General features: G+C 59.5%; 45 protein-coding genes and 3 tRNA genes (2 of these 48 running past the window's edge). 23 read left to right on the top strand and 25 right to left on the bottom strand.

What is annotated here, in order from left to right; all coding sequences use genetic code 11:
• The 8 genes from GGU46_RS10445 to GGU46_RS10410 form a co-directional block, all read left to right on the top strand.
• A protein-coding gene (locus GGU46_RS10445) for a YceD family protein (protein WP_183403445.1) crosses the window boundary here: on the top strand, positions 1–286 show its 3' portion. The gene continues 254 nt to the left of window position 1, outside the view; only the last 286 of its 540 coding nucleotides appear in the window; the start codon falls outside the window, past its left edge; it ends in the stop codon at positions 284–286.
• A 70-nt stretch (positions 287–356) separates the two neighbouring features.
• Positions 357–581 (top strand): 50S ribosomal protein L32, encoded by a 225-nt coding sequence (rpmF, locus tag GGU46_RS10440; protein WP_139922673.1) that lies wholly within the window; start codon positions 357–359, stop codon positions 579–581.
• Positions 582–723: 142 nt separating this feature from the next.
• Positions 724–1,665 (top strand): phosphate acyltransferase PlsX, encoded by a 942-nt coding sequence (gene plsX / locus GGU46_RS10435; protein WP_183403444.1) that lies wholly within the window; start codon positions 724–726, stop codon positions 1,663–1,665.
• 65 nt (positions 1,666–1,730) lie between these two features.
• On the top strand, positions 1,731–2,744 hold the full coding sequence (locus tag GGU46_RS10430) for a beta-ketoacyl-ACP synthase III (protein WP_183403443.1): 1,014 nt from the start codon (positions 1,731–1,733) through the stop codon (positions 2,742–2,744).
• A 186-nt stretch (positions 2,745–2,930) separates the two neighbouring features.
• Positions 2,931–3,494, top strand: a complete 564-nt coding sequence (efp, locus tag GGU46_RS10425; protein WP_183403442.1) for an elongation factor P — start codon at positions 2,931–2,933, stop codon at positions 3,492–3,494.
• Positions 3,495–3,522: 28 nt separating this feature from the next.
• Positions 3,523–4,014, top strand: coding sequence for an acetyl-CoA carboxylase biotin carboxyl carrier protein (accB, locus tag GGU46_RS10420; protein ID WP_183403510.1), 492 nt, complete (start codon positions 3,523–3,525; stop codon positions 4,012–4,014).
• Positions 4,015–4,116: 102 nt separating this feature from the next.
• Entirely contained in the window at positions 4,117–5,463 is a 1,347-nt protein-coding gene (accC, locus tag GGU46_RS10415; protein WP_183403441.1) for an acetyl-CoA carboxylase biotin carboxylase subunit, read from the top strand.
• 301 nt (positions 5,464–5,764) lie between these two features.
• The gene (locus GGU46_RS10410) at positions 5,765–7,258 is read left to right on the top strand and encodes an alpha-amylase (RefSeq protein WP_183403440.1); all 1,494 of its coding nucleotides are present in this window, start codon (positions 5,765–5,767) and stop codon (positions 7,256–7,258) included.
• A 110-nt stretch (positions 7,259–7,368) separates the two neighbouring features.
• On the opposite strand, the gene GGU46_RS10405 is transcribed toward GGU46_RS10410, so the two are convergent.
• Both GGU46_RS10405 and GGU46_RS10400 read right to left on the bottom strand, forming a co-directional pair.
• Positions 7,369–7,947 (bottom strand): DUF3109 family protein, encoded by a 579-nt coding sequence (locus GGU46_RS10405; protein ID WP_183403439.1) that lies wholly within the window; start codon positions 7,945–7,947, stop codon positions 7,369–7,371.
• 104 nt (positions 7,948–8,051) lie between these two features.
• The gene (locus GGU46_RS10400; RefSeq protein WP_183403438.1) at positions 8,052–9,209 is read right to left on the bottom strand and encodes a glycosyltransferase family 4 protein; all 1,158 of its coding nucleotides are present in this window, start codon (positions 9,207–9,209) and stop codon (positions 8,052–8,054) included.
• A gap of 223 nt (positions 9,210–9,432) precedes the next feature.
• On the opposite strand from GGU46_RS10400, the gene GGU46_RS10395 reads away from it, so the two are divergent.
• The 4 genes from GGU46_RS10395 to GGU46_RS10380 all read left to right on the top strand — a co-directional run bounded on the left by GGU46_RS10395 (position 9,433) and on the right by GGU46_RS10380 (position 15,033).
• Complete coding sequence (locus GGU46_RS10395) at positions 9,433–11,685, top strand: ATP-dependent helicase (protein ID WP_183403509.1); 2,253 nt, start codon at positions 9,433–9,435, stop codon at positions 11,683–11,685.
• Between the two features lie 250 nt (positions 11,686–11,935).
• Positions 11,936–12,637, top strand: coding sequence for a DUF4290 domain-containing protein (locus tag GGU46_RS10390; RefSeq protein WP_183403437.1), 702 nt, complete (start codon positions 11,936–11,938; stop codon positions 12,635–12,637).
• Positions 12,638–12,777: 140 nt separating this feature from the next.
• Positions 12,778–14,082, top strand: coding sequence for a UDP-N-acetylglucosamine 1-carboxyvinyltransferase (gene murA, locus GGU46_RS10385; protein ID WP_183403436.1), 1,305 nt, complete (start codon positions 12,778–12,780; stop codon positions 14,080–14,082).
• 186 nt (positions 14,083–14,268) lie between these two features.
• Entirely contained in the window at positions 14,269–15,033 is a 765-nt protein-coding gene (locus tag GGU46_RS10380) for a DUF4349 domain-containing protein (protein WP_183403435.1), read from the top strand.
• 78 nt (positions 15,034–15,111) lie between these two features.
• Here GGU46_RS10380 and GGU46_RS10375 read toward each other — a convergent pair whose 3' ends face one another.
• The 8 genes from GGU46_RS10375 to GGU46_RS10340 form a co-directional block, all read right to left on the bottom strand.
• Positions 15,112–15,453 (bottom strand): phage holin family protein, encoded by a 342-nt coding sequence (locus tag GGU46_RS10375; protein ID WP_183403434.1) that lies wholly within the window; start codon positions 15,451–15,453, stop codon positions 15,112–15,114.
• Between the two features lie 153 nt (positions 15,454–15,606).
• Entirely contained in the window at positions 15,607–16,698 is a 1,092-nt protein-coding gene (locus tag GGU46_RS10370) for an agmatinase family protein (RefSeq protein WP_183403433.1), read from the bottom strand.
• Positions 16,699–16,836: 138 nt separating this feature from the next.
• Positions 16,837–17,475, bottom strand: a complete 639-nt coding sequence (locus tag GGU46_RS10365; RefSeq protein WP_246398812.1) for a chemotaxis protein CheC — start codon at positions 17,473–17,475, stop codon at positions 16,837–16,839.
• Between the two features lie 60 nt (positions 17,476–17,535).
• On the bottom strand, positions 17,536–19,167 hold the full coding sequence (locus GGU46_RS10360) for a chemotaxis protein CheA (RefSeq protein ID WP_183403432.1): 1,632 nt from the start codon (positions 19,165–19,167) through the stop codon (positions 17,536–17,538).
• Complete coding sequence (locus tag GGU46_RS10355; RefSeq protein WP_246398904.1) at positions 19,164–19,967, bottom strand: CheB methylesterase domain-containing protein; 804 nt, start codon at positions 19,965–19,967, stop codon at positions 19,164–19,166. The genes GGU46_RS10360 and GGU46_RS10355 overlap by 4 nt, the downstream gene beginning before the upstream one ends.
• A gap of 344 nt (positions 19,968–20,311) precedes the next feature.
• On the bottom strand, positions 20,312–20,704 hold the full coding sequence (locus tag GGU46_RS10350) for a response regulator (protein WP_139922716.1): 393 nt from the start codon (positions 20,702–20,704) through the stop codon (positions 20,312–20,314).
• Between the two features lie 46 nt (positions 20,705–20,750).
• A complete protein-coding gene (locus GGU46_RS10345) occupies positions 20,751–21,278 on the bottom strand; it encodes a chemotaxis protein CheW (RefSeq protein ID WP_183403430.1) in 528 nt (175 codons plus the stop codon).
• 69 nt (positions 21,279–21,347) lie between these two features.
• Complete coding sequence (locus tag GGU46_RS10340) at positions 21,348–25,718, bottom strand: HAMP domain-containing protein (protein WP_183403429.1); 4,371 nt, start codon at positions 25,716–25,718, stop codon at positions 21,348–21,350.
• Positions 25,719–26,050: 332 nt separating this feature from the next.
• Between GGU46_RS10340 and topA the strand changes: the two genes are divergently transcribed.
• From topA to GGU46_RS10305, 7 genes are all read left to right on the top strand, one after another.
• Positions 26,051–28,516, top strand: coding sequence for a type I DNA topoisomerase (gene topA, locus GGU46_RS10335; RefSeq protein WP_183403428.1), 2,466 nt, complete (start codon positions 26,051–26,053; stop codon positions 28,514–28,516).
• Positions 28,517–28,685: 169 nt separating this feature from the next.
• Entirely contained in the window at positions 28,686–29,528 is an 843-nt protein-coding gene (locus GGU46_RS10330; protein ID WP_183403427.1) for a DUF4846 domain-containing protein, read from the top strand.
• 73 nt (positions 29,529–29,601) lie between these two features.
• Complete coding sequence (locus GGU46_RS10325; RefSeq protein WP_183403426.1) at positions 29,602–30,291, top strand: SIR2 family NAD-dependent protein deacylase; 690 nt, start codon at positions 29,602–29,604, stop codon at positions 30,289–30,291.
• A 36-nt stretch (positions 30,292–30,327) separates the two neighbouring features.
• Complete coding sequence (locus tag GGU46_RS10320) at positions 30,328–30,885, top strand: metal-dependent hydrolase (RefSeq protein WP_183403425.1); 558 nt, start codon at positions 30,328–30,330, stop codon at positions 30,883–30,885.
• A gap of 92 nt (positions 30,886–30,977) precedes the next feature.
• Positions 30,978–34,706 (top strand): hypothetical protein, encoded by a 3,729-nt coding sequence (locus tag GGU46_RS10315; RefSeq protein WP_183403424.1) that lies wholly within the window; start codon positions 30,978–30,980, stop codon positions 34,704–34,706.
• A 127-nt stretch (positions 34,707–34,833) separates the two neighbouring features.
• A complete protein-coding gene (locus GGU46_RS10310; RefSeq protein WP_183403423.1) occupies positions 34,834–35,232 on the top strand; it encodes a GxxExxY protein in 399 nt (132 codons plus the stop codon).
• A gap of 105 nt (positions 35,233–35,337) precedes the next feature.
• Positions 35,338–36,330 carry a Ppx/GppA phosphatase family protein gene (locus GGU46_RS10305; protein WP_183403422.1) on the top strand — a complete coding sequence of 331 codons (993 nt, stop codon included), beginning with the start codon at positions 35,338–35,340 and terminating at the stop codon, positions 36,328–36,330.
• A 157-nt stretch (positions 36,331–36,487) separates the two neighbouring features.
• Here the strand turns inward: GGU46_RS10305 and ppk1 are convergent, their stop codons facing one another.
• The 7 genes from ppk1 to GGU46_RS10270 form a co-directional block, all read right to left on the bottom strand.
• Positions 36,488–38,773 (bottom strand): polyphosphate kinase 1, encoded by a 2,286-nt coding sequence (ppk1, locus tag GGU46_RS10300; RefSeq protein WP_183403421.1) that lies wholly within the window; start codon positions 38,771–38,773, stop codon positions 36,488–36,490.
• A gap of 53 nt (positions 38,774–38,826) precedes the next feature.
• The gene (locus tag GGU46_RS10295) at positions 38,827–39,207 is read right to left on the bottom strand and encodes a RidA family protein (RefSeq protein ID WP_183403420.1); all 381 of its coding nucleotides are present in this window, start codon (positions 39,205–39,207) and stop codon (positions 38,827–38,829) included.
• A 118-nt stretch (positions 39,208–39,325) separates the two neighbouring features.
• Positions 39,326–41,314 (bottom strand): DNA topoisomerase (ATP-hydrolyzing) subunit B, encoded by a 1,989-nt coding sequence (gene gyrB / locus GGU46_RS10290; protein WP_183403419.1) that lies wholly within the window; start codon positions 41,312–41,314, stop codon positions 39,326–39,328.
• Between the two features lie 439 nt (positions 41,315–41,753).
• A complete protein-coding gene (locus GGU46_RS10285) occupies positions 41,754–42,698 on the bottom strand; it encodes a glycoside hydrolase family 16 protein (protein ID WP_183403418.1) in 945 nt (314 codons plus the stop codon).
• Positions 42,699–42,905: 207 nt separating this feature from the next.
• A tRNA-Arg gene (locus tag GGU46_RS10280) sits at positions 42,906–42,979 on the bottom strand.
• A gap of 47 nt (positions 42,980–43,026) precedes the next feature.
• A tRNA-Pro gene (locus GGU46_RS10275) sits at positions 43,027–43,100 on the bottom strand.
• Between the two features lie 90 nt (positions 43,101–43,190).
• Positions 43,191–43,278, bottom strand: a tRNA-Ser gene (locus GGU46_RS10270).
• Positions 43,279–43,470: 192 nt separating this feature from the next.
• Here GGU46_RS10270 and GGU46_RS10265 point away from each other — a divergent pair.
• The 4 genes from GGU46_RS10265 (at position 43,471) to GGU46_RS10250 (ending at position 48,433) form a co-directional block, all read left to right on the top strand.
• Complete coding sequence (locus GGU46_RS10265) at positions 43,471–44,454, top strand: VWA domain-containing protein (protein WP_183403417.1); 984 nt, start codon at positions 43,471–43,473, stop codon at positions 44,452–44,454.
• Entirely contained in the window at positions 44,451–45,416 is a 966-nt protein-coding gene (locus GGU46_RS10260) for a hypothetical protein (protein WP_183403416.1), read from the top strand. The genes GGU46_RS10265 and GGU46_RS10260 overlap by 4 nt, the downstream gene beginning before the upstream one ends.
• A gap of 138 nt (positions 45,417–45,554) precedes the next feature.
• Positions 45,555–46,736 (top strand): acetyl-CoA C-acyltransferase, encoded by a 1,182-nt coding sequence (locus GGU46_RS10255; protein WP_183403415.1) that lies wholly within the window; start codon positions 45,555–45,557, stop codon positions 46,734–46,736.
• Between the two features lie 248 nt (positions 46,737–46,984).
• A complete protein-coding gene (locus GGU46_RS10250) occupies positions 46,985–48,433 on the top strand; it encodes a toxin-antitoxin system YwqK family antitoxin (RefSeq protein WP_183403414.1) in 1,449 nt (482 codons plus the stop codon).
• Between the two features lie 149 nt (positions 48,434–48,582).
• On the opposite strand, the gene GGU46_RS10245 is transcribed toward GGU46_RS10250, so the two are convergent.
• From GGU46_RS10245 to GGU46_RS10210, 8 genes are all read right to left on the bottom strand, one after another.
• A complete protein-coding gene (locus GGU46_RS10245; protein WP_183403413.1) occupies positions 48,583–49,881 on the bottom strand; it encodes a sensor histidine kinase in 1,299 nt (432 codons plus the stop codon).
• Between the two features lie 97 nt (positions 49,882–49,978).
• Positions 49,979–51,361, bottom strand: coding sequence for a sigma-54-dependent transcriptional regulator (locus GGU46_RS10240; RefSeq protein WP_183403412.1), 1,383 nt, complete (start codon positions 51,359–51,361; stop codon positions 49,979–49,981).
• 146 nt (positions 51,362–51,507) lie between these two features.
• Positions 51,508–52,701 carry an ABC transporter permease gene (locus tag GGU46_RS10235; protein ID WP_183403411.1) on the bottom strand — a complete coding sequence of 398 codons (1,194 nt, stop codon included), beginning with the start codon at positions 52,699–52,701 and terminating at the stop codon, positions 51,508–51,510.
• A gap of 32 nt (positions 52,702–52,733) precedes the next feature.
• Positions 52,734–53,987: an ABC transporter permease gene (locus GGU46_RS10230; protein ID WP_183403410.1), complete on the bottom strand. Its 1,254-nt coding sequence runs from the start codon at positions 53,985–53,987 to the stop codon at positions 52,734–52,736.
• Entirely contained in the window at positions 53,977–54,558 is a 582-nt protein-coding gene (locus GGU46_RS10225) for an RNA polymerase sigma factor (protein WP_183403409.1), read from the bottom strand. The genes GGU46_RS10230 and GGU46_RS10225 overlap by 11 nt, the downstream gene beginning before the upstream one ends.
• 129 nt (positions 54,559–54,687) lie before the next feature.
• Positions 54,688–55,431, bottom strand: coding sequence for an ABC transporter ATP-binding protein (locus tag GGU46_RS10220; RefSeq protein ID WP_183403408.1), 744 nt, complete (start codon positions 55,429–55,431; stop codon positions 54,688–54,690).
• Positions 55,432–55,777: 346 nt separating this feature from the next.
• The gene (locus GGU46_RS10215; RefSeq protein ID WP_183403407.1) at positions 55,778–57,232 is read right to left on the bottom strand and encodes a TolC family protein; all 1,455 of its coding nucleotides are present in this window, start codon (positions 57,230–57,232) and stop codon (positions 55,778–55,780) included.
• Between the two features lie 49 nt (positions 57,233–57,281).
• A protein-coding gene (locus GGU46_RS10210) for a serine hydrolase domain-containing protein (RefSeq protein WP_183403406.1) crosses the window boundary here: on the bottom strand, positions 57,282–57,671 show its 3' portion. It continues 1,116 nt past the right edge of the window; the window shows 390 of its 1,506 coding nt (coding positions 1,117–1,506); the start codon falls outside the window, past its right edge — the gene reads right to left on this strand; it ends in the stop codon at positions 57,282–57,284.

Here is a 57,671-nt window from a genome sequence, read left to right as displayed (position 1 = left end):
GCAACTGCTGGTGCGCTTCGGCGACCAGAACCTGGAGCTGGATGACAACGTGCTGCAAATCACGCCCGACACCCAGAGCCTGCCCCTGGCCCAGCACCTCTTCGATTATATTGGTCTTTCGCTGCCCATGAAGAAGCTGCACCCGCGCTTCCAGAATGAGCCCGACGAAAACCCTGAGGCCGATGCCAAGCTCATTTTCACTACCCGCCAGGAGGGCGAGGATGATGACAATGACGACAACAACGGCATCGACCCGCGCTGGAATGCGCTGCGCAACCTCAACTAAAGGAGCGCATCTTCCGCTGACTTCCGTTTTTATAATTTCTCTTTGCTTTTAATCATCCCTTTTTTCAACCATGGCACATCCTAAGCGCCGGACCTCCTCCGCAACCCGTGACAAGCGTCGTAGCCACTACAAACTGACCCCGAAGGCTGTTTCGGTTTGCTCGACCACTGGTGAGCTGCACCTGCGTCATAAAGCTTATGTAGTTGACGGCGACCTGTACCTGAACGGTAAAGTAGCCATCAAAGACTACGCTCCCGTAGCTGCTCCGGCCGCTACCGACAACGACGAGGAATAGTCGCTCGTTAGCTGCTTACCCGCCTTGTAGTGGCGTGGCCCGTTTCAAGCATCCCCGGCTTTCGGCCTCTTAGCCGAGGTAGGGCCGGGGATGTGGGCGCCGCTGCAGTGCTTCTCTCCCGGACCTCTTTGATTTTCCGTTCATGAAGATAGCCCTGGACGCAATGGGGGGCGATTTCGCACCTCAGGCCGCCGTCGATGGGGCCGTACTGGCCGCCAAAGCGCTGGCCGGCAAGGCCCAGATTGTGCTCATCGGCCAGGAAGACGCCGTGCGCCCCCTGGTGGCCCAGCACGGCCCTGACGCGGCCGACCTACTGGTAGTTCCCGCTTCGCAAATCATTGAGATGGGCGAACACCCGGCCAAAGCCTACCAGCAAAAGCAGGACTCCAGCATTGCCGTCGGGTACCGGATGCTGGCTACCGGCGAGGTGGAAGCGTTCTGCTCGGCGGGCAACACCGGCGCGATGCTGGTGGGGGCTATGTTCAGTGTGAAAGCAGTACCGGGCGTTATGCGACCGGCCATTGCCAACTTCGTTCCGAAGCTGAGCGGGGGCATGGGCATCATGCTCGACGTAGGGGCCAATGCCGAGTGCAAACCCGAAATGCTGGAGCAGTTCGGGGAGTTGGGCTCTTTGTACGCTCAGTACGTGCTTGGCATCGGGAAACCCAAAGTAGGCCTCATGAACCTGGGCGAAGAAGAAGGCAAAGGAACTGCTATTACCCAGGCCGCGCACCAGCTGCTGAAAGTGAACCCGCACATTCACTTCATCGGCAACATCGAGGGGCGCGACCTGTTCAATGACAAAGCCGACGTGATTGTCTGCGACGGCTTTACGGGCAACGTGGTCTTGAAGATGGCCGAGTCGGTGTATGACATCATCGCCGAAAAGAATATTCACGACCCCTTTCTCGACAAATTCAACTATGAAGCCGTGGGGGGCTCCCCCATCCTGGGCATCAACGACAACGCCATTATCGGGCACGGTGTGAGCACGCCGCTGGCTATCAGCAACATGCTGCTGCAAGGCTACCAAATGGCCAGCTCCGGCATCGCCGACCAGATAAAAAACACCTTCAAGTCCTAAGGGCAACCATGAGTCCGGCCGCCGAGCCGGACTTTTCCTTTGCCGCGTTTTCCGTCCTCCCTCTAATGAAGATTACCGCTGCCATTACCGGAGTCGGCGCCTACGTGCCCGATTACGTGCTTACCAATCAGGAGCTCGAAACCATGGTCGACACGACCGACGAGTGGATTATGAGCCGAACCGGAATTCAGGAGCGACACATTCTGAAGGGCGAAGGCCGGGGCACCTCCGTAATGGGCATCAAGGCCGTGGAGCAGCTGCTGGCGAAAACGGGCAACAAGGCCGAGGACATCGACCTGCTGATCTGCGCTACCACTACCCCGGACCTGGTCTTTCCGGCTACGGCCAATATCATTTCGGCGGCCGTGGGGGCTACCAAAGCCTTCAGCTTCGACATGCAGGCGGCCTGCTCGGGCTTTATGTATGCTCTGGCCACGGGTTCGCAGTTTATTGCGACCGGAACCTACAAAAAGGTTATTGTGGTGGGCGCCGATAAAATGTCGAGCATTATCGACTATACGGACCGTGCTACCTGCATCATCTTCGGCGACGGCGCCGGGGCCGTGCTGCTGGAGCCCAACACCGAAGGCCTGGGCCTGCTCGACCAGGAGCTGCACTCCGATGGCACCGGAGAGCAGTACCTGCACCAGAAAGCCGGTGGCTCCCGCCGCCCGCCTTCCGCCGAAACCGTAGCCAACCGCGAGCATTACGTGTACCAGGAAGGCGCGGCGGTATTCAAGTTCGCCGTGAAAAACATGGCCGACGTAGCGGCTCAGGTAGCTGACCGTAACGGCCTCAACCCGGATACCATCGACTGGCTGGTGCCTCACCAGGCCAACAAGCGCATCATTGACGCTACCGCCAACCGGGTGGGCATCGGGCCCGAGAAAGTGATGCTCAACATCCATAAGTACGGCAACACCACCAACGGCACCATTCCGCTGTGCTTGGCCGACTATGAGCAGCGCCTACGCAAGGGCGACAACCTGATTATTGCCGCCTTTGGCGGAGGCTTCACCTGGGGCTCTCTGTACCTGAAGTGGGCCTACGACCCCAAGCCCGATCCTACCGCAGCCTAAATTGGCGGCCCACAAGTAGAAAACTTCTATACTTGCACTCCCGACGAGCCGCCCCGCCATCTTTCCGGGGCGGCTCGTTGCGTTTCCACCCTAGTAACTCACTTTCTGACTGTTGAAAATGCAGGTTTGAACCCGCCGTTTCCGGCTTCTCCTACCTGGTTTTCCCTCTCAAACTCTTTTCCCACCATGGCCACGACCGCAGACTTTCGCAACGGGCTCGTTCTGAACTACAACGGCGAGTTGCACGTCATCACCGAATTCCAGCACGTGAAGCCCGGCAAAGGGCCGGCTTTCGTGCGGACCAAGCTTCGCAACATCAAAACCGGCCGCACCATCGACAATACCTTCAACGCCGGCGTGAAGGTAGAAACGGCCCGCGTGGAGCAGCGCCCCCACCAGTACCTGTACAAGGACGACTACGGCTACACGTTCATGGACAACGCAACCTTCGAGCAGGTGGTGCTGCCCGAGGCCATGGTGCCCTTTGCCGACCTGATGAAGGAAGGCCAGGAGGCAACCATCCTGTTCCACGCCGAAACCGAGCAGCCGCTTACCGCCGAGCTGCCCACTACGGTGGAGCTGGTGGTAACCTACACCGAGCCCGGCCTGAAAGGCGACACGGCCACCAACACGCTCAAACCCGCCATTGTGGAAACGGGGGCCCGCATTCAGGTGCCGCTGTTTATTGATACCGATACCAAAATTCGCATCAAGACAAGCGACTACTCCTATGTCGAAAGAGTCAAGTAAGCAGCCCAACAAGCCCACCGACGCCCTCATGAAAGCCAAAGAACTACAGGAACTCATCGACTTCATTGCCAAGTCGGGTCTGAACAAAGTCAACATCGAAACCGAGGAGTTCAAAATCTCGGTGCAGCGCGAGCCCAACACGAAAGTGGTGAGCGGCGGCATGCTGGCTCCGGCCGCCGCTGCCCCGGCCCCCGTGGCCGCACCCGCTCCGGCGGCGGCGGCTCCGGCCGCCCCGGCCGCGCCGGCTGCCCCGGTCGCTGCAGAAGCCACCGGTGGCAACTACGTGCCACTGAAAGCCCCGATGATTGGCACCTTCTACCGCAGCAACAGCCCCGATTCGCCGGCTTTCGTGCAGGTAGGCGACCTGGTGGAGAAAGGGCAGGTTATCTGCATCATCGAAGCCATGAAGCTCTTCAACGAAATTGAAGCTGAACAGTCGGGCCGGGTGGTGAAAGCCATGGTGGAAAATGCCTCTCCCGTGGAATTCGACCAGCCCCTGTTCCTCATTGAGCCGATGTAATTTGAGAACGTAGAAGCTAGAGCATAGAGCTTAGACTGCGGGGTAGCACAGGCTGCCACGTCTAAGTTCTAAGCTCTAGCTTCTCTTATCTACTTCAGACCTGTGTTCAAGAAAATACTGATTGCCAACCGGGGCGAAATTGCGCTGCGCGTGATTCGGACCTGCAAGGAAATGGGCATCAAGACGGTAGCCGTTTACTCGACTGCCGATAAGGAAAGCCTGCACGTTCGCTTCGCCGACGAAGCCGTGTGCATTGGTCCGCCCAGCTCGGCGCAAAGCTACCTGAGCATTCCTACCCTGATTGCCGCTGCCGAAATCACCAACGCCGATGCCATTCACCCCGGCTACGGCTTCCTGAGCGAAAATGCCGAATTCTCGCGCGTATGCCAGGAAAACGGCATCAAGTTCATCGGGGCCTCGCCCGAGATGATCAACCAGATGGGCGACAAGGCCTCGGCCAAAGCTACCATGATTGCCGCGGGCGTGCCTTGCATTCCGGGCTCGGTGGGCCTGCTGGAATCGGTGGAGCAAGGCAAAAAAGTAGCGGCTGAAATTAAGTATCCGGTAATTCTGAAGGCTACGGCCGGTGGCGGTGGCCGGGGTATGCGCATCATCAACTCCGAAGACGAGTTTGAGAAGGCGTGGAACGATGCCCGCACGGAAGCCAAGGCGGCTTTCGGCAACGACGGCGTGTACCTGGAGAAGTTTGTGGAGGAGCCCCGCCACATCGAGATTCAGGTGTGCGGCGACCAGTACGGCCACGTCTGCCACCTCTCGGAGCGCGACTGCTCTATTCAGCGCCGCCACCAGAAGCTGGTGGAAGAGGCCCCTTCGCCCTTCATGACCGAGGAGCTGCGTGAGCGGATGGGCGCGGCTGCCATTGCCGGCGCCGCCGCCATCGGCTACGAAGGCGTGGGCACCATTGAGTTTCTGGTAGATAAGAACCGGGACTTCTACTTCATGGAGATGAACACCCGGATTCAGGTGGAGCACCCCGTGACCGAAGAAGTAATCAACTACGATCTGATCAAGGAGCAGATCAAGGTAGCGGCCGGTATTCCGATTACGGGCAACAACTACGGCCCCAAAATGCACGCCATGGAGTGCCGCATCAACGCCGAGGATCCGGCCAATGGCTTCCGTCCTTCGCCCGGTAAAATCACGGTGCTGCACATTCCGGGTGGCCACGGCGTGCGCGTGGACACGCACGTATATGCGGGCTACCAGATTCCGCCAAACTACGATTCCATGATTGCCAAGCTTATCACGGTAGCGCAAACCCGCGAGGAGTGCATCGTGAAAATGAAGCGGGCCCTGTCGGAGTTCGTGGTAGAAGGCATCAAAACCACTATTCCGTTCCATCTCAAGCTCATGGACAACGCGGATTTTAAAGCGGGTAACTTCACCACGAAGTTTCTGGAAACTTCCTTTGACTTCTCGGAACTGTAAAAGTTCTGACTCTATATACAAGGGGCTGCCTCTCGAGAGGCGGCCCCTTTTTATTTTCTCCACAAAACAAGCCACATCAATTAAACACCATTTCATGCAAATAGAACATTACCTATAGAAGCCTTGCTATAAATTGCACCACTTAAGTTAATAGAGCACCGAATAGAGTCGCAAAAACGGCTAAATATTGGTTAGTAACCACTTACTATTTATTTATCAATAGCCAAAATGATATTGCATAATTCCTATTAGCGTCTTTTATACTTGCTTCATCCAATTCCCACAACCAAACCCACCCAGTATGTTTAAAGGATCAGCGGCGGCCCTATTCGGGTTGCTGACTGCCGGCGCACTATTGTCGTCGTGCAGCAAGGAAACCGCAACCCCGGGCGCCCCTACCCCCGTTGCCACCCCCAAAGCCAACGACGCCGTGGCCGTAAACGGCGTGATGATGCAGGGCTTTTATTGGGATACACCCATCAGCAACAGCCAGGGCACGTGGTGGCAGGTGCTGGGCTCCCGGGCCTCAGAGTTCAAAACGGCGGGCTTTACGGCCATCTGGCTGCCTCCGGCTTACAAAGGGGGTAGCATTAATGATGTCGGTTACGGCGTGTACGACCGGTACGACCTGGGCGAGTTCAACCAGAAAGGCACGGTAGCCACCCGCTACGGCACACTGGCCCAGTTGCAGTCGGCTATTACGGCCCTGCACGGGCAGGGCGTTCAGGTGTACGAGGACATGGTGATGAACCACCTAACCTCGGCCGACGCTCAGGAGCAGTTCAGCTACAACGGCCAGAACTACAACGTATGGACTAGCTTTACCTACCCTGGCCGCGGCAACACCTATAGCTCGTTTAAGTGGCGCTACTACAACTTCAACGGCACCCAGCAGGCGCCCAACAACGGCTGGTATCAGTGGAACGCCTGGGACTTTCAGCCCTACGCCAACAACGACGCCTACGACAACCTGCTGGGTTCGGAAATCCGGTATGCTGATGTAAACCAGCGCACCGAAACCAAGAACTGGGGCAACTGGATTACCACCAAGCTCCGCCTCGATGGGTACCGCGTCGATGCCACTAAGCACATCCAGACCTCGTTTGTAAATGAGTGGCTGGATGCAGTGAAAGGCTCCCGCTTTGCCGTGAGTGAGGCCTGGTTCCGCAACCTGACCGATCTGAGAAATTACGCCGCCGCTACCGGTGGGCGCACCAGCCTCTTCGATGTGCCCCTGCACTACACTTTCCAGAGCATGAGCAACGGCAACGGCAGCTGGGATATGCGCGGCCTGCAGTTCGCGGGCTTCACGGAGTCGAACCCCACCCTCTCGGTTTCCTTCGTCGATAACCACGACACCGACCACACGACCGGCGCACTGTATTCACCAGTCGTTAACCTGAAGATGCTGGCCTACGCCTACATTCTGACCCGGGCCAACGGCTACCCCTGCGTGTTCTACAAAGACTACTACAACTACGGCCTGGGTAGCCAAATCAAGACCCTGATGGCCATTCGCAAGGCCAACGCCTACGGAAGCGCCTTCGAATACACCAGTGTAAACGACGCCGACTACTATGCCTACTCCCGCGCCGGCGACTCGACCCACAAGGGCCTGATGATGATTTTGAACGACGGCAGCAGTGCCCGCACCAAGGGCATTACCTCACCCTTCAAAAACGCCACCCTCACCGACAAAACCGGAAACCGCACCGGTACTGTCACCACGGATGCTAATGGCTACGGCAACTTCCCGGTAAACGCCCGCAGCTACTCGGTGTGGGTACCCAACTAAGTTTCCTACCCCCTTGGTATTCAAAAAGGCTGGCCGTTTGGCTAGCCTTTTTTATTGAGGCCAGCCAAACGGCCAGTATGGGTTCAGGCTTCAAGCCAACGTAGCAAACTCTACTTCACCTGTGCGTCGCCGTGCTCAATTTCGTGCACTAACTCGCCGTACCACTCCTCCCCGTACTTACGGATTAGGGGTTCTTTTAGGAACTGATACACCCGCACGCCCAGATTAGCCCCGAAGGAGCAGGCCGGTGAGCAGATGCTCCAGCGGTCGTAGTTCAGGGCTTCAAAACCGTCGTATTTGGTGATGCGGATGGGGTACAGGTGGCAGCTGATGGGTTTTTTGAACGACGTAGCCCCGGCCCGCCAGGCATCCTCGATGCCGCACTTCAGGATGCCCCGCTCGTCGTAGAGGGCGTAGGCGCACTCCCGGTCGTTAATGGTGGTGGTGCTGAAGTCGCCCTCCCAGTCTTTGATGTAGAGGCCCTGCTGCTCGATGGCCTGGCGGCCGGCTTCGGTCAGGAAGGGCTTGATGGCTTCGTACTCGTTTTGCAGAATCTGCAGCTCGTCCTCTTCCAGGGGCGCGCCCAGGTCGCCTTCCACGCAGCAGGCACCCTTGCAGGCCTCCAGGTTGCACACAAAGAAGTTATCCCGAACGTCGTCGGAAATCAGGGTATTCTGAATCTGAATCATGGGGCAGTGTCGGGCTCGGGGGTTTGGGGCCGCTGGAGCACTAACACGCCAGAAGTACGCCTAGTGCCGTTGCTACCGAGCAAACAATCCGCAAAGATACCGAATTAGATCAGCGCCCGCAGTACGTTTTCCGTCAGCTCGCACTGCCGATGGTGCGAGTAGGTAGCCAGCGCCTCCTGCCGGGCCTGCTTACCCAGGCGCTGAGCCAGCTCTGGGGATGCCAGCAGCTGCTCCACCGCGGCCACAAACGCCGCTTCATCGCGCAGCGGAAACAATAGCCCGGTGCTGCCATCCCGCACAATTTCCAGGGTACCACCGGTTGCGGAGGCTACCACGGGTAGCCCGGTAGCCATAGCCTCAATGGTGACCATGCCGTAGGTTTCGTTTACGGAGGCCGTAATGGATATATCCAGGGCCCGGTAGGCTACCTCGGGTTTCAGCATGAACTCCCGCACATGCACCACCTCCGTCAGGCTCAGCGCCTGCACCCGTTTCTGCACGGCTTCGCGGTAGGCGTTGCCCTCGTTGCGGGTCGGCTCACCCACGAATAGTACCTGCAGCTGGGGGTGCTTTTCGCGCATCTTTCCTAAGGCTTCCACTACGAAATCCTGGCCCTTGCCATCATCGAAACGGCCAATCAGGCCCAGCAGCACTACCCCATCCGGCAAGATCAAACCCAGCTGCTGGCGGGCCTCCGCTTGCGAGAAACCAGGCTGCGCAAATTTCTCTAGCTCAATTCCCAGCGGCACCACGTGGAGCTTCTCGGCGGCGAGGCGCGTTTTTTCCAGTACCTGCCGGGCCAGGCCGGGCAGCGGCGAAAGCCAGGCATCCAGGGCCCGGTAGCGCAAGGTGTGCAGAAGGCCGCGCTTGGCCAGCCCCAGCTGCATGTGCTGCTGGTACACCAGCCTGAGCTGCGGCAGCCGGAAGGTTTTGCAGAGCACAGCCAGCCCCAAATCTCCGTTGCGCGTGATGATGAGCACCCGCGTGCCGAATCCGCGTAGCAGATCAGCCAACCGCCTGGCGGCCGGCATATCGGCGGCTTTCCAGGGGTTGTGCAGGGTAGCGAGGGGTAGGCTCAGCTCGGCGGCGCGGGTAGCAATAGGGGAATTAGCCAGGGTAATAGTCTGTACGGGCCAGCCCCGCTGCCGCATCCAGTCGGCGAAGCGCACGGTGTTCAGCTCCAGCCCGCCCCAGCTGTTGGAAAGGCAGAGCAGCGAGATGGGAAACACAGCGGGGGTAGCAGAGGCAGCAGCAGAATTCACGCCGCGAAGATACGGCCAGTGCTCCACTACGCGACAATGCCGCCGCAGCGCACCAAATGCCACCGGTTTCGGTTAGTACTTTTCGGGGTGGCGCCACACGCTGGCAGGTTACCGCCGGTGGCGGGGGTAGGCGCCACATTGCGTTTCGCTACCCCACCCGAAAGCCCTACCTTTGCTAACAAGCCAAAAAGCTTAGTTTCCGATCTGACTGACACGCATGGCACTGGATTATCACTCGTTATTGAACCCCTCCCAGGCGGCGGCCGTGCTGCACACCGAAGGCCCCTGCATGATTATAGCCGGTGCGGGCTCCGGCAAAACCCGGGTGCTCACGTACCGCATTGCCCACCTACTCGAAAAGGGCGTAGATCCGTTCAACATTCTGGCCCTGACCTTTACCAATAAGGCGGCCAAGGAGATGCGAGCCCGTATTGAGAAGGTGGTAGGACCCGAGGCTAAAAACCTCTGGATGGGTACTTTCCACAGCATCTTCGCCCGCATCCTGCGCTCCGAGGCCGACAAGATTGGCTACCCCCGCTCCTTTACTATTTACGATACCCAGGACTCCAAAACCCTCATCGGACAGATCCTGAAGGAACTGGAACTGGACGACAAGCTCTACAAGCCCAACATGGTGCTGGGCCGGATTTCGGCTGCCAAGAACAAGCTGATTTCGGTGCAGCAGTACCTCAACGACCCTGTCATCCGGCAGGACGATGAGGCGGCCCTGCGGCCTAAGCTGGGCGTGATATATCAGCAATACGCCAGCCGCTGCTTTAAGGCGGGGGCCATGGACTTCGACGACCTGCTCTACCAGACCAACGTGCTGTTCAAGGACCACCCCGACGTGCTGAACAAGTACCAGAACATGTTCCGGTACGTGATGGTGGACGAGTATCAGGACACCAACTACTCGCAGTACCTGATTGCGCGTAAGCTGGCGGCCAAGGAGCGGAACATCTGCGTGGTGGGTGATGATGCGCAAAGCATCTACGCCTTCCGGGGCGCTGATATTCAAAACATTCTCAACTTCGAGAAGGACTACCCCGAGCTGCAGGTGTTCAAACTGGAGCAGAATTATCGCTCTACCAAGAACATTGTATGGGCCGCCAACTCGGTTATCAAAAACAACCAGGCCCAGCTGCGTAAAGACGTTTTCTCCGATAACGAGGAAGGCCCGCTGATTGAAGTATTCAAGGCGGCTTCCGACAACGAGGAGGGCAAGCTGGTGGCCAACAGCATCTACGAGGACAAGATGAATCATCATCTATCCTACGATGACTTTGCCATCTTGTACCGCACCAACGCCCAGAGCCGGGCCATGGAAGAAGCCCTGCGCAAGCTCAACATCAAGTACAAGATTGTGGGCGGCCTGAGCTTCTACCAGCGCAAGGAAATTAAGGACCTGGTGGCCTACCTCCGCCTGACGGTAAACCCCAACGACGAGCAGGCCCTGCGCCGCGTCATCAACTACCCCAAGCGCGGCATCGGCGACACCACCATTGCCAAGCTCATCAGCGCCGCCGAAGAGTCAAACCACACCATCTGGGAGGTAGTCGCCAACGCCGACCAGTTCCTGCCGACCCGCGCCGCTAACCCCATCGTGGACTTCGCGGAGAAGATTAAGGCCTATACCGCCGTAGCGGCTAAGGATGATGCCTTTGAGGCGGCCAAGTTCATTGCCAAAAACTCGGGCCTGATTGAGGACCTGTACGCCGATAAAAGCATCGAGGGCCTTTCCCGCTACGAAAACATCCAGGAACTCCTGAACGGCATCAAGGCCTTTGTGGAAGACCCGGAGCGCGAAGACAAGAGCCTCAGCTCCTTTCTGCAGGATATTGCCCTGGTAACGGACGCCGACACCAAAGATGCTCAGAGCGAGGGCGAGCAGGTAACCCTCATGACGATTCACTCGGCTAAGGGCCTGGAATTCCGCAACGTGTACATCGTAGGCATGGAAGAAAACCTCTTCCCGAGCCAGATGATGATTACCTCGCGGGCCGACCTGGAAGAAGAGCGCCGCCTGTTCTACGTGGCCATCACGCGGGCCGAGAAAAAGCTGACCCTCAGCTACGCTACCTCCCGCTACCAGTGGGGCAACCTGCGCAGCTGCGAGAAAAGCCGCTTCCTCGACGAAATCGACCCGCAGTACGTGGACTTCAAGTTCTCGGCGGGCCCGGTGGGTAGCGCCGGCCCGGGCGAGTCGCCGTTTGGGCACGTGTTTGAGCGCCGCAGCAACCTGGTGCCGCCCGCTCCGCGCAAAACCGTCGCCACCAAGTACTCCCCCCCTGCCGACTTCAAGCCCTCGGACACCAGCAACCTGCAAACCGGCCAGCGCGTGGAGCACCCCAAGTTTGGCTTCGGCACCGTCACGAAGCTGGAAAACCAAGCCGGTTCGGTGAAGGCCATTATTCAGTTTGAAGAAGTTGGGGAGAAAACCTTGCTTCTGAGCTTTGCCAAGCTGCGCGTGCACTGATTGTCATTTCGAGCAGAGCGAGAAATCTGGGTTAAACCGTTGGGTAGTAACCCCAGATTCCTCGCTCCGCTCGGATTGACAAAAGCCGGACGCACCCAAATTGCCCCTTTCGCGTTACTTTAGACGCTGATAGGGCAGCTCCTCCCTACCCACTCATTCCTGCCAAACCTTGCCGCTGGCCTTCCTGTGCAAAATAGGATGCCATTGGGGCAAGGTTTGGCGTATATTTGGCCCTTCGAATACCATTTTCATGACCTTACCTTCCCTTCATAAGCACGAGCTGCTCCAGCGCGAATACGGCCAGAGCACTTTCCAGCTCGTGCAGCAGCTGCGCGACATCGAAGACCGCACGGAGCGGACGCGCCGCGCCCAGCAAATCGTGCAGCTTATCTTCCGGATTCAGCCTGCCCTGCGCGACCAGCCCGACTCCCAACAGAAAGTCTGGAACCACTTATTTGAAATGGCTGATGGGGAACTGGACGTGGATGCGCCCTTCCCGCTGGCTTCTCCTGCCAACCAAACGCCGCCCCAGCGGGTGGCCTACCCCAGCAAAGGCCCCAAATTCCGGGCCTACGGCCGGGCCGTGGAGCAGCTGGTAGAAAAAGCCCTGACCCTGGAGGACCCGGCCGAGCGTGAGCAGGCCGCCGTTGTCATTGGCCGCACGATGAAGTTCTTGTATCGTTCCCACAACAAGGAAAACGCCAAGGATGTCACCATCCTCAAGCACCTGAAGGAGCTGTCGGGCGGTCAGTTGGTGCTTGATCCGGCCCAGGTGGACGCTCAAAACCTGTTTGAGTTTACCAGCAACGGGCGCCCTACCCCCTTCATCGTGCCCCAACCCCGCCAGGAGCGCGACGTGCGCCGGGGCGGCGGCAGCGGCAACAACCGGCGCGACAAGCAGCGCCGGGGCGGAAAAAAAGGCCGGCAGGAACCCCAGCAACCCCCGCAATAATATTCTGGCTGTTAGCTGATGGCTCTTAGCTGTTAGCTTTCTGCTTTTGTAGTCGGGAGCCAGGTTATTCTCCTGACACTTTTTTTCTTCTGAACATCAAGCTAACAGCTAATAGCCATCAGCTAGTAGCTCCTCACAACATGGCCTCTTTTGAAGTGATTGGCGGTAAGCCGCTGAAAGGTGAAATCGTGCCCCAGGGCGCTAAAAACGAAGCCCTCCAGATTCTGTGCGCGGTGTTGCTCACGGATGAGCAGGTGACGATTTCCAACATCCCTGACATCCGCGACGTCAATAAGCTCATTGAGCTGCTGCGCGACATGGGCGTGAAGGTGGGCAAGCTGTCGAATGACACCTACCGCTTCCAGGCTGATGATGTGCACCTGGACTACCTCGATACGCCCGAGTTCGTGGCCCAGGCCGGTGCTTTGCGCGGCTCCGTCATGATTCTGGGCCCGATGCTGGCCCGCTTCGGCAAGTGCCAGCTGCCCAAGCCCGGTGGCGACAAAATCGGACGCCGGCCCATGGATACCCACTTCCTGGGCCTGGAAAAGCTGGGCGGCAAGCTCACCCTAGAAGGCAACGACTTTTACCGCATCAACACCGAAGGCCGCCTGCGCGGCGCGTACATGCTGCTGGATGAGGCTTCGGTAACGGGTACGGCCAACATTGTAATGGGCGCGGTACTGGCCGAAGGCACTACCACCATCTACAACGCGGCCTGCGAGCCGTATCTGCAGCAGCTGTGCAAGATACTGGTGCGCATGGGCGCCAAAATCAACGGCATCGGCTCCAACCTGCTCACCATTGAAGGGGTAGAGCGCCTGGGCGGCACTGAGCACCGCATGCTGCCCGATATGATTGAAATCGGTTCATTCATTGGCCTGGCCGCCATGACAGGTTCGGAAATCACCATTAAAGACTGTCAGATTCCGGAGCTGGGCCTGATTCCGGACACATTCCGCAAGCTGGGTATTCAGCTGGAGTTCCGTGGCGACGATATTTTCGTGCCCGCCCAGGACCACTACGAAATTGCTACCTACCTCGATGGCAGCATCCTGACCATTTCGGACCACACCTGGCCCGGCCTCACGCCCGACCTGCTGAGCGTGCTGCTGGTGGTGGCTACCCAGGCCAAAGGCACGGTGCTCATTCACCAGAAGATGTTTGAGTCGCGTTTGTTCTTCGTGGACAAGCTCATCGACATGGGCGCCCAAATCATTCTCTGCGACCCGCACCGCGCCACCGTCATCGGCCTCGATAAGCGCACCCAGCTGCACGGCATCACCATGACGTCGCCCGATATCCGGGCGGGGGTAGCCCTGCTGATTGCGGCCCTCTCGGCCAACGGCCGGAGCGTAATTGAAAACGTGGAGCAGATCGACCGGGGCTACCAGAACATTGATAAGCGTCTGACGGCGCTGGGCGCGCAGATTCGTCGTCTGTAGCCTCCCCGGCTCATTTAAGCCACTACCTATTCCGCCGCCTGGTTTCGAAAGAAGCCGGGCGGTTTTGTTTAGTCTGTCCCCTACCCCATGGCACAGGGCCAGGCCGGTGGGTTACGTTCTGGCCCGGCCTGTATAAACCAGCAGAAGCTGCGCAGCTTTTTCATCCACCATCTTTGTGTCTTTCCGATGAAAAAATATGTGCGTCTGCTCCCGCTGCTGGGGCTGATGCTGACGGGGTGCGCCCAGTCAGCCGAGCAGGAAGTTTTCCCAAGCCAAGAGGTGGCTTCCACGGCCTCCGTTTCTGCCGCTTCCACCACCGCTACTGCGGAAAGTACGGCTGATGTGCCGTTGGCCCGGCTATGGCGGGTAGCGGGCCACCCGGTTATCTACCAGGGAACGATGGAGCTGGAAGTAGCTGATTTCGCGGCTGCATCCGCCCGCCTGGATACGGCCCTTGCGCGCCGGGGCGCCTACCTCACCAGCGCCCTCGAAACCACCGATTCGGACCGGCACCAACAGGTGCTGACCATTCGGGTGTCTTCGGCGCAGTTCCTGGCCCTTACCGCCGACCTCACCCGGCTGGGCACGGTACGCAGCAAAGAGCTAACGTCGCGGGATGTTGCCGCTGAGCTAACGAGGCTGCGCGCAGCTGCGCACTCCGCAACCACCGACCCACTTACGGCGCAGACTTCGGCTCAGGAGGCGCAGGCCTTGGCCGAGCAAGCGGCCCTCGCTACTTTACGCCTCACTTATTTTCAACTCCGGCCCGCCCTGGAAACCTCCCCTACCGCCACGCTTGCCCCGCAGTTGCAGGCGGGCCTGTGGTTTGGCTGGCGAGTGGTGGGCGTCGTTCTGATTTTGGCCTGCTACGGCTGGCCCCTCTTGCTTGGCCTGGCGGGCTGGGCACTGCTACGCTGGCGTTGCCGGCACCCTACTCAACTCGTATCGTAAGCAGACTAGCTGTTCTCTCTGACAGCAAAAAGCCCGGACCAGTGCGCTGGCCCGGGCTTCTGGTAAACGTTCACTCTCCTAGCTGCGGTCCGTTACCATGTCAATGACAGAGGTTACCAACGACAGCACAATGCTAAAAATCAGCGCGGAGATAAACCCATCTAGCTTGAAGCCAGCGAGTAGCCAGTCGGCTATCATGACAATAATGGCATTGATAACGAGCAAGAAGAGCCCCAGGGTAAATACCGTAATTGGGAATCCAATAATCTTCAGGATTGGCTTCACTACGGCATTCAGGATGGCCAGCACAATCACCAGAATGAATGCCGTGCTGATGCCATCGATATAAGCCCCAGGCAGAAACTTGGCCAGCACGTAGGTGATGATGGCGCTGAGAATAAATTTGAGGATAAATCCCATTGGACGAGGTAGGGGTTTAGGTGAGAGACAGATTAAGGGAGTTGGGTTCCTTACGCATGGCGCACAAAAAAGTGCGGCAAGTGGTTGAATCCGTTCAACCACTTGCCGCACTTTTTCACGCATACGGGCAAGAGTGAGTGGCGCAGATGGGCTTTATTTCTCCGTAGCCCGGGCCTTCAGACGGCCCTGCGACACGCCCATCCAGTTAGCCATGTGGTACAGCAGCCGGGCGCCCACAATGGCATTCCATTCCGTGTCGCCGGGGGCTACTTCGTTTAGGTCGCAGCCGATGATGGTGCGGCCCGAGCGCACCACCATCCGAATCAGGTACAGCGCCTGCTCAAACTCCAGCCCGCCGGGTACGGGCGTGCCGGTGCCGGGGCACAGCTTGGGGTCCAGCCCGTCGATGTCGAAGCTCAGGTACACCTTGTCGGGCAACTGGGCAATAATTTTCTTGCATTCCTTTTTCCAGGATTTACCGCCCAGCATTTCCGCCTGCAGGAACCGGTCGGCAAACAAGGCTACGCGGCCGTTGCTCTGGTCGATAAATTCGGCCTCCTGTTGGCAGTAGTCCCGGATACCAACCTGCACCAGTTTCTTCACCTGGGGCAGCTTTAGGGCATTGTACATGATGGAGGCGTGCGAAAACTCGAAGCCTTCGTAAGCCGGGCGCAGGTCGCAGTGGGCATCAATCTGCAGTATCCCGAATTCCTGGTGGCGTTCTGCCAGCGCATGGAGGTAGCCCAGCGGCGTGCTATGGTCGCCACCCAGCACTACTACCCCCTTGCCGGCATCAAGCAGAGCGCCGGTCTTGTGCTTTAGCCACTCCAGCAGGGCCTGGCCCCGCTCATTCACACGGGCCGGTACCGCAGAGAAGGTGCCGTGGGTAGCCTCGGGCTCCCCTTCCTCCAGCCAGCCAATGTAGCTCTCAGCAGTAGGGCGCAGCTCCAGGCTCTCGGCCGCAATTTTCTCGTCGGCCTCTTCCATGGCCAGCCCCATTTTCCAGGCATCCGGCAAGTCTGGGTCATATAAGTCAACTTGCAGGGAAGCTGCCCGGATAGCTTCCGGGCCTTCGGCAGTGCCGGCCCGGTAGGACACCGTTACTTCCCAGGGCACAGGTACAATCACCACCTGAGCTTCTTCTGGGGTGAAGGGCAGACCATAGATACCTCCGGCGGTGTCGCCGAGGGCGTTGGGGTCGAAGTTGGCAAGCTTTTGATGTAGCAAAGACGCAGAGTCAGCCATAAACGAAAAAGTTAAAGTGCATGTACGGGCAGGCGCTATAACGGCGGCGGCCCCCGCGCCCAGCTACTACCGCCTTAGAAGCGTGGTAACTGGTATTGGGAGCCGCACTGGCCGCGCCTGATCCGGACGGAAAATTCTCTATGCGCCAGATTGCTGCCCGCCCATGAAATCGTAGGTCCGGATGATTTCAAGGATTTTCTCAAACGTATCCCGGTCGAAGAAAATCATCAGGGGTAGCTCTACGGAGTTATCCTTATCGGAGAACTGGGTAATAACCGAGAAAATCAGCGGCTGCACCATGGGTCGGTCTAACAGCAGGCTATTCAGCGAGTTAGCCATATCCCCGCGCGGATGCGTAGGCGGAGCACCGTAAATACTGGCTTTCAAAATGTTGGCAAGCTGCGTAACCAGGGCCCCCGTAATGATGTTGCTGATTTCCAGTAACAGAGACTCCTGCATCTCGTCGATGCTTGTGGAGTCGGAGGTGTTCATGCGCAGGCACACCCGCGAGAGTCGCTGCACGTGCTGGCCCGAGAAAAACATGAGCGTGGTACCGTTAAACTCGCCCCGGATATCGGATTGAATAATAACGTGGCCAGCCTGCAGGTCGCGCACCTTATCCAGAATGGTTTTCCCCGATACAATATCGAGGTTAGGCACTTCCAGCAACACCTTCTCCTGGGCGACAACCGCGAATGAATCGGCAGCGCGAGCCAAGCCGATATTCAGGATTTCGCGGATGATATCCCGCTCCAGTTCCGTCATGTGCAAATCCATAGGAATCAATTGAAAGGGCTTCCGGCTACTGTCGTCCGCCACAGGTCTGCAATACGTGAGTTACGGTCGTTTGGCCAAGAATAGTCGGGTGAGTGCGGGCACATCAAGCACGAGGCACACCTGCCCGCTACCCAGCAGGGTAACGCCGCCAAACAAGTCAATGGTATCCAGCGGCTTACTCATGGGTTTCACCACAATATCCTGCTGGCGCAAAAACCGGTCGACAATGAGCCCAAGCCGACGGTTGTTGTAGTTAACGATGATGATGTCCTGCCGGCCGCTCAGGTCTGCTTTGGTGGCGGCCGGCAGGGGCCCGTCGCCGTTGTGCAGCAGCCGGCGCAAGGACACTACCGGCACGTTCTCGTCTTGCACCCGGGTGAGCAGCACTCCGCCCACCACGTTGAAATTTTCGGGCAGCAACGACACTACCGAGTCCGTGTGCATGAGCGGAATAGCGTAGTTGCGCTGATCAAGCTGGAACAGCAGAGCGCCCTTCACGGCAATGGAGGTAGGAAGCACCAGCGTGAAGGTGGTGCCCTCTCCCAGCACTGACTCTACGCGCAACTGACCACCCAACGAGTCGATGGCTATTTTTACTACGTCCAGCCCCACACCGCGGCCCGAAATTTCGGTTACCTCCTGGGCCATGGAAAAACCCGGCTCGAAAAGGAAACTACGCACCGCATCTTCGTCGAGGTGAGCGGCAGCTTCGGCCGACACGAGCCCGCGCTCCACGGCTTTGCGCCGCACACTGTTCACATTGATTCCGCGGCCGTCGTCGCGCACCTGAATTAGTACATCGTCCCGCTCCGCCTGAGCCGACAGCGTTAGGTGACCCTGGGCAGTTTTTCCGGCCGCGACGCGCTCCTCCGGCGTTTCCAGGCCGTGGCCGATGGCGTTGCGCACCAAGTGCAGCAATGCATCGGCAATGATCTGCAGGATGTTGCGGTCAATCTGAATGTCTTCCCCGACGATAGTCAGCTCCACGTCTTTTTTCTCCGTGGTGGCTACGTCGCGCACTACCCGCGGGAACTTGCTGAACAACGAGCCGACGCCAACCAGACGTGCGTCCATCACGCTGTACTGCAGCTCATCGGCTATGCGGGAAAGATGGGCGGCGGCAGCCGCCAGGGCCGGATTTCCAATTTCCTGACTGAGAGTAAGCACCCGGTCCCGGTCAATGGTCAGCTCCCCCACCAAGTTCAGCAAGTGGTCCAGCTTACGGATCTGAATGTACACCAAATCCGACAACTCCAGCTTCCGGCTGGCATCTTCGTCATCATCTGAATCCGCATTCAGAATCGGCTCCTCGCCCCGTACCAGCCGGTCCAGGTTTTCCAGCAGCTGCTCTACTTCGGGCAAGTCTTCTCCGGCACCAACTGCGCGCACCATTTCCCCGATGGTGTCAATGCCCGTGAACAGCACCGGCACCACGTAACCGGTAAAAGCCATTTCCCGACTGCGAATCAGCCCGAAAATGGTTTCCATGTGGTGGGCTACCTCCCCAATACCGTTGAAGCCCATGGCGCGGGCATTGGACTTGAGGTTGTGCATGAGCCGGAACAGCTCATTGAGCGCCGGCTCGTCGGAGGGGTTGCGTTCCAGCTCACTGATGTGGCGGCTCATGGCGTCGTAGTACTCCAACGCCTCAGCCATGAAAATCTCGCGGTACTCCTGCTCTCTTGACTTCATCGTGCTTGCACAGGTTGAGAGAGCGCCGAGAAACGGCTAGCGCGGGTAGCCGGTCCTGTGGTGTGTACATAGCGCACGACGAAATCAGCAATGGCTGATAGTGGCAGAACCGCGCTGGCCAAACCAGCATCAATAACCGCTTTGGGCATCCCAAATACCGCCGACGTCGCTTCGTCCTGGGCTATTACTACCCCCTCCTGCTGTCGAATGTAACGTGCGCCTGCTGTTCCATCCTGCCCAAACCCAGTTAGCACAACGCCCAGGATGTTGCGGCCTACTACGCGGGCAGCCGAGTGCATCAATACATCTACGGAAGGCACATCGAGGCTGGTTTCACTTACGAAATCAGTCTGCCAGCCTACCCAGGGGCTGTCCGTTACGGTGCGCACGACTAGGTTGCGGCCGCCAGGAGCCACAAGAACGTGCCCGGCCTTCAGCAGGAGTCCGCTGCTGGCGGCAGTCACGGGCAAGGCTGAAGCCCGACGCAGGCGCTCGACGAGCGTATCCGTAAATAGTTCGGGGAGGTGCACTGCCACCAGTACAGCCCAGGGAAAATCAGGCGGAAGGCCGCGAAGCACGGCTTCTACCGCAGGCGCACCACCAGTCGAACCCCCAATCACTACTACCCCGCGCGGGGGCAAGGGTGCGGCAGGGTGGCGTTCGAAAACGACTCGTTCTGGCTCAACTACTGAGGCAAGCCGGGGTTTTGCCGCCAGCAGCTTACGCCGGACATTATTCCGCCATTCAGGAAGTTCAGCAGGATTTACTGGCAGGTGCGGGATGTAATCATATACTCCCATGCGGGCTACTTCGCGCAACATAGCCGGCAAGGGAGGCCGCATGCTGTAGAGTAGCACGGGCACCGGAAAATATCGTTGGAGTTGCTCTAGCCCTAACAACTGATCTTCCCCTACTAACACCACGCCTGGCTGCAAACGGCGGGCTGCCGTCCGCAGTTCGCTGGCAGTCACAGCCGTGCCCACCACTTCCAGTTCCGGATCGGTGTGTAGTAGCCGCGTAAGCTCCGTGCGCACACTAGTGGGCAGGTTGCCAAGCAGTATAGTGAAAGAATCAGTTGTGAAGGACACGGGAAAAAGGAACTACTGGAAGCAAGCAAAAAGCTACCGTACCGGAAGGTCAGTTGTTACTCCTGCTCAGGGGCAGAAGCAGATGACTCCTGAAGGGCACTACCCACTATTTCCAGCACCTTTTCCTCCGAAAAGGGCTTTACGATATACGCCGTAGCCCCGCTTTCAAGGGCTTCATTGACAATAACTTCCTGCCCGACTGCTGAGCACATCACAACTTTCACCTCGGGCTGTTCCTGACGGATGCCTTTTAACACGTCCAGCCCGGTATTGTCGGGCAGAATTACATCCAGCGTAATCAAATCAGGTTGGGTTGCGGCGGCCATTTCCAACGCTTGCTGCCCATTTGCAGCTTCTCCCACCACCTCATAGCCGGCGTCGGTAAGCATGTTCTTGAGCATCGTGCGCATGTAAAAGGAGTCGTCGACGATGAGGATGCGGTTTTTCATGGAAAGGGAAAATGAGGGAAAACAGAAAGCTGAACGGTACAATGAACTATGCCTTTGTACGGCTGCCGGCAGCGGAAGATTCCGCTTTAGGCTGTAGCTGCATGATTTCGGAGGGGGTGAGCAGCTTCAGCATGTCGAGGACCACCACAATGCGGCCTTCAACTTTGGCAATTCCCTCAATGTATTTATCGTGAATGTTGATGTCTTGGATGAACTCCGGGGCTTTCTCGATGCTGGATACCGGAATTGACAACGGCTGAGGCACTTCGCGCACCATAATACCAATGGTGTACTCCTTGGCCTCAATCGCCATGGTGTAGGACATGGCCGGAAGCTCGGCATTAGCCGGACGTAGGCGGAACCGCTCCTCCAGATCAACAATGGCAATAATATCGCCGCGCAGGTTCGCTATGCCCTTTACAAAGGGCGGCGTTTTGGGCATACGGGCAATTTCGGGGGTAATTGTTACCTCTTTCACTTGCTCGATGCGGATTCCATATTCCTCATCTCCCAGCCGGAATACAATCAGCTGAATGATGGGGTCCTGTTTGACGTTTTTCTCTGAATCAGGCATGCCTGAGCTACTAGTCGTCACCTCCGGCCGCTATAGCTATAGCGGCCGGGGTGCGGTTAGAATGAATACTTACTTGGTTTTCCCTTTACCAGTCCGGGTTTTGGACGGAGCAGGGGCATCGGCCGATGAAGTCTTTTTGCTTCCTTCTTTGCGCTGCGCGCGAGCGGGGGCAGGAGCAACCGTCGTAGGCTGTTCGGTGGTATTGCCGTTTTCCTCGGCGGTTGTGAGAGAAGAGGACGGAGGAACCCGACGTGCCGTTTTGCGGGCGGGGGCCGCCGGAGCCTCTGCGGGGGCCGCAGCTGCGCGCCGGTTGGGGCGGCGCGCAGCGGGAACTGCTGTTGGAGCTGGTGCGGTTGCCCGGCGTAGCATCGAACGCCGACGGATAGGCTCCGGTTCGGGCTCAGGCTCTGCCTCCAGGTCTTCCATGAGCTGGAAGGCCGAGAGGCCCAGCTGCAGGTCATCGGCAATGTCAGTCAGTTTCTGGCTGCTGGTCGTCAGCTCCTGCATACTCGTGGAAAGCTGTTTGGCGGTGCTGGCTACCTGCTGAGTACCGGAGGCCGTTTGCTCGGCAATGGCTACCACCTCTTCCACATACTTTACTACGTCACCAATCGATGTCTTCTGTACTTCGGTGGCCGTGAGAATGTCGCGGGAAGTGCGGAGGGTTTCGCCGCTGCTGGTGGCAATGTTTTTAAAGGCCGAGCTGGCTTCGAACGTGGCGTTCTTGCCTTTGAGTACCCGGCCTTCCATGGTGCTGATAGCCGTGGCCGCCGAGGTCGTATCCTTCTTAACGTCCTCAACCAGGGTAGCAATTTCACTGGCCGACTTGCGGGAGCCTTCGGCCAGCTTGCGGATTTCTTCGGCTACTACCGCGAAACCACGACCGGCTTCCCCGGCGCGGGCCGCTTCGATGGCGGCGTTCAGAGCCAGCAGGTTGGTCTGGGAGGCAATGTCGGTGATAACGCCCAGCGACTTGCTGATTTCCTGGGAACGAGTGCTTAGTACTTCAATGGTTTTGGAGGTCTGGGCGGCAGCCGAGCTAATTTCCTCCATGTTTTTCACCACTTCCGCTACCGTCTTCAGACCCAGCTGCGAGGTTTGCTCCCCAAGGATAGCGGCTTTGATACCCACGTCGGCTTTACCGGCCGTTTCCTTGGTCGCCTGCATAATTTCCTCGATCAGCTTAAAGGCCTGGTCGGTCTTGAGAGCCTGGTTCTGAGCGCCTTCGGCCATCTGCTGCATGGCCAGGGCCACGTCAACGGTTACTCGGCTCATCTCCTGCCCTTTCACCACCATTTCCTCCGACGACTCCCCTACAATCTGCGACGACTCGTTGATTTCGCCGAGCAGCTCGTTGAGGTTGTCCACGGCGAGGTTCAAGGCGTCGGCCATGGCGCGGATGTCGCCGGTGGTTTCGATTTCTACCTGCTGCTGCAGGTCGCCTTCCGAAATGGCCCGTACTACCCGCGACACTTCCAGTACCGGCGAGGCAATGGATTCGATCAGGGCATTCAGGGTGTCCACCAGTTCTTTCCAGGAGCCCGACACGTCGGTTACCGTGGCGCGCTCGGTCAGCTTGCCTTCGCCACCCGCTACGCGAGCCACGCGGCTAACTTCCGAAGCCAGACGGTTCAGGTCGTCCACCATTCGGTTGATGGTTTCGGCCAGGTCGGCTACCTCACCCTTAGCGTCCAGGGTCAGCTTCTGAGTCAAGTCGCCCTGCGATACAGCCGTTACTACCTTCACGATACCGCGTACCTGCGTGGTGAGGTTGGAGGCCATGGTGTTTACCCGGTCGGTCAGCTCTTTCCACACCCCGCTCACGCTGGGTACGTTGGCTTGGCCACCGAGGCGGCCTTCCGTACCTACTTCCAGGGCCACGCGGGTTACCTCGCCCGCAAACACGTTCAGGGAGTCCACCATCACGTTGATGTTGTCCTTGAGGTCGAGCAGCTCGCCTTTAACATCTACCGATACTTTCTGGCTCAGGTCGCCGCGGGCTACGGCGGAGGTTACGTTGGCGATGTCGCGCACCTGGCTCGTGAGCGAGGCGGCCATGGTATTTACGTTGTCCGTCAGGTCTTTCCAGGTACCGCGCACATTGGGCACCACGGCCTGACCGCCAAGGCGGCCTTCCGTGCCTACTTCGCGGGCCACGCGGGTCACTTCGTCGCCGAACGTGTTCAGCGAGTCCACCATCTGGTTCAAGTTCTCTTTCAGCTGCAACAGCTCGCCGCGTACGTTTACCGTCACCTTCTGGCTTAGGTCGCCGCGGGCTACGGCCGTGGCTACGTTGGCAATGTCCCGCACCTGAGAGGTCAGGTTCGAGGCCATCGTATTTACGTTGTCGGTGAGGTCTTTCCAGGTACCCGAAACGCTCGGCACATTGGCCTGGCCGCCCAGAATACCTTCGGTACCTACCTCGCGGGCTACGCGGGTTACCTCGCCAGCAAAGATGTTGAGCGAGTCCACCATCTGATTGAGGATGTTCTTCAGGTCGAGAATCTCGCCTTTTACATCCACCGTCATTTTCTGGGTCAGGTCACCTTTTGCTACGGCCGTGGCCACGTTGGCAATGTCGCGTACCTGCAGCGTCAGGTTCGAGGCCATCGTGTTTACGTTGTCCGTCAGCTCTTTCCAAGTACCCCCTACGCGGGGCACGTTGGCCTGGCCGCCCAGCTTCCCTTCCGTACCTACTTCGCGGGCTACGCGGGTTACTTCGTCACCGAAGATGTTGAGCGAGTCCACCATCTGGTTGAGGATGTTCTTCAGCTCCAGGATTTCTCCCTTCACATCTACGGTCATTTTTTGCGACAAGTCGCCGCGGGCTACGGCGGTAGCTACGTTGGCAATGTCGCGTACCTGAAGCGTCAGGTTCGAGGCCATGTAGTTTACGTTGTCCGTCAGCTCTTTCCACACACCAGCCACGTTCGGCACGCTCGCCTGGCCGCCCAGCTTACCCTCGGTACCTACTTCAAGCGCCACACGGGTTACCTCGCCGGCGAACAGGTTCAGGGAGTCTACCATCTGGTTGAGGTTCTGCTTCAGCTGCAGCAGCTCGCCCTTTACATCCACCGTAATCTTCTGGCTTAGGTCGCCTTTGGCTACGGCGGTAGCTACGTTGGCAATGTCTCGCACCTGCAGGGTCAGGTTCGAGGCCATGTAGTTTACGTTGTCGGTCAGCTCCTTCCATACGCCGGCCACATTCGGTACCACGGCCTGGCCGCCCAGGCGGCCTTCCGTACCTACTTCCTGGGCCACGCGGGTTACCTCCCCGGCGAAGAGGTTGAGCGAGTCCACCATCTGGTTCAGGTTCTGCTTCAGCTGCAGCAGCTCGCCCTTTACATCCACGGTGATTTTCTGGGTCAGGTCGCCTTTCGCTACGGCGGTGGCTACGTTGGCAATGTCGCGTACCTGCAAGGTCAGGTTCGAGGCCATCGTGTTTACGTTATCCGTCAGCTGCTTCCACACGCCGCCTACGTTCGGCACACTGGCTTGGCCGCCGAGCTTACCTTCGGTACCTACCTCCTGGGCCACGCGGGTTACCTCGCCGGCGAACAGGTTCAGGGAGTCCACCATCTGGTTCAGGTTCTGCTTTAGTTGCAGCAGCTCGCCCTTTACGTCCACCGTAATTTTCTGGCTTAGGTCGCCGCGGGCTACGGCGGTGGCTACGTTGGCAATGTCCCGCACCTGAGAGGTCAGGTTCGAGGCCATGTAGTTCACGTTGTCCGTTAGTTCTTTCCAGATACCGCCCACGTTCGGCACGCTCGCCTGGCCGCCCAACTTACCTTCGGTGCCTACTTCTTGCGCCACGCGGGTTACCTCGCCGGCGAACAGGTTGAGGTTGTCGATGGTCTTGTTGATGGTTTCGGCCATCACCTTGAAGTCGCCCGACACCGGAATCTGGAAGGTTTCGTCCAGGTTGCCTTTGCTGATGTTCTTGAGGACCTTGCCTACCTCCAACACCGGTACGGCAATGCTATCTACCAAGCCGTTGATGTTGTTGATCATGTCGCGCCAGAAACCGGCGGCATTGTCGGCGGAGGCACGGGCTTTGAGGTTACCCTCTACCCCGGCCACTTTCGAGATGCGCGACACCTCGCCCCCTACCCCGCCAATCATCTCCACCATGGAGTTGTAGGCCTCGGCTATCTCGGCGAAGATGTCATCGTCCTGCTTGGTCAGGCGCACCGATACGTCCCCCTTCTTAAAGGCGTCGAGAGCGTAGAGCACCCGGTTCAGCTGATCGTTAATATAGTCCGGATCCTGGGTGCTGTAGCCGGCAGTGCTGGCCGTACCCCGTTTGCGGGTATAGTTGTTGGTCTGTGGCAACGAGGTAGCGCCGTCGTTATCGGCGGCAGTTTCCAGGGTTGCTTCTTCAAACGTATCCGGAGCGGCAGGAGCCGGGCGGTTGTTTCTGGGCGTCTTAGCTGATGCCATAAACTAGGTGTGGTAGCGAAACCTGCTTGAAAGCAAGGCGGTGCACTAACAGAACCCCAGATAGCAGGGTTCAGGAACAGGCAAAGGTAGCGAATAGACTTGTCAGCTCACAATTCTTCCCAAAAAGTTACTACTGCCTAATAACTCCCGGATTGTGAACTAATTGCCTTAAACAACGGTACTCACTGCCGGTCATAACGGCCTGCGGCGAGGCTAATATTCTATTGTCAGCGCTGCCAGGCCGGATTATTCCAGCATCTTTGCGGCAAAATTCAACTTTTGCGCTGCACCCGCCGTTTCCTACGAAACAAGCCTAGCGTTTCCCACCCCCTATGGTTAAAAATCTAGTCATCGTCGAATCTCCTGCCAAGGCCAAAACCATCGAGGGCTACCTGGGCAAGGACTTCGTGGTAAAGTCCAGCTTCGGCCACGTCCGCGACTTGCCCAAGGACAATAATGCCATTGATATTGCCAATGGCTTTAAGCCCACCTATGTAGTGTCGGCTGATAAGCGGGAGGTAATCAGCCAGTTGAAGAAGCTTGCCAAGGAAGCAGAAACCGTTTGGCTGGCCAGTGACGATGACCGTGAGGGCGAAGCCATTTCCTGGCACCTGGCTGAAACGTTGAACCTCAACGACGAGAAGACGCGGCGCATTGTGTTCCGCGAAATCACGAAGAACGCTATTCTCAATGCCATTGCCACGCCCCGGGAAATTGACCTGAACCTGGTGAATGCCCAGCAGGCCCGCCGCGTACTCGACCGTCTCGTGGGCTTCGAGCTGAGCCCGGTGCTCTGGAAAAAAGTAAAGACTGGCCTGTCGGCTGGGCGGGTGCAGTCGGTGGCCGTGCGGCTGGTGGTAGAGCGGGAACGGGAAATCAGCCAGTTCAAGACGTCCTCGGCCTACCGCGTAGTAGCTCGCTTCGATGCGGGCCGGGGCGCCGTGTTGGAGGCCGAGCTTCCTACCCGCTTTAAGACCCGCGAAGAGGCCGAAGCCTTCCTCGCCCGGTGCGTGGGGGCAGCTTACCGCATTGAGAACCTGGAGAAGAAGCCCGGTAAACGCAGCCCGGCGCCGCCTTTTACTACCTCTACCCTGCAGCAGGAAGCCTCGCGCAAGCTGGGCTTCTCGGTGGCTCAGACTATGAGCGTGGCCCAGAAGCTGTACGAAGCGGGCAAGATCAGCTACATGCGGACAGACTCCGTGAACCTGTCGCAGGATGCGCTGGGCGCCGCCAAGGAAGCCATTACGGCCGCCTACGGTGCGGAGTACGCCCACACCCGGCAGTTCAAAACCAAGTCGGCCTCGGCCCAGGAAGCCCACGAAGCCATCCGCCCCACCGACTTCGCGCTGGTAAAGGCGGGCTCCGATTCGCAGGAGCAGCGCCTCTACGACCTGATCCGGAAGCGTGCCCTGGCCTCGCAAATGGCCGACGCCGTGATTGAGCGCACGGTGGCTACCATTGGCATCAGCACCCAGCCCGGCACTACTCTCACCGCTACCGGCGAGGTCATCACGTTTGAAGGTTTTCTGAAGGCTTACGCCGAAAGCAAGGATGACGAAGAGCAAGACGGCGAATCGTCGTTTTCGCGAGGGCTGCCGCCCCTGAGCGTAGGCCAGGAGCTGCCCCTGCAGCAGCTGCGCGCCACGGAGCGCTACGCCACGCCGCCCGCCCGCTACACCGAGGCCTCGCTGGTGAAAAAGCTGGAAGAAATGGGTATTGGCCGTCCTTCCACCTATGCACCCACCATCAGCACCATTCAGAAGCGCGGCTACGTGGAAAAGGACTCGCGCGAAGGCAAAGAGCGTAAATTCCATGTGCTGACGCTGGACGGTGCCGAGGTGAAAACGGAGGTAAAAACCGAAACCTACGGCGCCGATAAGGCCAAGCTTTTCCCTACCGACACGGCCATGGTAGTTAACGACTTCCTGGTGGAGCATTTCCCGGTAATCGTTGATTATCAGTTCACGGCGAAGGTGGAGGACGAGTTTGACCGCATTGCCGACGGGCAGGAGCAGTGGACCGATATGCTGGCTGGTTTCTATGGCACTTTCCATGAAACTGTGGAGCGTGGCCAGGACATTGAGCGCAGCACCCTGGGCAGCAACCGTGAAATCGGGACTCACCCCGAAACCGGGCAGAAAATCACGGCGCGGCTGGGTCGTTTCGGGCCTTACGTACAGATTGAGCCGAAGGAAGGCTCGGAAGAAAAGGCGGTGTACGCCAGCCTGCGCAAGGGCCAGTTTATTGAGAGCATCACCCTGGAAGAGGCCCTGGACCTGTTCAAGCTGCCGCGCATTGTGGGCCAGTTTGAGGACAAGGATATGACTGCCGCCCTCGGCCGGTTTGGTCCTTATATCCGCCACGACAGCAAGTTCTACTCCTTAACTAAGGAGCAGGACCCGCACACCATCACGGCCCAGGAAGCCATTGACCTGATTGAGGCCAAGCGCAAAGCCGATGCCGAACGCCTGATTAAGGAGTTCCCCGAGAACCCCGACGTGCAGGTGCTGAATGGCCGCTTCGGGCCCTACATTGTGGCGGGCAAGAAGAATGTAAAGATTCCGAAGGGCGAGGACCCGGCCGGCCTGACCCTGGAGCGCTGCCTGGAGCTGGCGGAGGCTACCCCCGACAAGCCGGCCAAAGGGGGCCGCTTTGCGAAGAAGGCAGCACCTGAAGCTGCTGAAAAGGCCGATACCCCGGCTAAGAAAACGGCCGCTAAAAAACCCGCCGCTAAAAAGCCAGCGGCGAAAAAGGCAACCAGCACTACCGCTAAAAAAGCAACCGGCAAGGCCAAATAACCTGAATCCTGATTTTCTTGAAAGAAGGCTCACCTACAGCAGGTGGGCCTTTTTATTTTGCGCATACACCCAATATCAGCTAGTCTAACCCGTTATATTAGCTCTACTTAATATCTGGTTTCGTATGCTTGGTAAGATTATTCTATTGAGTGCTGGCCTAAGCGCTGTTATGTCGTATGCGCCGGCTACTTCGCCCCTTTTACTACCCCTTCCTGATACCTTAACCCCTCCGCTGAACCACTACCCCTGGCTGCCGGCCGGACGTTACCGCTCGGGCCAAACCCTGGCGGCCCGGTTTCCGGTGCCGGCGGGCTACCAGCGCGTAGCGGTAGCACCCGGCTCGTTTGGGGCCTGGCTGCGGGAGGTGCCGCTGCTACCGACCGGCACCGCGGTACACCTGCACAACAGCAAGCTCAAGGACCGCCAGGATGTGCACGCCGCCGTGCTGGATTTAGACGTAGGAACCCGCGACCTGCAACAGTGCGCCGATGCCGTCATTCGGCTGCGGGCGGAGTATCAGTTCAGCCAGAACCCCGACCAAGTGCACTTTCACCTGACCAGCGGCCACGATATTCGGTTTCAGGACTGGTACCAGGGCCGGGGCTTTCGGGTAGTAGGCAACGACGTGGTGCCTACCCCCAAATCCGTGGAGAAGCCCGACCACGCTACCTTCCGCCGCTACCTCGACCAGATTTTTACTTACGCCGGTACGCTTTCCTTGAGCAAAGAGCTGCGGCCGATGCCCCTGGCGCAGGTGCAGCCCGGCGACGTGCTTATTCGGGGTGGTTCGCCGGGGCATGCGGTACTGGTGCTGGATGTAGCAACCCAGCCGGCTACGGGCCGGCGGCTGGTGTTACTAGCTCAGAGCTACATGCCGGCCCAGCAGGTGCATGTGTTGAAAGCTGGCCCGCAGCCCAAAGCCGGGGCGTGGTTTAATCTGGAGGCCGACAAGCAGCATGTGTATACGCCGGAGTGGACCTTCAGCCGCCATGAATTGGGGCGGTTTGAGTAGCTCCGGCCCGTATTTCCTACCCAACCTGTGGGCCCAAAGCCTCGTCTAGTTCCTAAGCACCGTCTCTCGACTTATGAAAAAGAAACTTGTAGCCCTGACCGGGGCCGGCATTTCCGCGGAGAGTGGCCTGGCCACCTTCCGTGGCTCCGATGGACTTTGGGAAGGACACCGGATTGAGGAAGTAGCTACCCCCGAAGGTTGGGCGAAAAACCCCGCGCTGGTGCTGGAGTTCTACAATCAGCGCCGGGCCGCGGCCCGGGCGGCTCAGCCCAACGCCGGACACCTGACATTGGCCGCGTTGGAAGACCAGTTCGAGGTAGTCATCATCACCCAGAACGTGGACGACCTGCACGAGCGGGCCGGCTCCTCGAACGTCATGCACTTGCACGGCAAGCTGTTTGAATCGCGCAGCTCCTACTTTGATCAATTGATTTATCCCATGGATGATGACCTGATTGAGCTGGGCGACCTGTGCGAGAAAGGTCACCAGCTGCGCCCTAATATTGTATGGTTTGGGGAAGCCGTGCCCCTGATGGAGCGCGCTGCCGCAGAAGCCGCCACCGCCGATGTATTTATGGTAGTCGGTACTTCTCTGCAGGTGTACCCGGCGGCGGGCCTCCTTGACTATGTGCCGCGCACTACCCCCGTTTATATCATCGACCCCAGCCGCCCACCCGTCACTTCCCGACCCAACCTGCACTTCATAACGGAGCCGGCTTCCACGGGCGTGCCCCGGGTAGCCACAGAGCTACAGGCCGAGTAGCTTTCCTGGTTTCCGGCGCATCTCCCTACCCCACTTATGGCCTCTATCTTCGGACACTGCGTACTGGGCGCTACCGTGGGCAAGCTTCTGCTGCCCGACCGCCGCCACTGGCCCTACTGGGTGCTGGCCGCCGCTTGTGCTTTCCTGCCCGATGCAGATGTAGTGGGCTTTAAATTTCACGTCGCCTACGGCAGCCTGTGGGGCCACCGGGGAATAAGCCATTCGCTGCTGGCGGCGGGGGTAGTAGCTTCCATTGGTACGGGGCTAGGTCGGCTGCGCCCAGGGCCTACCCCCGCCCCGCCCCCAATGCGCCTGTGGCTGCTGCTGTTTCTGGCAACGGCCTCGCACGGCGTGCTCGATGCCATGACCACCGGTGGACTGGGGGTTGCCTTTTACAGCCCGTTCCAACCGGAGCGGTACTTCTTCGATTTCCGACCCGTTGCCGTGTCGCCGATTGGGGTGAAAAACTTTCTGGGCGAGTGGGGTGCCCGCGTGCTTCGCAGCGAAGTAAACTGGGTGCTAGTGCCATGCTTAGTGATGCTGCTGGCGCAGAAGTTACTGCGGCGGTTTGCTACCGCATCGGTGGCTTCGTAAGGCTGCCTTTAAGGATCAGTCCTGAAATTAAAGCCGGATTAAATCGGATTGCTGATTCCTGCGTAGAAGTGGGTTCTACACTCCCCTCCTCTATGCCCCTTCGTTACACCTGCGCGCTGCTGACTGGTTTAGGTCTGGCGGCCACCTTTCCAACCTTTGCCCAAACCGTGCCGCCGGCCCATACGGTTTTCCTGCTGGGCAATACCGCCTCCGCCCAACTCCCGGCCAGTCGTTTGCAGGCCCTGCGCCAGACTTTAGAGCAGCAATCAGGCTCCTTCACGGTTGTCCACCTCGGCGACATTGTGGGTAATGAGGGCTTAGGAAGCCGTAAGGATTCAAGCCAGGCCGGCCAAACCGCCCGTGCTGATGCGCTTATTGCCTTGGTGCAGGGTCTGCCTAATGGCAAGCTCTATTTTGTGCCCGGCGACAAGGACTGGGCGAACTCCGGCCCCGATGGGTTGAAGCGCGTACGCCGCCTCGAAAAGTATATCGAGGAAAAACTGCCCGGCCAGAATGCCTTCGTGCCCACGGGCGGCTGCCCTGGCCCCGAAATCGTGGACGTAGCCCCGCTGGTTCGCTTGGTTGCCATCAACTCACCCTGGTGGACTCATCCTTTTGACCGGCCCGAAGCCCCGGATACCGACTGCAAAACCATGACCCAGGAGGAGTTCCGGGAGCAGCTGCAGGACGTGCTGGATGACACCAAGGGCCGCAACGTGCTGCTGGTGGGCCATCAGCCCGTCATCAGCAATGGGGTTTACGGAGGCCACATGCCCCTGAGCCGGCACCTCCTACCCCCCGTAGCCGGCACCATCTACGCGGCCTACCGCCAGAACGTGGGCTCGCCCCGCGACCTGGCCAACCCGGCCTATCAGCAGTTCCGGAAGGAAATGCTGAACACTCTGAAAGACCACCCCGGCGCCGTGTATGCCGCCGCCCACGATTTCAGCCTGCAGCTCACCCAGGCCGAGGGCAGCTACCATTTGGTTTCAGGCTCGTTCGCGGAAAAACAGCACGTAGGTGTGAATGGCCGCTCCCAGTTTAATGAGGCGGCCGAAGGCTTCTCGAAGCTGGAGTACTACCCCGATGGTACCGTCAAAACTACCTTCTACACCTTCGAGGGGGGTAGTAACGCCGTGAAGGAGGCCTACGCGGCCACTTTGTTTCAGTCAGCTTGCCAGGAGCCACGGCTGCCCCAGGTGCCCGTGAACAGCTTTATTCCGGAGTGCCCTACAGCGCCGAAGGGGGTAGCGGAAACCAAACCCGATGTGCCTTTCCAGGCCACCCAGACCCTGGCGGCGGGCAAGCAGTACGCCGGTAAAGGATCGTCGCGTTTCTGGCTCGGCGACTTATACCGCACTTCCTGGACCCAGCCGGTACAGGTGCAAACCCTCAACCTCGCCACCGAAAAAGGCGGCTTGCGCCCCTTCGGCCGTGGGGGCGGGCGCCAGACTACTTCCCTGAAACTAATTGCCGCTGACTCCTCAGAGTACGTGTTTCGCTCGGTGGATAAGGACGTAACCCGGATTCTGCCCCCGGAGTTGCGCCGCTCCTTTGCCGCCGACGTGCTGCGCGACATCACCCCCACGGCTCACCCCTACTCGGCGCTGGTTACCGGCTCCCTGCTCGATAAAACCGACATTCTGCACGCGCGGCCGCGCCTGTTTGTGTTGCCCGATAACCGCCAGCTGGGCCCCTACCGCCAGGAGTACGCCGGCCTGTTCGGCACTCTGGAAGACCGCCCCGTGGACCCCAAGCCCAACCTGCCCGGCTTTGGCGGCGCCGACGAGGTGCGGCGCTCCTTCAGCTTTTTCCGCCAGCTCTACAAAGACAACGACAACCGCATCGACGCCGTGAACCTGGGCCGCGCCCGCGCCTTCGATATGCTGGTGGCCGACTTCGGCAAGCACGAGGACAACTGGAAATGGGCGGGTTATAAAGACGGGAAGAAAACCGTGTACAAGCCCATCCCGCGCGACCGGGACCAGTCGTTTACTAAGTGGAACGGGGTGCTGACTTACCTGGCGAACCGGGAGTGGGCCGTACCCAGCATCGAGGATTTCCAGCTGGAGTTTCACGATATGAAAAGCCTGAACTGGCCCGCCCGCCACCTCGACCGGTTCCTGCTGCAAAGCCTGAGCCGGGAGCAGTGGCAGGACATTGCCCGCTACATGCAAGAGCACATTACCCCCGCTGCTATCGACGAGGCAACCGCCACGCTGCCGCCCGAGCTCAAGGCGCTTTCCACCGACGAGCTGAACCGCAAGCTCAAAGCCCGCATCAACGCCCTACCCCAGGCCCTCGACGAATACTACCTGCTCCTGGCCAAGCGGGTGGACGTAGTGGGCTCCAACAAAGCCGAGGTATTTCGGGTAGAGCGGCTGGCTGATGGCAAGGTGCGGGTGCAGATGTTCGATAAGGCAAAGGAAGGCAACGAGCCCAACGGCCCCGCCCTGTTTGACCGTACCTTCTCGCCCCGCGAAACCGAGGAAATCAGCCTTTACGGCCTCGATGGCAAGGATGTGTTTACCGTTACAGGCTCGGCGAAAAAGAGCGTGCTGGTACGCATCATCGGGGGCGACGGCCAAGACCAGATTACGGACGACTCGCGGGCCGGCGGCCTGCGCACCCTTACCAAAGTGTACGATGTGCCCGATACCGACCTGAAGCTGGGTTCTGAAAGTGACAACCGCACCTCCACGCGGCCCGATGTGAACCGCTACGACCGGGAAGAGTTTGAGTACAATACCTACAAGCCCCGCGCTACCGTCATCGTGAATGCCAACGACGGACTGGGGGTAGGCGCCGGGGTTGATTTCGTGCGCCAGGGCTTCCGCAAACCAGGCTTCAAGAACCTGTATTCCTTTGATATCCGGGGCTCGAGCGGCGGCAATTTTCAGGTGTCACTGGCTACGCGCCACCGCTACGCCTTCGGGAAGTGGGACATTGGCGCCCGCACCGAGTACGGCAACTTCTTCCCCTTCTACAACTTCTTTGGCCTCGGCAACGACACCCGTAAGGACCAGGACCTCTACGACGATAAGTACTACAAAGCCCGCTACAAAGGCTTCACGCTGAATGCTTTTACGGAACGAGTGTTCTGGCAACGCAGCCTCTTCCGCATCGGGCCTACCTACGAGCAGTACACCTCCAGCTATGCGTCCGGCAGCTTTCTGGGCCAGTTGGAACGCCAACTAATTCCTGTGCCTGACGACCGGATTCCGAACACCGATTTTCAGCGACTCATTGGCGTAAATGCCCTGCTCGATGTGGATTTGCGCGACCGGCAGCAGTTTGCCCGCCGCGGCGTGCGCCTGCGGGTACAGCATGACACATACCATCAGCTTAACGGCAGTAAAGGCAACTTCGGCCTGACCCAGGGCTTTGCCGAATACTATGGCACAGCCCGCCTCGGCATTCCGGTAACGCTGGTCGTGAAAGGGGGTGGCGGCAAGAACTATGGCAACGACGACGACATTCCGTTCTACAAGTTCACCAGCCTGGGCCTGCGCGAAAACCTGCGGGGCTATTACCGCAACCGCTTCACCGGCGACGCCAGCCTGTACCTGAACACTGAGCTGCGTCTGGCCCTCGGCCGCGTCCAAACGTCCTTCCTACCCTTCTCCTACGGGGTGTTCGGTTTCTATGATAGAGGCCGCGTGTACTTCAAAGGCTCCTCGCCCGACGGCTGGCATGATGGTTACGGCGCGGGCTTCTACATCGCGCCCGTTTCCGATCAGCTGGCCTTGTCGGTTTCCTACCAAAAGTCGCCGGAGAACGGGCTGATTCAATTCGGGTTAGGGTTCCGTATTGATAACTAAAGTCAGAACCGCAGATGGCAAGGATTTTTTGATTGACCAGGATGCTAGGCGCACGGAGTAAGTGTACAATCATTTACTTCTCCCCACCAATAGTTATGTTTTCAACTTATAACTACTATCCTTATGCATGAGTGAGCAAACGAATTTTTACAAGCACACCGACCTGACCAAGCAGATTATTGGGTGCGCTATGCGCGTTCATTCGATTCTAGGGAGTGGCTTTCAGGAAGTGATTTATCAGCGGGCACTGGCAGTCGAAATGACCAAGCAGCAACTGCTGTTCGCGCGGGAAGTAGAAATGCCGATTTATTACGAGCAGGAGCACATCGGAACGCGGAGAGTTGATTTTTTAGTGGCCGGCTGTATCCTAGTTGAACTAAAGGCTGTCAGTCAGTTAGAGAAGGTACACTTGGCTCAGGGCCTCAATTACCTGGAAGCGTTTTATCTGGATGTGGGGCTGTTGCTTAACTTTGGCTCCCCCAGCCTCGAGTTCCGGCGGCTGGTAAAGTCCACGCCTCGCCGGTAAAGCAAGGCATTGCTCCTGGCAGCGCAGCCATCCATCTACTTAGGATGTGCCCTGATGCCTGCATCCTGGTCAATCAAAAAATCCTTGCCATCTGCGGTTCTGACAATGGAATACCCCTTACTGAAACTGGCTGCCATTGACATCGGGTCCAACGCTGTACGGTGCCAGATTTCGGCTGTGCTACACTACGGCGACCGGTACCGACTCAAGCGCGTGGAGTACGTGCGCTACCCCCTCCGCCTCGGCGAAGACGTATTTGCGACCGGCCACATTTCGGAGAAAAAACAGGAGAAGTTCATCAAGTTTCTGCATGCCCTGCGCCTGCTGATGGAGGTGCACGACGTGGCCCCCAACCACTACCTGATCTGCGCCACCTCGGCCATGCGCACGGCCAAAAACGGCCAGCAGGTAGCCGCCCGCATCCAGCAGGAGCTGGGCATGACGGTGCAGGTGATTGACGGGCAGGCCGAAGCCGCCTACATTAACCGGGTTATCGAAAACCTGCTCGAAGACAAGAAGCACTACATCCACATTGATGTGGGCGGGGGTAGCACCGAGTTCAACATCTATCACGACCGGCGCAAGGTCGCCTCGCAGTCGTTTGAGGTGGGCTCCATCCGGCGGATGCAGCAAGAGGAAGCCGGGCTGAGCACCGAAGCCATGCGCGAAACCTGGCAGCGCATGGAGGAATGGGTAACCGAAAATGCCCGCCGCCACCACGTAACCCGCGCCATTGGCACGGGCGGCAACATCAACAAGCTCTACAGCATGGCTCAGCCTTCCGTAGATAAGCCCGTTACGCGCCGCCGCATTGCCACCATCCTCGACCACCTCACCTCCATGAGTATGGACCAGCGGGTAAACGTGGCCCTGCTCAACCCTGACCGCGCCGACGTGATTGTGCCTGCCGGTCACATCTACCTTTCGGCCATGGAGTGGGCCAACGTCAACCAGATGATTGTGCCCGATATCGGTCTGAAAGATGGCATGCTTCAGACCCTGTTCGAGGAACACTTCGACGAGTTTCGGGCCGCCGGCGACCTGAAACCGGGTCGCCCGAAAACCGCCGTGCAAAGCCGCTCCACGGAAGTAGAATAAACGCTTCTTGTGCCGTCTGATAGCCTGACTGGCTTGTTCAGCGCGTCGGTCCTGATTTATTCCCTACCCCCCTGGAAAGTAGCAACCCCTTACCTCCAAATCTGGAGGTAAGGGGTTGTTGTTTTAGCTCTGTAAGGTATGCCGGTGGCCACCTGATTTACTCCAGCGCCGCTTCTTGTTCCGGCTCTGGCTCAGCGCCCAGGTCCACGGCCACTGCCGTTTCATCGGAGGCATTCGGCTCGTCGTCCACTGGCACGGAGGGCGGGTTTTCGGCCGCATCGGAGGTAGCGCTGGCCCGGATGGTGGCGCAGGACAGCCACTCATCATAGAGCAGCGTTTCCGATACCAGTCCGAAGTTTTTGCTGTAGAACTCTTTGTGCACGTTGAAGGCCGGTTCTTCGGCCTCGGGCAGCCGCTGGATGTAGGCGCCATCCTCGCGCATCACGTAGGTGTTCTGATTATCCTTCAGGTTGAAATACAGGATGTTGATGGCCTCGCGCTTGAGTTGGGGATTTACAATCAGGAACAGGGCCTCAATGCGGCGGTCGAAGGAACGCACCATCAGGTCGGCGGAGCCGGCATATACTTTGGGTTGGCCGGCCTGGTGGAAGTAGAACATGCGGGAGTGCTCCAGGTAGTCGCCCACAATGCTGCGCACCTCAATGTTCTCGCTGAGGCCCGCCCGGCCCGGCCGCAGGCAGCAAATGCCCCGCACAATAAACCGGATGGGCACGCCGGCCTTACTCGCCTTATAGAACTCGTCAATCATCTCCTTGTCTTCTAAGGAGTTCATCTTCATGACGATGCCGCTGGGCAGGCCTTTCTTGGCGTTGCGCACCTCTTCCCGAATCAGGGAAATGAGCTGCTGGCGCATGTCTTTGGGCGCCGTAATCAGGTACTCGTAATCGTCGGGCTGGGAGTGGCCGGTGATTACGTTGAAGAATTCCGACACGTCGTGGCCGTACACGTCATTGGTTGTCAGCAGGCTTACGTCGGTGTAGATGCGGGAGGTTTGCTCGTTGTAGTTACCGGAGCCAATGTGCACGTAGCGCGTCACCTTTTCCCCTTCCTTCCGGATAATCATCATCATTTTGGTGTGCGTCTTGTACTTGCTCACCCCATAAATGACGAAGCAGCCCGCTTTTTCGAGCCGCGCACCCTCCCGAATATTGCGCTCCTCATCAAAGCGCGCCTTCACCTCAAACAGCACCGACACGTGCTTGCCGTTTTCAGCGGCCTTCAGCAGGGCGGCCGTCACCCTGGAGTCGTCGGCGAGGCGGTAGATGGTTTGCTTGATGCCCAGCACGTGCGGGTCCTCGGCGGCCTGCTCCAGCAGCCGCACCACGGGGTCAATATTGTTGTAGGGGTGGTGCAGGAGTACATCGTGGTGCTTGAGGTACTCGAAGAGGTTGTCATCGGCGCCCTCCGGCAAGCTCAGGGGCGCTACGGCTGCCGGCTGCTTGAAGCCCTTACCCCGGAAGTTGGGGTGTTTCAGAATCTGAAGCAGGCCCTTTAGATCAATCAGGGAATTGATAACGAACACGTTGCCGTTATCAATATTCCACCGCTCCTTCAGCACCTGCATCAGCAAACCCGAGGCGTTGGGCTCTACTTCCAGCCGCACTACCCTACCCTTCTTGCGGGTCTTAAGTCCCAGTTGGATTTCCTTGATAAAGTCCACGTCAATATCGTCGGACTCTTCCAGGGTAAAATCGCCGTTGCGGGTGATGCGGAACAGGTTGGCCGACACGATTTCTACGTTGCGGAATAGCTTGGGCAGGTTGGCCCGCACAATCTCCTCAATGGGCACGAATATCACTTTATCCTTGCGCGTGAGTTCAAAAAAGCGCGAAAGGTTTTGCGGAATCTGCACGAAGGTCAGGCGCTCCTGCCCGCGCTCGGCCTCGGCATCCAGCCCACCCCCGGCCCGCGTCACGACCCCGAAAATGAGCATCTGGTTCATCATCAGTGGGAAGCCATGGTAGGAGTCGTACACCATGGGCGTGAGCAGCGGGAAGATGGTGTTCTTGAAGTAGCCATCGGCCTTCTTCAGCTCCAGCTCCGTCAGCTCCTCCATCTTGAGCACGTTGAAGCCGTTTTTCTCAAACAGGGGCTTCAGCTCATTGAGGTAAGTCAGGGACTGGTCGTTGATGAAGCGGTGGGCAAAGTCCAGCAGCTTACGCCGGAAGGGCAGCTCCCGCAGCCCCGAATAGTCAACCCGCTCCTTGCCGTAGTCGATATAGTTATAGAGCGAGCCTACCCGAATCATGAAAAACTCATCGAGGTTGCTGCTGGTAATAGCCATAAACCGCAGCCTGTCGAACAGAGAGCGGCCGGCGTCGCGCGCCTGGTCCAGCACCCGGTAGTTGAAGCGCAGCCAGCTCAGGTCGCGGCTGATGTACTTGCTTTTGCGGATGAGGTCGGCGGATTTGAACAGTTTCATGCGAGGAAAAGAAAGGCCGGACAAAATACGAGCAAACGGCCGTAGAAGTATGGTTAGTCCGGAATAATAGCGGTGGCTTCTATTTCCACCAGTAACCTTGAATCAATAAGCCCACTCACTGCCAGCATAGTAGAGGCCGGCCGGATGTTACCGAACACTTCGCCGTGCGCTTTGCCCACGGCTTCCCAGTCGGCTATGTTTACCAGGTAAATCCGGGTCCGGACGACGTGTTCCGGCAAGGCGCCGGCCGCTGCCAAGGCTTCTCGTATCTTCTCCAGCACCCGTGTAGCCTGCGTGTACGCGTCGTCGCCCGTGATGGTGGCCCCATCCTGAGCCGTAGTGCCGGCTACCTCCACCACGTTGCCGACCCGCACGGCCCGGGAGTACCCAACAATGGGTTCCCACGGGGCGCCAGAGGAAATAGTCTGTCGCATACATTAATTGGTAATGGATGAGTTAGGAAAACGCCAGCCCTGAGCAGTGCAGTCGCTTTACTGGTATCTAAGCCCTAACAAAAAAGGCCCGCTTTGCAGCGGGCCTTTCCGGGTGTTGTTACACGTCGAGTTTCGCGTATTTGGCGTTTTTCTCGATAAAGTCGCGGCGGGGAGCCACCTCGTCGCCCATCAGCATGGAGAACAGGTGGTCGGCCTCGGCCGCCGATTCGACGGTTACTTGCTTCAGGGAGCGGGTAGCCGGCTGCATGGTCGTTTCCCAGAGCTGCTCGGCGTTCATCTCGCCCAGCCCTTTGTAGCGCTGCACGTTTACCGTTTCGGGCTTGCCGCGGCCGAGTTCCTCCTGCGCCTGGGCGCGCTCCTCTTCGGTCCAGCAGTAGCGCTCCTCCTTGCCGCGCTTCACGAGGTAGAGGGGGGGTAGGGCAATGTAGATGTAGCCCCGGTCCACCAGCTCACGCATGTAGCGGAAGAAGAAGGTCAGAATCAGCGTCCGGATGTGGGAGCCGTCGATGTCTGCGTCGGTCATGATGATGACCTTGTGGTAGCGCAGCTTGGTCGTGTTCAGGGCTTTGGCATCGGCCTCGATGCCCTTCTCCGGATCGGCCGCTACCCCGAAGGTTACGCCGAGGGCCGTAATCATATTCCGGATTTCCTCGTTTTCCAGAATGCGGTGCTCCTGGGCCTTTTCCACGTTCAGGATTTTACCCCGCAGCGGCATAATGGCCTGGAAGGCGCGGTTGCGGCCCTGCTTGGCCGTGCCACCGGCCGAGTCGCCCTCCACGAGGTAGATTTCGCAGATTTCCGGGTCCGATTCCGAGCAGTCAGCCAGCTTGCCCGGCAGGGAAGCCGAGCCGAGCACCGTTTTGCGCTGCACCATTTCGCGGGCTTTGCGGGCCGCAATCCGGGCCTTGGCGGCCAGAATTACCTTTTCCACGATAATGCCGGCTTCCTTGGGGTTTTCCTCCAAGTACTGGGTCAGGATTTCGCCTACAACGGTATTCACGGCCCCGTTTACCTCGCTGTTACCCAGCTTGGTTTTGGTTTGGCCTTCGAACTGCGGCTCGGCTACTTTCACCGAAATAACGGCCGTCAGACCCTCGCGGAAGTCTTCGCCGGAAATTTCCACCTTGGCCTTCTCCAGCTTACCCGACTTATCGGCGTAGGCCTTGAGCGTGCGGGTCAGGGCCGCCCGGAAGCCGGCTACGTGCGTGCCGCCCTCGTGGGTGTTGATGTTGTTGACGTAGGAGAAGATGTTCTCCTGGTAGGAGTCGTTGTACTGCAGGGCTACCTCTACCGGCACGTTGCCCTTCTCACTTACTACGTGAATGGGGGTAGGCATCAGGGCGTGGCGCTCCGAGCCATCGAGGTACTGCACGAACTCCGCCAGGCCGCCCTCCGAGTGGAAGGTTTCCGTCAGGAACTCCGCGCCGTCCTCGCCCTTCTCGCGGCGGTCGGTCAGGATGATGGTGATACCTTTGTTGAGGTACGACAGCTCCCGCAGACGCGAGGCAATGGTGGCGTACTTGTACACCGACTCGGTGAAGATGGAATCATCGGGCAGAAAGTCCACCTGGGTGCCGTGCTCCTCGGTTTCGCCAATTTCGCGTACGGGGTACTGTGGCGCCCCAATTTTATATTCCTGCTCGTAGATTTTGCCGTTGCGGCGCACGGTCACTTTCAGGTCCTGGCTGAGTGCATTCACGCAGCTCACGCCTACCCCGTGCAAGCCGCCGGATACCTTGTAGGTGTCTTTGTCGAACTTACCGCCGGCGTGCAGCACCGTCATTACCACTTCCAGGGCCGAGCGGCCTTCCTTCTGGTGGAAATCGACGGGAATACCGCGGCCGTTGTCGCGGACGGTGATGGAGTTGTTTTCGTTGATGGTAACCTGAATGGTGTCGCAGTAGCCGGCCAGCGCTTCGTCGATGGAGTTATCAACTACTTCCCATACCAAATGGTGGAGGCCTTTAATACCGATGTCACCGATATACATTGCCGGGCGCTTGCGCACGGCTTCCAGCCCTTCGAGTACCTGAATGCTGTTCGCGGAGTACTCGGCGGGGGCTTTTTTCTCTTTGGTTTCGCTCATGTTGCGGTTGGTTCAGCGCTTAGTGCGTAAGTAGGCAAAGATACCGAAAAAATTCGGTTTTTACCAGCGGGAAGGCCGATTTGCCACCCCTCCCAAGCCCGCTGCTCCTCTGCCCGCGGCCGGGTCTTGGGGGCAGGCCTGACCGCTTCGCAAAACCTATACGTTCCTCAACCGGGACACGCTGATCTTTAACGGCTTTGATTCTGAACCTGGCTCTTAATCGGGCCTGGCAGCTTTGAATGCCACAACACAACAGCCTCCTGCTTAGCGGCAGCCCCAAGAGACGGGAAGCGCAGCTGCTATGCTTCCCTGCCGGACCAGAGCAGATTCCCTCACTACCCGCGCCAGCCCCCGTGCTACCAACAGGCTACCCGGCACAACCAGCGGGCCGCCTGGTGCGGCAGCGAGCCCTTGTTTCCGCCCGCCGACGCGAAATGCCTTAGTTGGTTGTCTGTTCAGGCTTGCGGGGAGATCTGGCCCGGGATGCCGGTTTCTCTTTGAATTTCCACACCCTGATATAGTCTATAACCATCTCGCCGCCAGCAAAGGAGGCATCGGCCTGCGTGGCCACGTTCACAATCAGCCGGGCGGTTTGATTGTAGGTAACCACTGCGGTGCGGGGTACGGAAAGTATTTTCCGGTCGTTGAAGTAGAACGTAACTGCCTCCGGCGTCCATACCGCACCGTACACGTTGAACTCGGCGGCCAGGTCCTTTCCCCGCTTGCGCATTTTGGTGCCTTTGGTCCAGCAGTCAACGCCCGTGGCGCAGCTATCCCGCCGGGACCAGTCCAGCACGCCCATTTGCCACTCCCGAGCCGGATTATCATTCAGATTGTCAATAATGTCTATCTCGGTGCGCGGGGCATTTAGCCAGAAGGCCGGTGCTATACCCCGTCCGCTGGCCGGGAGCTTGCAGCGAATTTCGAACAACCCGTACGTAAAGCCCTCAAACCGGTGGGCCTGCGCATCGGCCGGAGCAATAGGGTCGCCTTTCATCCGGGAAGTCAGCTTGCCCGAAGCATAAACAATGTCAGTCCGCCCTGCCCGGGCATTGGCGGTATCCCGTTCGGCCTGGGTGAGCCTGGTGGTTTTTATCCTCAGGAAGCTACCCGGCGAAACGGAGCCATCGGGCAGCGGCAGGCCGTCGGGTAGCAGTTCAAGCTGGGCCGGCACGTAATATTCTGAGCCGTTGCCGATGGTTGATTGCGGATGGTCAGCTACCCACCGCCGCTGAAACTCCGCATCGGCTGGGGAGCGGTAAGCAAACTCCTCTTCGAAGAAGGGCAATGACTGAAAATCATTCCGGTTTAGCCGGCGCTGAGCGGTTGCCTGCGTGCTCACACCCACCCAAATACTTAGCAGAAACACACGACTTATTTTCATATAAAACCGGTAAACGTTGCCCTGTCAGTGGCGTGGCCGTTCCCTGGATCAGAAGCCAGGTGGCTGGCGAGGCCGCCGGCGCTTCGGGCAACGGGCGGCGGTACCAGCCGGGTAGCAGCCATCCTGCCGTTTCAACTCCGGCGCCGCGGCAGGATTCAATAACGAAAAAGCCACTCAGCGCATACGCTAAGTGGCTTATACTTGATGTGGCCCCGATGTGATTCGAACACATGACCGGCTGCTTAGAAGGCAGCTGCTCTATCCAGCTGAGCTACGGGGTCAAAAACAAATAGCCGCCCGCCCCAGAGGCGGGCTGACGGCTATCAAGTCGGGGTGGCAGGATTCGAACCTGCGGCCTCCTGCTCCCAAAGCAGGCGCGATACCGGGCTACGCTACACCCCGGAATGAATGAAGAATTAAAAACGAAGGAATTAGAATTGGCGCTAGTCCAATTCTAATTCCTTCGTTTTTAATTCTTCATTCAGAAAAACGCGGAGAGGGGGGGATTCGAACCCCCGGTAGCCTTTAGAGCTACGGCAGTTTAGCAAACTACTGGTTTCAGCCACTCACCCACCTCTCCAGGTAGAACACCTTTCCGGCTGAAAGGTGTGCAAATATACAAGCAGAATGGAGAATCAAACCCTTTTCAAAAAAAATATCTTCCATCTTGCTGCTTCAATAGCGGGCTGTATGCGCCGTTTTAGGCCTTTCCGGGCTCAACTTTACCTTGCCTGTGCATGGCTTGTATTTTGAACGCTAAGAAGTTACCATAGTGCTGAACTGGGCGTATCCGCTGGGCTGGCCTGAGGGGCTGGCGGCAATTATTTTTTTTCTGCTTTACCTGGGCTACGCGCTCCGCACCCGCCGGCTGGCCGCCCCGCTGGGGCAGCGCGGCTGGGCTCTGGGCTGGAAATTGGTTTTGCGGGTGGCCTACGTGGGCCTGCTGGGGGCGGCGCTGCTGGGACCGGCCTACGGCATTACGCAGCGCCCCGTCCGGACGGCGGGCAAGGATGTGTGGCTGCTGGTGGACCTCTCGCGCTCCATGGACGCCGTGGACGTGGCCCCCTCCCGCCTGCAGAAGGTAAAGCAGGAGCTAACGACTCTGGTCAATCGGTTTCAGGCCGACCGGCTGGGCCTTATCGTGTTCGGGAGAGAAGCCTACGTGCAATGCCCGCTTACCTACGATCAGGCGGCCCTGCAGCTGTTTCTGAGTACGCTGCAAACGTCGTTGGTGCCGGCGGGCAGCACCGACCTGGCCGCGCCGCTGGAGTTGGTGCTCCGGCGACTGGAACGCTCTCCGTCGGCAGCGGCGGAGGCTCTGCCCCGCGCCGTAGCTATTGTATTGGTAACTGACGGCGAGGACTTTGGTGAAAATCTGGAGCCGACCACGCGGATTCTGGCCCGCTCGGGCACGCGCGTGTTTCCGATGGGCGTGGGCACCGCCGAGGGCAGCCGCATTCCGCAGGCCGGTGGCCGGGGCTACGTCCGGGATGCCCGCGGCCGGGAAGCTATAACGCGCCTGGTGCCGGCTCCCCTGCGCCGCCTGGCGGAGCAAACCGGCGGGCAGTACTTTGAACTTACGGACCGGCGCAACGAGTTTCCGTTGCTGCTGAATGCCCTGAACCGCCTGGAAGGACAGGCCGAGCAGGTGCGCACTGTTTCGGTAGCCGACAACCGCTACCGCTACCCCCTGGTGCTGGCGCTGCTGCTGCTGCTGCTGGATGTGGTAGTTACCGTAAAAGTGATTCGGCCGTGAAAAATATAGTAGTCGGCAGCCTGTTGCTGCTCAGCACCTGGGGCAGTCTGACCCGCATCCACGACCGGAACGAAGCCATCCGGCAGGGAGCGGCGGCCTATGCCCAGGGGCGGTATGCCTTGGCGGCAACCGCCTACCGGAGAGCCGCCCTTAGCCTCGGGGCCCGCGACGAGGCCGTGTGGCTCAATCTGGCCCATGCCACGGCCCGGGCCGGCCGGGCCGCCGAAGCGCGGGGCTACTACAGCCGACTGGTTACCAGCAAAGAGGCCGCGACCCGAAGCGTGGCCCTCCAGCAGCTAGCCGCTTTGGCGGCGGCCCAGCACGACTATGCGCAGGCCGTCGGCCTCCTACGACAGGCCCTGGTAGCTAACCCTGCCAACGCCGACGCCCGCTTCAACTATGAAGTGCTGCGCACCTTCCTCTCGCACCGGGCTCCTACCCCGCCCCCACCGGGCTCCGACGGCAGCCCTGGCTCCCGCAAGCCGGGCGAAAGCGCCCCCCAATCCCGCTCCGGAGCGGATAATCCAGGTGAAGTTGCCGACCCAACTCAGCAGCAAGATCCGCGCGCTACCCCGCAAACCCGCCCCGACCTGGCTGGCCAGGCCGACCCGAACCGTCCATCTTCCCGCCCCGGCACTTCCGCGGCGGGCAGTTTACGCCCGGGGCAGGGGCCGGAGCGCAGCGTGGCCCAGGGTAGTGAGCCGGGGTCGGTTCGGGGCCTCAGCGACTCTGAAACGGGAGCAGAGGCCGCTACTGGCGCCAGCCGCCGGGCCGGAACGGAGGCCGCTACCAACGCGGAAGCTAACATCCAAACGCAGCGGGCTCGTTTGCAACAGATGAACCTTAGTCCGGGGCAGGCGCGGCAGCTCCTGGAAGCATTGCACGCCTCCGAGCAGCAGTACCTGCAGCAGTTACCCCGCAAAGCCACCCAATCGCAACCGCAGGGCAAGCCTGGCTGGTAAACAACCCACCCGGCTGGCAGTTCTTCTGGCCACGACGCTTACGCTACCCGCGGGGGTAGCAACAGGGTTACCCTTCTCCCCTATCGGCCGAATTTCTACCTTTACCTCACCAAGTAACCAACCCCACCCAACCTGTTTATGCAAATCAAAGAAGTAGTTATTGTTGCGGCTGTGCGCACGCCAATCGGCTCGTTCGGGGGTAGCCTCGCCTCCTTGTCGGCCACGGAGCTGGGCGCCATTGCCCTGAAAGGTGCGCTGGAAAAAGCTGGCGTTGAGGGTAAAGAAGTGGACCAGGTGATTATGGGCAACGTTATTTCGGCCAACCTGGGCCAGGCTCCGGCCCGCCAGGCGGCCAAGAAAGCCGGCCTGCCCGATACCGTGGAGTGCACCACTGTGAACAAGGTGTGCGCCTCGGGTACCAAAGCCATCATGTTCGGGGCCCAGGCCATTATGCTGGGGCAGTCGGAAGTAGTACTGGCCGGCGGCATGGAAAGCATGTCGAACGTGCCGTACTACCTCGATAAAGCCCGTTTCGGGGCCAAATACGGCCACGGCCAGATGATTGACGGCCTGATGAAAGACGGCCTCTGGGACCCCTACCACGACTTCGCTATGGGCGTAGCCGCCGACCGCACGGCGGCTCACTACGGCATTACCCGCGAGGAGCAGGACGCCTTTGCCCAGCAGAGCTACGAGCGCAGCGCCGCCGCGGCCCAGGCCGGCAAGAAGAAGGACGAAATCGTGCCCGTAACCATTTCGGTGCGCGGCAAGGAAACCGTTATCAGCGACGACGAAGAGTACACCAAGGCCGATTTCGCCAAGTTTGCCAGCCTGAAGCCCGCTTTCGGCAAGGAAGGCACCGTAACCGCTGCCAACGCTTCTACCCTCAACGACGGCGCGGCCGCCGTGCTGCTGATGAGCCGCGAGAAGGCCGAGGAGCTAGGCGTAAAACCCCTGGCCCGCATCCGGGGCTTCGCCGACGCCGAGCAGGCCCCCGAGTGGTTTACTACCTCCCCGGCCCTGGCCATTCCGAAGGCGCTGAAACACGCCGGCCTGGAAGCCAAGGATGTCGATTTCTACGAAATCAACGAGGCTTTCTCGGTGGTTTCGCTGGCCAACAACAAGCTGCTGGAGCTGGAAGGCACCAAGGTAAACCCCTACGGCGGGGCCGTGTCGCTGGGTCACCCGCTGGGCGCTTCGGGTGCGCGCATTGTGACTACCCTGGTAAACGTGCTGCACAACGAAGGTGGCAAGATTGGGGTAGCCGGCATCTGCAATGGCGGCGGCGGCGCCAGCTCCCTCGTGGTCGAGAAGCTGTAAAGCGCGGATTGTACAGATTGATTGGATTACGCGGATTTCGGTGACGAAAACAAGCGGCTGATTTTACGGAGGCCCTGCTGCATCTTTTTTTGCGGCAGGGCTTTTGTTTGGGGGCTGGGTTGGCTGGGCGTTGGTGGGCATACCGGGGAGAATAAAAGAGCTTCATCCGGGGTAGTAACCCGATGCCCCTACCCCCTCTGCTGGCTCTAACCCGAAAATACTTTCTGATTTACCGCGTTCTTGCGCCTATGAAACGACTTACCCTTGCGCTGCTACTGCTTGCTTCCACGGCTGCTCAGGCCCAGAAGCTGCGGCGCCTCACTACCTACTTCGATTCTACCAACACCCGCAAGCGCGAAGTTTTTTCGGCTCTGGTGGGGGCCGATACCGTGATGCAGGGCCTGTATAAACGGTTTTACTACTCCGGCAAGCTGGAAGCCCAAACCCGCTACACCGACGGCAAGCGCGACTCGGCCTACGTGGAGTTTCACCCCACTGGCGGGCGCCGCCTGGAGGTAACCTACCAGCAGGGCGTGCGCCAGGGCCCGTTCAAAACCTACTACGACAACGGTAAAGTAGCCCAGGAGGGCACCTACGAGGACGACCAGCCTACCGGCGCACTGCGCTACTACCACCCCAGCGGCGAGGTAAAGCTGGAAACCACCCTCAGCGCCGGCCAGCCGGCGGGAGCCATCCGGGAGCTGTATCCCTCGGGCAAGCCACGGGTGGAAATCACCTACCTCAACGGCCAGGCCAATGGCCCGGTGAAAACGTACTACGAAAACGGCCAATTGCAGAGCGAAGGGGTGTTCAGCAAAGGCCTGCTGGCCGGCCCCTATAAAACCTACTATGATAACGGGCAGGTAGAAACCGACGTGCAGGCCGATAAGTCGGGCCGGGGCACGTACCGCAGCTACTACCGCTCGGGCAAGCTGCGCACCGAAGGTACCTACGCCCCCGCCACGCTGGTGGGCCGGGCCGTGAAAAACCCCCTGGCCGACGACCTCACCAAGCAGGCCAAAAACCTGGCCGGCGGCACCAGCAACCTCGATGGGCCCGCGAAATCCTACTACGAAAGCGGGGCCGTGAAAAGCACCCAAACCTACCGCCAGGGCGTGCTGGTAGGCACCCAGCAGGATTATTACGAGTCGGGAAAGGTGCAGCAGAAGATAGAGTACGCCAACCAGGGCCGCGACCGGAAACTGACGGGCTACTACGAGGACGGCCTGCCCAAGGAGGAGCAGCAGTACAAAAACGGCGTGCCTGTGGGGTTGTGGCGCACGTTCCACCCCGGCGGCAAGCAGGTGCAAAAGCAGGAAACCTACCTGAACGGCAAGCTGGCCGGCGAACAGCTCACCTACTACCCCACCGGCACATTGCAAAGCAAGCTCACCTACGAAAACGGCAAGGCCACCGGGCTGGGCCAGGAGTACTACCCCTCCGGCAAGCTCAAAGCCGAAACTACCTACGTGAAGGGCCTAAAGATGGGCCCCTACCGCCAGCTGCGTGAAGATGGCACGCCGGAAGTAACCGGCGCGTTCCGCAACGGCAAGGAAACCGGCGTGTGGAGCTACTTTGAGGCGGATGGCAAAACCGTGCGCGAGAAAAAAACCTTCCGCAACGGGCAAGCGGCACCAGCCGGCGCGCCTACCCCCGCTCCCGCCCGCAAACCTGCCGCGCCGGTGAAGCGGAAATAGTCCTCCTGCTGGGTTGCAGGGCGCGGGCTTGCCCCCGCCCGCCATTGAATAAAAAGAGTAATTGGCCGTGAATGGCAAGGAGGTGGCACCGTTTAACGATAAACTACCTGGCGTTCCGTGCAACGGCGGGCGGGGGCAAGCCCCGCGCCCTACAACCGAATAGTAAAGGCGGTGCGGCCGTTTTCCTGCGTTTCCAGACTGAAGGCGAAGCCGTGCTGCAGCAGGATGTCGCGCACCAGCGTCAGGCCAATGCCTCGGCCGTCGCGCTTGGTGCTGAAGAAGGGCGTGAACAGGCGGCGCTGCACCTCGGGCGCAATGCCGGGCCCGTCGTTTTCTATGATGATCTGCGCGGGTTTTCGGGTAGTTCGGACCCAGATATTTCCGTTTTCCCCAATGGCCTCCTGGGCATTTTTGCAGATGTTCACTAGCGCCTGCTCCAGTTGCACGGGGTCGAGGGCCAGCACCAAATCATCGGGAGCCAACTCCCAGTGCCACTGCACCCGGCGGCGCTCGGCCTGCACGTGCAGCAGGCGCTCGGTGGTCCGCAGCAGTTCGTGCACGGAAGTGGGCTGGGGCTGGGGCAGCGGCAGGCGCACCAGGTTGGCAAAGTTGGCAATGAAGTTAGCCAGGTGGGTGTTGCGGCCAATGGAAACGTCGAGGGCCTCCGTGAAGTCGGCTTGATCGTCGGGGCGGAGCTGGGGGGCGTAGTAGTGGAAGCTCTGCAGGATGGAGTTGATGGCGCCGATAGAGTTATTGATTTCGTGCGACATCATCCGGATCAGCTTCTCATACGCCTGCTTTTCCTGCCGGATCAGATCCTGGGTCAATTCCTCCAGCACAATGAAGCGGCGGGTAAACCCTCGGTCGATGAACTGGGAGCAGTGGGCCCGGTAGGTTTGAATGCCCGAGAGCTGCACTACCTGCGGGGCCTGCTCCGTAAGGGCCGACAGGGTAGCGCCCCAGTCGCCGGGCAGGTGGGCCGGATTCTGCCCCAGCAGCTCCGGGGCCCCTACCCCCAGCATCCGCTCGGCGGCAGGGTTCACCCCCTCAATCTGCCCATCAAAAGACAGCAGCAGCACCCCGGCCGGGGAGGCCTGAATTAAGCTTTCGAGCAGGTAGCTTTTCTCGTGCTGCGTTACGCGCTCCTTGCGCAGCTCGTCAATCATGTGGTTGTACACATCAATGAGCTGATCCATCTCGCGCTGTCCCACGGGTACAAACTTCATCGTGAAGTCTCGGGCCCGAATGGCCTCGGTGCCGGCCGCAATCAGCTGAAACGGCCGTACAAAGCCCCGGTACAGCTGTATTGTCAGGATGATACTAGTTAGCAGCAGCATTTCCAGCCCCACGAACAAAGGCGCATTGGTGCGCATTACCTGCCCCGCCAGCACGATGAGCACAGCATGAATCAGGGTGACGAAGAGCAGAAACTTGACGCGTAGGGTCATGCAGAAAAATAGAAAACGGCAAGGTAGCCGCTGGCGGCAGACTTCTGGCCAAAGATTAGGTGTCTGCAGCCAGGGATGTACCACCTATTCCTACCCCCTACTCCACGTCAAACGGAATAGCGTACTTTTCCAGGCGACGGTAGAGGGCGCCCCGGCTCAGGCCCAGGGCTTTAGCAACGCGGCTGATATTGCCGTTATAGTGCTCCAGGGTGCGCCGAATCATTTGGGCCTCCAGCTCGTCCAGGGTGATGGTGCCAGGTTCAGGCAGCTCGCCGGTTTCGGCGGGGCGCGGGGGGTGGCGCTGAAACTGAGCCTGGAAATCTTCGGGGCCCAGCTCGTCTTTGCCGCTGACCAGCACGGCCCGCTCCACCAGGTTTTTCAGCTCCCGAATATTGCCCGGCAGGGGCTGCTCCTGCAGCCAGTGCTGGGCCCGGACGCCTACTTTCAGGGCCGGGCGGTTATACGTAGCCCGCAAGCCATCCACGAAGTGCTGCACCAGCAGCGGAATATCCTGGGGCCGCTCGCGCAGGGCCGGCAGGCGCACGGTAATCAGGTTGATGCGGTAAAACAAATCCTCGCGGAAGCGGCCTTGCTGCACCATGTCGGCCAGGTTGCGGTTGGTGGCGCAAATTACCCGGATATCGAGGCGGCGCGGCTTGCTGTCCCCGAGCACCTCGTAGGTGCGGTCTTGCAGCACCCGCAGCAGCTTTACCTGGCTGCTTAAGTCCAGCTCCCCGATTTCATCCAGAAAGATGGTGCCGCCGTTGGCCAGCTCGAAGCGGCCCACCCGGTCGGTTTTGGCGTCGGTAAAGGCCCCGCGGCGGTGCCCGAACATTTCACTCTCGAACAGGCTGGCTGAAATACCACCCAGGTTCACCTTCACGAAGGGCTGGCGGCGGCGCTGGCTGTTCTGGTGCACGGCCTCGGCAATCAGCTCCTTACCCGTCCCCGATGCGCCCTCGATGAGCACCGAGGCATCCGTGGCGGCTACCTGGCCTACGTTGCGCAGCACCTGCAGCAGACGCGCATCCTGGCCCACAATATCCCGGAAATTATACTGCTTATCGAGCTGGCGGCGCGAGAAGGCAGCGGGGTCGGCTTCCTCGTCGGGCTCGTGCAGGGCCAGAATAGTGCGGATGGTCTGGAGCAGGGAGTCGTTGTGCCAGGGCTTGGTAATGAACTCAGCGGCGCCACCCTTCATGCCCTCCACCGCCAGAGCAATGGAGCCCCAGCCGGTAATCAGAATGACGGGCATGGCCGGGGCTAGCTGCTTGAGTTGCCCGAGCACGCGCAGCCCATCATGGCCACTGGTGTCCAGGGAAAAGTTCATATCCAGCAGCACCAGGCGGGGCGGCGCCTCTTGCACCAGGCGCAGGGCTTCGGCGGGCGTGGCCACACTCTTGGCGGGGTAGCCGGCCTGCTTTAGCAGCAGCCCCAGCGAGGTACGCACCGCTATATCGTCGTCAATAATCAGTATCATAGCTCAGGGAGGCGAAGGACGGAAATTGGGGCAGAAAAGAAAACTTTCCGCTGAATGTCGTGGCTTCGCTGGTGCCCCCGCCCCCATCTGTTCCTACCGGGGAGGGGTTGGGGCGGAAGTACGAGGTAGCAAGCCTAAGTTTCCCCCTACTCTTCGCGCAGGGCAACGGCCGGATGAATACCGGCGGCCTGCCGGCTGGGCTGGAACGCGCAGATGGCCGTGAGCAGAAAAATCAGAGCGGTAGCCAGTATCATGGCCATAAAGTACACCGGCGCGGGCAGGCCAAACACGCCCAGCAAAGGAAACTGCACTGCCAAGGCCCAACCGCCGATAACGCCCAGGGTAGTCACCACCAGCATTTCGCCCAGAAACTGCCCGCTGATGGCGTTGCCGGTGGCGCCTAGGGCGCGCCGCAGCCCGATTTCCGATTTGCGCTGGCTGATGTTGAACCACAGCACCCCGAACAGGCCCAGCGCCACGTTCAGAATCAGGAATACGCCTACCATACCCAGGGCAATGAGGGGCGTCATCACGAACTTCATTTTATCCTTGCGGTTCTCGGCCAGGGTGTTCACGTTAGCATCCCAGCCTTTGGTTACGGCCTTGATTTTGCGGACCAGCTGCTGCTCCAGCACGGCGGCGCTGCCGGGCTGCACGCGCACCAGCAGAATAGGTTGCTCCGTGTTGCCTAACCGGGCCGTATTCTGCAGCGCCCGCCGGGAGAATAAGGCTGGTTCGTTGGCGGCGAAGTCGCTGCCGGAGCGGTAGGCCTCCACTACCCCTACTACCTGCCATTCCTCGTCGTGCTTCTCATTGGTCATTACTTTACCTACCGCCGACTCCTGCCCGAACATCTCTTCCGCAAACCGCTTATTTACTACCACGTGGTGGCGCGACGAGGCATCGTCGCGACGGTCGAACCAGCGGCCGGCTACCACGTTCAGGCTCAGCACCTTTGCCATGTCATCGTCGGCATCGTAGAACTCCGTCAGGGGCGCCTGCTTGTCTTTGTAGAGATACTCATCGGTATTCATGTTGCTGAACGAAAACGGCGTATTGTCGCTGGTCCAGGTAACGGCGGCCACGCCGGGCGTGGCTTTCAGCTCCTGCACCAGCCGCTGCAGGGTTTCCTTGCGGTCAATGGTGTCCTGGCCTGGGTTTACATCAAACTGCCACACATTATCGGAGGCAAAACCCATGGGCTGGCGGTAGTTGTAGTAGTTGTTCACGAGCAGCACGCTTACCACAAACAGCACGAAAAACGACAGCAGAATTTCGGCCATCAGCAGGAAATTGGACCGCTTCCGGTTCCAGATCAGAGTAAACAGGTGACGTATCATAGGGATTCTGCTTTTTACACCGTGGGCTTGACTTACTTACTACCCCCTTTCAGGGCCTGAACCGGCTGCAGCCGCGACATCTTGAAGGCCGGATACACGCCCGAGAGCACCCCAAAAATCAAGGTCACGAGCAGGGCAACGCCGAAAATCCGCCAGTTCAGCTCGAAGTGGGCGTAGGCCAGTACCTGCGAGCCGCCGATGAGCTGCAGGGCTACGTAGGCCAGCAGCAGCCCCAGCAAGCCCCCAATGGCCGTGAGGAAAATATTCTCGACCAGAAACTGCCCGATGAGCGTGCGGCTGGTAGCCCCAAACGCCTTCCGAACCCCAATTTCGGAGGAGCGCTCCATGATGCGGCTCACGTTGATATTCACCAGGTTAAGCGCCGGCAGCATCATGAACAGCAAGGCAATGCCCGAGAGAATGGAGAACAGCAGTGTTAAGCCATCGGAGCCGTAATTGGTGAAGGGGTTCATCAGCTGCCGCGACAAGGAAGCCAGCAGCGGCTCGGCGTGCATTTCCATGTACTTCATGTTTTTGGGGTCGGGCAGGGGCACGCGTTTCACCATCTGGTCGAATTCGGCCTGCACGGCCGGTATATCCGCCTCCGACTTCACCTGGATAATGGCCGCATAGTCGCCGTTGAGCTGCACGCGCTGCAGGTCGTTGGGGCTGGTGGTCAGGGGTACCCACACATCGGCGTAGGAGCTGAAGCGCATGGCTGGCACATCCTCCACCACACCCTGCACGCGGTAGTTGGTTTGGTTAACCTCAATGTTGCGGCCTACTACCCCCGTATCGGTGCCGAAGTATTTGCGGGCCGTGGTGCGGTTGATAACCGCCACCCGCGCCGCCGCTCTCACTTCGTTTCCTCCGAAGGCTTTGCCCTCATGGAAGTTGAAATCCAGCACCTGCCAGAACACCTCGTCGGTGTACTTCAGGTCCAGATCGAGGCGGGTATTGCCAACGTAGCTGGGCGTGGCGTGGAAGTTGGAGTACACGGCCACCTTCTCGGGCGTTTTGAGCGGGCGCACATACCTGTCGAGCAGGTAGTAGCTGGGCGGCGAGTTCTGGTTGCCCCCACTCGTCCAGCGGACGTGCATAAAGTTGACGAACAGCATCTTGTTGAGGCGGGTTTCGGGAGCATGCGCGCCCACCAGGTGGTCGAACATGGCCGCCACCACCAGCAGCACCATCAGGGTGAAGGAGATGCCGAACAGGCTGATGAAGGTGAAGAACTTGCGGCGCAGCAAGACTTTCCAGGCAATTTTGAGGTAGCTAAGCAACATGAGCGTGGGCGTAGGAAGTAGAAAGGGAAGATTGAAGCGCGGCCACCTGCCGCTGCAGCACCGCGCGGGCCTTGCTGAGCTGCGACTTGCTGGTGCCTTCGGAAATACCGAGCAGCGCGGCCGCTTCGGGGTGGGTGTAGCCCTCCAGGGCGCAGAGGTTGAACACGGCCCGGTAGCCGGCGGGCAGCTCCTGCACCAGCCGGAGCAGGTCGGCCGCCTGCAGCTCTGCCTCGGCGTTGGGCAGATCGGTGGCCAGGTGGCCGGTGTAGCAGTCCTCCAGGTGGAGCGTCAGCGACTCGCGGCGGCGCAGGCAGCTCAGGGCCTCGTGCACCATAATGCGGCGCACCCACCCTTCCAGACTGCCCTTGCCCTCAAACTGGCCCAGGTAGCGGAACACCTTCACGAAGCCGCGCGCCAGCACATCCTCAGCATCGAACTGGTGGTGCACGTAGCACAGGCACAGGGCCAGCATCTTCGGGGCGAAGCGCTGATACAGCTGCTCCTGGGCGGCGGCGCTACCCCGGCGGCAAGCCGCAACCAGGTCAGCATCAGTATTTTGTTCGCGGCGCATAGGGGTTGGCTTTTGCTGGAGGGGTAGGGAGCGGGGCTTGTCCCCGCCCGTCGTCGAACGAAAGAGTAGGCAGCTGGCGCGGATAATGGGCAGGCGGCGCAAATGTTGGGCGGGGGCGAGCCCCGCTCCCTACTGCACCTGGCTGCCGTCGAAGAAGCGGATGAGGCGCTCGGTGCGGCGGGCCTGCTGCTCATCGTGGGTCACCATCACAATGGTGGTGCCGTCCTCGCGGTTCAGGCCCAGCAGCAGGTCCATGATTTCCTCGCCCATCACGGAATCGAGGTTGCCGGTAGGTTCGTCGGCCAGAATGATTTCGGGCCGGCCTGCCAGGGCGCGGGCAATGGCTACGCGCTGGCGCTGCCCCCCGGAAAGCTGACTGGGGAAGTGGTTGGTGCGGGCGCTCAGGCCTACCTTATCGAGGGCGGCGTAGGCCCGCTCCCGCCGCTCCTTGCCGCCTACCCCCGGCCGGTAGAGCAAGGGCAGCTCCACGTTGTCGAGCACGGTGAGGTCGTTGATGAGGTGGTAGCTCTGGAACACGAACCCGATTTTGTGGTTGCGCAGCGCGGCCAGCTCCTTATCGGAGTACGACTGCACCGGGCGGCCATCCAGCTCAATCACGCCGCTGGTGGGCTCATCGAGCAGGCCCATAATGCTGAGCAGCGTCGATTTTCCGCAGCCCGAAGGCCCCATGATGGACACGAACTCGCCCTTGTTAATGGTCAGGTTTACCCGGTTCAGGGCTACGGTTTCAATGGTTTTGGTCTGGTACACTTTCTCGATGTCGCGCAGTTGAATAACGGGCTGGCTAGCAGTTGCAAGGGGGGCGCCGTTGGTCTGGAGCCGCACGGCCGATTGGGCAAGGATGTTTTCCATGGGAAGGCGGAAGAAAAGATGAGGAAGGTGCTGGAAGAGTGTCCGGTTTTGAGCCATGCCCTACCCGGTGTACAGTAGAGTAGCCAAGCAGCGTACCAATTTCATAAACTATTATAAATCAACAATTTACATTCAATTATCACACTATCTTTAGAATAAAATATGTCCATTTCCGGACAGGGTGTTCGGTCTTACAAAGCGCAGGTGTTCATCTGCTTTCTTATCTGTCATCCTGAGCAGCGCGCAGGACGACAAGTGTGCAGTCAAAGAGCCGGTAACGCCCACCGCCCTACCCCTCTTCAGACAGCTAAGAGAGGTAGGGCGGTGATTCGGGCCTAGGTCTTGGCTACTTCGCAGCCAGGGGCAGCTGGCGCTCAAAGTCGTAGAGCGTGAGAGCACGCAAGCGGTAATGAGCCACCCAGGCGGCGCGCAGGGCCAGAATGTAGGCGCGGCGGGCCTGGTCTTTCTCCGCAGAAGCAATAGTGAGGTCGGTGAGGCTGATGCGCCCGACCTTGTAGGTGGCCTGGGCAATAGTGTAGCGCTGCTGAGCCAGAGAGTCGGCGCGAGCGGCAAGGTCTAGCTGCTGGCTGAGGGTAGCAAGCTGGGTGGCCTGCACCTGCACATTCAGCTCGAAGGAAATTTCTTCCTGAGCTACATCGGTTTGCACCTGGCGCCGGGTCAGCTCGGCGGTTTTCACGATGGATTTCTGCTTACCCCAATCCACCAGCGGCAGGGCAAACGTGAGCTGCACCTGCTGCTGGTTTTGCAGGGCCAAGTAGGTATCCCAGAGGTTGCCGGCCTGGTTTACGTAGCCCAGATTGGCCGACAGCGTGGCCTGAAAGCCCGTGGTGCCCCGGGCCAGAGCTACCTCCCGCTCGGCCTGCAACAGCCGCCGCCGGAAGGCCAGTGCCGCGCTCCGGTTCTGGCGGGCCTGGGTTAGGGCCTGCTCGGCGGGCACCACCAGGCGTGGGGCGGCGGGCGGCACGGCCAGGCGTAGGCTGGCAGCTTGCAGCCCCGTATGGCTTTGCAGACTTACGGCCGCGTTCTGGGCATCTAGCTGGCCCTGGGCCATGGCCTGGCGGGCATTCAGCAGGTTCAGCTCCAGCCGAAGCAGGTCGCTTTGGGAGAGGCGGCCGAGCTGGTAGCGCTCCTTGCCAATGCGCAGCAGCTCCTCGTTGGCCTGCACGTTTTGGCTGGCTACCTCAGCATTTACCTGCTGCTCCAGCACATCAAAATATAGCTCTGCAATGCGCTGGGCAATGCTTTCGCGCTCCTCCACGTACTGGCGCTGGCTTTCCTCGTAGCGCAGGGGCTCAATGCGCCGGTCCCACTTCAGGCCGTTGAACTTGCCCAGGGGCTGGGTCAGGCCGATGGCCACGGGCTGGTTGTTGTAGCGCTTCAGGCGGCCGTTGAAATCGTCGAAGCGCTGCACCTCGGACGCCACAAACACCTGCCCGCCCGTCAGGCCAATGTTCTGGGTTACTGATAAAGCCAGGTTGGAGTTGTTGATGCGCACGGCCCGGAAGTCGGTGGTGCCATCGGGCTGCACTACGGGCGTTACGGCGCGTGTGAAGCCCGGCAGGGTGCCCTGCAAACCCAGCTGGGGCCGGTAGTTGGCTTGGTAGGTGCGCCACACCCAGTAGCTTTTGTCGCGGGTGGTTTGGGTTTGCCTGGCGGCGGCCGATTGGTTCAGGGCCAGGTCAATAACGTTGGGCAAGGTCAGGGCGGAAGCCGGGGCCTGCGCGGCCGCCGGTTGGTGCAGGAGCCCTACTACGGGCAGCAGCCACAGGAAAGGCTTCATGGCTTAGAGATATTCGTATAACAAGGGCGCAAAAAGCAAGGGCACAGGCTTAGTGTGCGGGTTTCGCGAGCCGGACGCTGGCTACCGCGGGCAGCTCCTGCTGCAGGTACTGCTCCAGCTGGGTCAGGCGGCTTTGGCTAACGTTTTCGTTCACCAGCAGCACAATGCCCACCTTCTGCTCGGGGTACACCACAAAGCGCGTGTTAAAGCCAATAGACTGCCCATCGTGGTAAATCCGGCGGTTGCCGTTGGTATCGGTGTCCAGCATCCAGGCCAGGCCCATGCCAAACTCCCCCTCGGCGCCTTGGGTGCGCTGGTGAGCCAGGCGCACGGCCGGCTCGCGCTCCGCCAGATTGGCCGCAGCGTACTTCAGCAGGTCGGCGGCCGTAGAGCTCATGTTGGGTCCGCCCCAGTAGCCAGTGTAGTTGGGGTGTTGCTG

The organism is Hymenobacter latericoloratus, assembly GCF_014199535.1.
GTDB lineage: Bacteria > Bacteroidota > Bacteroidia > Cytophagales > Hymenobacteraceae > Hymenobacter > Hymenobacter latericoloratus.
Note: the sequence above shows the minus strand (reverse complement) of the source record. Positions and strands in the feature narration are given on the sequence as shown.

Coding starts and splice junctions, on each gene's coding strand:
- GGU46_RS10245 (WP_183403413.1), bottom strand. CDS start 49,881: ATGACCCTACGCGTCAAGTTTCTGCTCTTCGTCACCCTGATTCATGCT.
- GGU46_RS10250 (WP_183403414.1), top strand. CDS start 46,985: ATGAAACGACTTACCCTTGCGCTGCTACTGCTTGCTTCCACGGCTGCT.
- efp (WP_183403442.1), top strand. CDS start 2,931: ATGGCCACGACCGCAGACTTTCGCAACGGGCTCGTTCTGAACTACAAC.
- GGU46_RS10375 (WP_183403434.1), bottom strand. CDS start 15,453: ATGGGATTTATCCTCAAATTTATTCTCAGCGCCATCATCACCTACGTG.
- rpmF (WP_139922673.1), top strand. CDS start 357: ATGGCACATCCTAAGCGCCGGACCTCCTCCGCAACCCGTGACAAGCGT.
- GGU46_RS10310 (WP_183403423.1), top strand. CDS start 34,834: ATGAGTGAGCAAACGAATTTTTACAAGCACACCGACCTGACCAAGCAG.
- GGU46_RS10325 (WP_183403426.1), top strand. CDS start 29,602: ATGAAAAAGAAACTTGTAGCCCTGACCGGGGCCGGCATTTCCGCGGAG.
- GGU46_RS10240 (WP_183403412.1), bottom strand. CDS start 51,361: ATGATACTGATTATTGACGACGATATAGCGGTGCGTACCTCGCTGGGG.
- gyrB (WP_183403419.1), bottom strand. CDS start 41,314: ATGAGCGAAACCAAAGAGAAAAAAGCCCCCGCCGAGTACTCCGCGAAC.
- GGU46_RS10220 (WP_183403408.1), bottom strand. CDS start 55,431: ATGGAAAACATCCTTGCCCAATCGGCCGTGCGGCTCCAGACCAACGGC.
- GGU46_RS10350 (WP_139922716.1), bottom strand. CDS start 20,704: ATGAAAAACCGCATCCTCATCGTCGACGACTCCTTTTACATGCGCACG.
- GGU46_RS10355 (WP_246398904.1), bottom strand. CDS start 19,967: ATGGGAGTATATGATTACATCCCGCACCTGCCAGTAAATCCTGCTGAA.
- GGU46_RS10315 (WP_183403424.1), top strand. CDS start 30,978: ATGCCCCTTCGTTACACCTGCGCGCTGCTGACTGGTTTAGGTCTGGCG.
- GGU46_RS10230 (WP_183403410.1), bottom strand. CDS start 53,987: ATGTTGCTTAGCTACCTCAAAATTGCCTGGAAAGTCTTGCTGCGCCGC.
- GGU46_RS10305 (WP_183403422.1), top strand. CDS start 35,338: ATGGAATACCCCTTACTGAAACTGGCTGCCATTGACATCGGGTCCAAC.
- topA (WP_183403428.1), top strand. CDS start 26,051: ATGGTTAAAAATCTAGTCATCGTCGAATCTCCTGCCAAGGCCAAAACC.
- GGU46_RS10365 (WP_246398812.1), bottom strand. CDS start 17,475: ATGGATTTGCACATGACGGAACTGGAGCGGGATATCATCCGCGAAATC.
- GGU46_RS10295 (WP_183403420.1), bottom strand. CDS start 39,207: ATGCGACAGACTATTTCCTCTGGCGCCCCGTGGGAACCCATTGTTGGG.
- GGU46_RS10370 (WP_183403433.1), bottom strand. CDS start 16,698: ATGGCTGACTCTGCGTCTTTGCTACATCAAAAGCTTGCCAACTTCGAC.
- GGU46_RS10340 (WP_183403429.1), bottom strand. CDS start 25,718: ATGGCATCAGCTAAGACGCCCAGAAACAACCGCCCGGCTCCTGCCGCT.
- GGU46_RS10430 (WP_183403443.1), top strand. CDS start 1,731: ATGAAGATTACCGCTGCCATTACCGGAGTCGGCGCCTACGTGCCCGAT.
- GGU46_RS10320 (WP_183403425.1), top strand. CDS start 30,328: ATGGCCTCTATCTTCGGACACTGCGTACTGGGCGCTACCGTGGGCAAG.
- GGU46_RS10285 (WP_183403418.1), bottom strand. CDS start 42,698: ATGAAAATAAGTCGTGTGTTTCTGCTAAGTATTTGGGTGGGTGTGAGC.
- GGU46_RS10405 (WP_183403439.1), bottom strand. CDS start 7,947: ATGATTCAGATTCAGAATACCCTGATTTCCGACGACGTTCGGGATAAC.
- accB (WP_183403510.1), top strand. CDS start 3,523: ATGAAAGCCAAAGAACTACAGGAACTCATCGACTTCATTGCCAAGTCG.
- GGU46_RS10345 (WP_183403430.1), bottom strand. CDS start 21,278: ATGCCTGATTCAGAGAAAAACGTCAAACAGGACCCCATCATTCAGCTG.
- plsX (WP_183403444.1), top strand. CDS start 724: ATGAAGATAGCCCTGGACGCAATGGGGGGCGATTTCGCACCTCAGGCC.
- GGU46_RS10380 (WP_183403435.1), top strand. CDS start 14,269: ATGAAAAAATATGTGCGTCTGCTCCCGCTGCTGGGGCTGATGCTGACG.
- ppk1 (WP_183403421.1), bottom strand. CDS start 38,773: ATGAAACTGTTCAAATCCGCCGACCTCATCCGCAAAAGCAAGTACATC.
- GGU46_RS10410 (WP_183403440.1), top strand. CDS start 5,765: ATGTTTAAAGGATCAGCGGCGGCCCTATTCGGGTTGCTGACTGCCGGC.
- murA (WP_183403436.1), top strand. CDS start 12,778: ATGGCCTCTTTTGAAGTGATTGGCGGTAAGCCGCTGAAAGGTGAAATC.
- GGU46_RS10255 (WP_183403415.1), top strand. CDS start 45,555: ATGCAAATCAAAGAAGTAGTTATTGTTGCGGCTGTGCGCACGCCAATC.
- GGU46_RS10390 (WP_183403437.1), top strand. CDS start 11,936: ATGACCTTACCTTCCCTTCATAAGCACGAGCTGCTCCAGCGCGAATAC.
- GGU46_RS10215 (WP_183403407.1), bottom strand. CDS start 57,232: ATGAAGCCTTTCCTGTGGCTGCTGCCCGTAGTAGGGCTCCTGCACCAA.
- GGU46_RS10235 (WP_183403411.1), bottom strand. CDS start 52,701: ATGATACGTCACCTGTTTACTCTGATCTGGAACCGGAAGCGGTCCAAT.
- GGU46_RS10225 (WP_183403409.1), bottom strand. CDS start 54,558: ATGCGCCGCGAACAAAATACTGATGCTGACCTGGTTGCGGCTTGCCGC.
- GGU46_RS10360 (WP_183403432.1), bottom strand. CDS start 19,167: ATGAAGTCAAGAGAGCAGGAGTACCGCGAGATTTTCATGGCTGAGGCG.
- GGU46_RS10330 (WP_183403427.1), top strand. CDS start 28,686: ATGTCGTATGCGCCGGCTACTTCGCCCCTTTTACTACCCCTTCCTGAT.